Origin of the sequence: Pseudoxanthomonas sp. LjRoot127, assembly GCF_964253495.1 — a bacterium.
In the GTDB taxonomy this organism is placed as follows: Bacteria; Pseudomonadota; Gammaproteobacteria; order Xanthomonadales; family Xanthomonadaceae; genus Pseudoxanthomonas_A.
Genome location: NZ_CAXUQR020000001.1, coordinates 621,936 through 678,144 on the forward strand (window position 1 = coordinate 621,936; position 56,209 = coordinate 678,144).

A 56,209-nucleotide genomic window follows, 5' to 3' on the forward strand; every position below is an offset into this window, starting at 1 on the left:
GATGCTGATCGACGCACCCGCATACATCACCAGCAACTTCGGCCCCAGTTTCAGCACGCCCTTCAGGTCGATGGTCAGCGTCAGCAACACCAATGCCGCAGGCAGCAGTACGCGGCTCGCGACCGGGTTGTAGAGCTTGCTGGCGGCGCCGTCGATCAGGCCGACGCTGTTGAAAATGCCGGGAATGAAGTAGCACAGCAGGAGCGCGGGCACGTACGTGTAGAACTTCTTGAAGAAGCCCGTCTCGCGCGAGGACGTCCAGAACACCACGCCCAGCGTGGCGGCGATCAGGCCGAACAGGACGATATCGTTCTGGATGAGCGCAGTGGAAGTCTCGGTGGCTTCGATCGCCATCGGCGGGTTCTCCTTGAGTCAAAGAAAAAGGGCCGGCATGACCGGCCCTTTCGAGAAAGCGTCAGCGGCCGATGTGCTGCTTCAGCCACGCATTGACGGTGTCGTGCCACAGGATGCTGTTCTGCGGCTTGAGCACCCAGTGGTTCTCGTCGGGGAAGTACAGCAGCTTGGATTCGATGCCCTTGCGCTGCAGCGCGGTGAACGTGGACAGGCCCTGGTCCACCGGTACGCGGTAGTCCTTCTCACCCTGCACCACCAGCATCGGCACGCGCCACTTGGCGATGTGGTTGACCGGATTGAACTTCTCGATGTTCTTCGGCACGTCGTACGGGGTGCCGCCGTTCTCCCATTCGGTGAACCACAGCTCCTCGGTGACGTATGCCATCGAGCGGATGTCGAACACGCCGTCGTGGTTGACCAGGCACTTCCACGGCTCGTTCCAGTTGCCGGCGATCCAGTTGATCATGTAACCGCCGTAGCTGGCGCCCAGCGCGCAGGCGTTCTTGCCGTCGAGGAAGGCGTACTGCTTCTGCGCCGCCGCCCACCCCTTCTGCAGGTCTTCCAGCGGGCGGTCGCCCCAGTGCTGGCTGATCGCATCGGTGAAGGCCTGGCCGTAACCGGTCGAGCCGTGGAAATCGATCATCACCACCGCGTAGCCCTGGCCTGCGTAGGTCTGCGGGTTCCAGCGATAGCTCCAACCATTGCCGAAGCTGCCCTGCGGGCCACCGTGGATCAGGAACGCCACCGGGTACTTCTTCCCTTCCACGTAGTCGTGCGGCTTGACGACGTAGCCGTGCACGGTCTCGTTGTTCCAACCCTTGAAGTTGAACTGTTCGAAGTCGCCGAACGAGACATCCTTCAGGACCTCATCGGCGCTGGGCGTGATGGCGCGAAGGGTGGCGCCGACATCATCGCTGGTGGCGTAGATCACGTCGCCGGACTTCAAGGTGTTGCGCGACAACACCAGCGTCTTGCCGACCATGTCGAACGCCGAAACGCTGCCGTCGCCGACGATCTTGCGGGCCTGGCCGCTCTGGATCTCCACCGAGAAGAGCGGATGCTCGCCCATATCCTGCGCGGTGGTGTAGATCCTTTCACCGTCATCCGACAGAACGATGCTGTCGGCGCTGCGATCCCAGTTCGGTGCGATTTCGTGGACTTTTCCATTGTCCAGGTCCATCGCCATCAAGCCGAAGCGGTCGGCTTCGAAACCCGGGCGCTTCATCGCGCGGTAGAAGAGCGTCTTGCCGTCCGCACTGAACACCGGACCGGTATCCCACGCGGGATTGGCGGCGGTCAGGTTGACCGGCGCGCTGCTGCCATCCGTCGCGATCTTGTAGAGGTCGAAGTTGGTGGACCATGCTTCCGACTTGCCTGCGACACGGATGGCGGCCACGACCGAGCCGCCATTCGGCGACCAGGTGTATTCATCCGCGCCCCCGAAAGGCTTGGAAGGCGCGTCACCGTCCAGACCGTCGGTCAGCGAGGTGGCACTGGCGACCGGCTTGGCCTTGCCTGCAGGAAGCGCGGCCACGAACAAGCGGCTGCGGCGGCCGTCGGCCCAGGTATCCCAATGGCGTACGAACAGGCCGTCGTAGACCACGCCAGAGGTCTTGCGTGCGGCGGTGTCGTCGAGCTTCTTCTGCGTGCAGGCGAAGTCCGCCTTGCAGTCGGCGAAGGTGTCGGCGCTGAACAGCAGGCGCGTGCCATCCGGCGACAGCTTGTAGCTGGCGACGTCCAGCGCGAACGCCGTCAGCTGGCGCGGCGTGCCGCCGGCGACCGGAATCGAATACAGCTGCTGCACACCGGACTTGCCGCTGAGGAAGTAGATCGTCTTGCCATCTGGCGAGAACGACGGCGAGTTGACGCTCCAGCCCTCCGGCGTCAACCGCTTGGGCGGTGCCATATCGCGGGTCAGCAGGTTGCGGATCCACAGACTGCTGCTGGCCTTGACCACCTCGGCATCGACGATGCGCTTGGCGAACACGACAGTACCACCGTCCGGCGAAAGGACCGGCGACGAGACGCGGTCCAGCTTCTGCAGGTCGCGCACGTCCAGGCCGCGGGCGGCGGCGAGCGACGGCAGCGCTGCCAGCAGGCAAAGGGGCAACAGGGCGGATTTCAGCTTCATCCGGGGCTCCGGCAACAGGGAAACCCCGATGGTAGGCGCTAAGCGCGCCGGGGCGCAAAGGCGTGAGGTCACGCCCTTGCGCCGTGTGTTGGCTTAACGGGGGCCGGGTTCGGCGTCGCCCAGTGCCTTCGACTTGGCGCCAGTACGGTAGATCAACCAGCCCACTGCCAGCAGGACCGCCAGACCCACGATCTGTCCGAAATGGAATTGCTCCGGCAGCGCAAGCACATCCGCTCGGCCGCTGACCACGATGGGGATCGCGATGAAGATGCCCATCAGGGCCTCGCCGGTAATAAGGCCGGCCGAGAACAGGACACCGGGACGATGGACGCGATCGCGGACTTCCTCCTCCGCCCCAACCACGCCATGGCGGCGCTCGACCAGCCAGGCCAGCAGACCGCCCAGGAAGATCGGCACCATCAATTCCAACGGCAGGTAGATACCGATCGCGGCGGCCAGAACGGGGACGCGGAAGCTGGAGTTTCGAGCTTTCAGCCAGCCGTCGAACGCAATGATGAGGGCACCGATCACCGCGCCCGCCCCTATCATTTCCCACGGCAGATGCCCACCGAACATCCCTTTCGCGACCGAAGCCATCAGTGTGGCCTGCGGCGCCTGCAGCGAGCCCGGGCGTGTCGGATCGCCGATACCGTACGCCTGGTCCAGCAGGTTGAGCACCGGTGCCATGATGAGCGCGCAGGAGAATGCGCCGATGCCCAGCATCAACTGCTGCTTCCAAGGAGTCGCTCCGACCAGATAGCCGGCCTTCAGATCCTGCAAGTTGTCGCCGCCTACCGCCGCTGCACAACAGACAACGGCGCCGATCATGATGGCCGCCACGGCACCGATCTTGGAGTCGCTGCCAAGAAGGAACATCAGCACGACGGATGCGAACAGGATCGTCGCGATGGTGATGCCAGATACCGGGTTGTTCGAAGACCCGACCAGACCCGCCAGATATGCTGACACGGAGACGAACAGGAAGCCTGCGACGATCATGATCACCGTCATCGGCACGCTGACCAAGAAGTTGCCGACGATCGCCTGGTAGAGCGCCAGCAGCGGCAGTACGAATAGCACCAGTGCGATCAGCATCCACTTCATTGGCAGGTCGCGCTCCGTCTCGGCCACGTCGGCGCCGCCGGAGCCCGCGCGGGCGGCCGCGATGCCGCTCTTGACGCCGGAAAGAAGCGACTTGCGCAGCGAGAACAGCGTCCAGATACCGCCGATCAGCATGGCGCCGACACCAAGGTAACGAATCTTCTCGGCACGGATTATCGCAGCGGCTTCTGCGGCCGTCTTGCCAGCGACCTGCATCGCCAGAGCAGGATCCGAATTCAGCAGAAACGCATGGTAGAACGGGATGGCCACGTTGTAGGCCAGGATGCTGCCCGACAGCACGACAATGCCGATGTTCAAGCCGACGATGTAACCGACGCCCAGAAGTGCAGGAGACAAGCCGGTGCCCATGTAGCCAAGGTACTTGCCGAAAAAGCCTGCACCCGCCGCATTGTCGGGAATCATCCGGAAGCCACTTTCGGCGGCCAGCTTGACCAATCCGCCGATGCCTGCCGACAGGCCGAGGATTTTCAGACCGGGGCCAGGGTTCTCACCGGCCTTCAACACTTCGGCCGCGGCCTTGCCTTCGGGGAACGGTAGCGGCTCCTCGACAATCATCGAGCGGCGCAGCGGTACCGAGAACAGCACGCCCAGCAGGCCGCCCAGGCCGGCGATCGCCAGCACCCAGGAATACTGGAAGTCCTGCCAGTAGCCGAGGATGATCAGCGCGGGAATCGTGAAGATCACACCGGCCGCGATCGACGAACCGGCGGAGGCGCCGGTCTGCACGATGTTGTTCTCAAGGATCGTGCCGCCGCCCAGCAGGCGCAGCACGCCCATCGACACGACCGCCGCCGGGATGGCCGTGGCAATAGTCAGGCCTGCGAACAGGCCCAGGTAGGCGTTGGCGGCCGACAGCACGACGGCCAGCACGATGGCCAGCACGACGGCGCGGAAGGTAAGTTGCGGGGTCCCCGAGCTCATTGCATGTTCCCGAATTGCGGAAAGCCGACACGCTAGCGTCCGCTGCCCGGCAAGTCCAGCCGGAACGCTCGCCGTCGCTATACTCGCCGCGGAATCCACGCCGGAGCGGCCCTTGACCCCCCTCGCCCCCGCGGCCACTGGCCGCGACGACTTCCTGGGCCACCCCAAGGGGGTCTACGTCTGCTTCTTCACCGAGATGTGGGAGCGCTTCTCCTTCTACGGGATGAAGGCGCTGCTGCTGCTGTACCTGACCAAGTACCACCTGTTCGCCGACGGCGCGGGCTACGACCTGATCGGCGCCTACGGCGGACTGGTCTACTGCGTGCCGGTGATCGGCGGCGTGCTGGCCGACCGCTGGCTGGGCATGCGCAAGGCGGTGGTCTTCGGTGGGTTGCTGCTGGTGGCCGGCCATGCCGGCATGGCGCTCGAAGGCGCGGCGGCGACCATGGACGCTGGCGTGGTCACGCGCGATGAAGGCGCGTTGCGCACGATGTACCTGTCGCTCGCGTTGATCGTCATGGGCGTGGGCTTCCTGAAACCCAACATCACCGGCATCGTCGGCCGGTTGTATCCGGTGGGCGACCCGCGCCGTGATGGCGGCTTCAGCCTGTTCTATGCGGGTATCAACCTCGGCGCGCTGCTCGCTTCGCTGGTGTGCGGCTATCTTGGCGAGACACTGGGCTGGAAGTACGGTTTCGGCGCCGCTGGCATCGGCATGCTGCTGGGCCTGGCGATGTTCCTCTGGGGCCAGCGCTACCTGCAGGGCCACGCCGAACCACCCTCGCGCGCGGCACTGCGCGTAGCGGTATTGGGAGTTCCACGGGAATGGCTGATCTACGCGGGCGCAGCACTGGGCGTGCTGCCCGTGGCGTGGCTGATGTGGGCGGCGGCCAACGGCGCGTTCGCGCTGGGCGGCGAATTCTCGCTAGCGCTAGCGCTGATGCTGCTGGTGCTGGCCACGGTGCTGGCGTGGTTCCTCTGGTTCATCACCACGCAATGCACGCCGGTGCAGCGTCGCCAGATGCTGGCGCTGATGGCGCTGATCTTCATGTGCCTGGTGTTCTTCACCCTGTACGAGCAGACGTATGGCTCGTGGGTGATGTTCACCGACCGGATGCTGACGAAAGACCTGTTCCCGTCATTGGTACAGCCGGCATCGGTGGTGGTCTGGTCGGATAGCTTTACCGCGAACATCGCGCTCTTCCTCGGCAGCGCGCCGTGGTCCACCTGGGCGCTGGTGGCGATGCCGCTGTCGTTCGTGATCGCGTCGCGCTGGTCGGAGCGGAGCACGCGCACGGGGCCGCCGCGCGCCTTGTTCCTCGGCACGGCCGCGCTGATGGTGGTGCTGGTGCTGCGCGACTCGTTGGTGCTGCCGCAGACGGCCGGCTCACTGACCTACCTGGGTGCGATGTTCCTGGTGGTGCTGGCGCCCGTATTCGCGTGGCTGTGGGCCACGCTGGGGCGACGCGGCCTCGATCCGTCCAAACCGGTGAAAGGCGCGCTGGGCCTGTTGTTCGGCGGCCTGTCCTTCATCCCGCTGGCACTCGCGGCGCAACAGGTGGGTGACACTGGCGTAGTCGCGAGCGTGTGGTGGCTGGTGCTGGCCTACCTGTTGCTCGAGATCGGCGAGATGTGCCTCGCCCCGGTGAGCCTGGCCGCCGTCACCGAACTGTCGGTGCCGCGCGTGGTGAGCTCGATGATGGGTATGTGGCTGCTCGCCACTGCATTCTCGGAAACGCTTGCCGCACAGTTCGGCAAACTTGCCGCGATGGATATTCCGGACGATGGCGCACTCGATATCGCGCACGCGGCCACGGGCTTCGCCGACCTGTTCTGGCTGATGATGTGGATCGGCCTGGGATGCGCCGTCATCGCGCTGCTGGCCTCGCCGTGGTTGCGGCGGGCGATGCGCACGACGGACTGACCGGCCTTGCGATGGTAGGGCGACGGGTGGCTGCGCTTACATGACGTCTTACCTTGCCGTTGCGCCACCAAGTGGCAACTGATAAACGTCGCCACTTCAATGGATCACCTTCACGCTAGTAGAGCCTATTGAAATTACTGCGAGTTCCTCCATAAGCGAATCGCACGATGTCTACCACCAGCCAGATGGTCGCGCTTCTGCACCGGCGCCCACGCTAGCCGCGCGCGAGCCCCATCATAGACGCCCATCTTTTCTGAACTTGTACAGGACATCATCACCGAGAGGCCGGATCGTCACACTGATATCGCGATCAGTGTCGGGAAGCGTATTCCCCAGAAAGCCGCCGCAGCCTCCGACCTATTCGACTGGAGATGGTGCGGGGCGCCTCGTTTTACGCCCGATTGCCCAGCAGGCTACCCTTATTCGAACCAACAGCATTCATCCAGGACAGCCGCGCTAGGGATTAACCAAACAGGAAATACCGCGCGACTCTTTCAGCCAAGATCACACTGGTCGCACCTGTTTTCCTCCAATACAGCCCGGCACGGCCCTCCCGCTGTACCGTGCGGCGAGGAACTCGCCCTCAGATGACAGCTTTATGTCTGTGAAAGTTAACTCAGCGGCGGCCCCCCAAGTACCATGCAGCTCACGATCGCTGCGTCGCACGATCGCATATACCCATTTCACCCTAGGCGTTCCAGTGGCGTTATCGTTCCGTGGAAGCCACGTGCCTTCAAAGTCACACGACTATGTTGCAGGCAATAGCATCGCTTTCATCGCCCATCTAACACCTGCCGCAACCCAGTACGCCAATCAGGCAGTCGATGTCCGAGCATCCGCTCGAGCTTGCCGACATCCAGATGGGAGTAGGCCGGACGACGCGCGCGAGTCGGATATTCGGAAGTGGTAACGGGGAGCAGGCGGGGCGCGCGGGAAATTAGTCCGCGCGCCATAGCTTCCTCAAAAATCGCTTCGGCAAAGCCATGCCAACTCGTTTCTCCACGTGCCGTGAGGTGGAATGTGCCCGTTCCCGCAGCAGGGTTGTCGAGCACCTCGACCGTAACGCCAGCAATGAGGTACGCCGGGGTGGGCGTCCCGATTTGGTCGGCGACAACCTTCACTTCGTCACGCTCACTACCTAAGCGCAACATGGTTTGCATGAAGTTGCGACTATGTCGCGCATATGCCCAGGCGGTGCGGAAAATCAGATGTCGGCCTCCTACAGCCTTGATGGCCTCCTCGCCAGCCAGTTTGCTGGCGCCGTAGACGCCCAACGGAGCCGTGGGATCCTCTTCTCTGTAAGGACGCCGCCCACGACCATCGAACACATAGTCGGTGGAATAATGGACAAGTAGGATGTCGCGTTCAGCACATGCGCGCGCCAAAACATTCGGCGAGTGAGTGTTGGCTCGAACAACGGCGGCGCGGTCGTCCTCCGCACGATCAACAGCGGTATAGGCTGCCGCGTTGACCACGACGTCCGGCGCGACTCTGCGCACCAACTCTGGCAAATCCTCTGGCCTATCCAAGTCTGCAACTTCGCACGACTCGCCTCCCGGCAACACTCCCGTCCGTGTCGCTGAAATCACATCACCACTTGCCGTCAGACTCTTGCTCAACTCCAGTCCAAGCTGGCCATTGGCCCCTAGCAGAAGTAGCCTCATGACTCGATAACGGGCAGCCGATCCCGCGCAATATCAGCCAAAAATGGAGCAGCCGCATCCTTCTCGGAGAGTTGGGGTTCGCTGATTGGCCAGTCGATGCCAATGGCGGGATCATCCCAGCGCACGCCGGCATCAGCCGCTTTATCGTACATGGCAGTGCACAAGTAGCTGAAGACTGCGCGCTCAGAGACAACTGCGAAACCGTGCGCGAAACCTTCCGGGATCCAGAACTGCCGCTTGTTCTCAGCGCTCAGCATTACGGCTGCCCATTGCCCGAAGGTGGGCGAGCCACGGCGGATATCGACCGCCACGTCGTAGACCTCGCCTTCGACGACGCTGACAAGCTTGCCCTGCGGATTGGGCCACTGGTAATGAAGGCCACGCAGCACGCCACGCGCCGAGGAGGACACGTTGCTCTGAACGAATGCTGTGGGGAGCCCATGCTGGCCATAGCGATCGGCATTCCATGTCTCAAAGAAGAAACCGCGCTCATCTCCGAAGACCGCCGGCTCAACCACCACACAACCTGGCAGAGACGTTTCGACAATTTTCATCGCACGATTCCACGGGCGACCAGCGACAGCAGATACTGCCCGTACCCGTTTTTGGCCAGCGGCGCGGCGAGCTTCTCGACCTGCGCAGCATCGATCCAACCGTTACCAAAGGCGATCTCTTCCGGGCAGCACACGCGCAAGCCTTGACGCGCCTCGATGGTCTCGATGAAGGTGGATGCCTCGAGCAACGACTGGTGCGTACCCGTGTCCAGCCATGCATGCCCGCGCCCGAGCGGCTCAAGGTGCAACGCGCCGGCTTCCAGGTATCGCCGATTGAGATCGGTGATCTCAAGCTCGCCACGCGGTGATGGTTTCAGCTCCGCCGCGTAGTCGCTAGCATTCCCATCGTAAAAATAGAGTCCGGTTACGGCGTAATTCGATCGCGGATTCGCTGGCTTCTCTTCGATGTCGACGACGCGCCCCTCCGTATCGAACTCAGCGACGCCATAGCGCTCGGGATCGTTGACCCAGTAGCCAAATACCGTGGCACCCTCCTCGCGCGCGTCTGCCCGCCGCAGCTGCTCGGTGAAGCCATGCCCGTAGAAAATGTTGTCGCCTAGAACCAGACAGCTCGGCTTTCCACCGACGAACTCCTTGCCGATCAGGTAGGCCTGCGCCAACCCGTCCGGGCTCGGCTGAACGGCATACTGGATATCCATGCCCCACTGGGATCCATCGCCCAGCAACGCCTTGAACAGCGCCTGTTCGTGCGGGGTGTTGATCACCAACACTTCGCGGATGCCCGCCAGCATCAGCACGCTGAGCGGGTAATAGATCATCGGCTTGTCGTAGACCGGCAGCAGTTGCTTGCTGATGGCCTGCGTCAGCGGATACAGGCGGGTGCCGGAGCCGCCCGCCAGGATAATGCCCTTGCGCTTTGTCATCGTCGTCTTCCCTTACGCGGCCGTGCCGATGCGTTCCAGGCGGTAGCTGCCGTCCAGCACGCGCTTCACCCAATCCTGGTTGGACAGGTACCAGTCGACGGTCTCGGCGATGCCCTGTTCGAAGGTGTACTCGGGCTCCCAGCCCAGCTCGTCGCGCAACTTCGATGCATCGATCGCGTAGCGCCGGTCATGGCCAGGCCGGTCTGCGACGAAGGTGATCTGGGAGCTGCGGGATTGCCCATCAGCGCGCGGCACGCGCTCATCCAGCAACGCGCAGATCGTGTGCACGACCTCGAGGTTCTGTTTTTCGGCATTGCCGCCGACATTATAAGTTTCGCCGACGCGGCCCTTCTCCAGCACCCGGCGGATCGCGCTGCAATGGTCGCCGACGAACAGCCAGTCGCGCACGTTCCTGCCATCGCCATACACTGGTAGCGGTTCACCCGCCAGTGCCCGCGCGATGATCAGCGGAATCAGTTTCTCGGGGAAATGATACGGGCCGTAGTTGTTCGAGCAATTGGTCGTCAGGACCGGCAAACCATACGTGTGGTGGAAGGCGCGGACCAGATGGTCGGACGCGGCCTTGGACGCCGAGTACGGGGAGTTGGGCGCGTAAGGCGTGGTTTCCGTGAACTTTCCGGTCTCCCCCAGCGATCCGTAGACCTCGTCGGTGGAGACGTGCAGGAAACGGAAATTTCCGCGCCGCTCGCCCTCCAATGCCTTCCAGTAGTCGCGCGTCGCCTCCAGCAGGCCCAGCGTGCCCACCACGTTGGTCTGGATGAAGGCGCCGGGCCCGTCGATGGAACGGTCGACGTGGCTTTCTGCCGCGAAGTTGACGACCGCATCGGGGCGGTGCTCGCGGAGCAGTCGCGACACCAGATCCCGGTCGCCGATATCGCCCTGCGCGAATACGTGCAGCGGATTGTGCTGGAGGGACGCCAGGGTATCCAGGTTGCCGGCGTAGGTCAGTGCGTCGAGGTTGATCACCTTGATGCCGCTGGCGACAGCGCGCAGCACGAAGTTCCCGCCAATGAAACCGGCGCCGCCGGTGACAAGCCATGTAGGCATGTGTTGCTCCTTTCTTCAATTAGTCCTGGTCACGCCAGATCCCGGTTAAACCCATACACGTTGGGAAGCTCAGAACGGAATGTCGTCATCCGCGAAATCGTCCATCGGCGCCGGTTGCGAAGTCGGTGCAGGCGCGGAACGGCGCTGACCGCCGCCACCCCCCTGGCTGCCATAGTCCTGGCGCGGCGCGCGGGCCGGGCGGTCGCCGCCCATGCCACCGCCACCACCACCCTCACGGCCGCCCAGCATCTGCATCTCGTCGGCGATGATGTCGGTGGAGTACTTCTCCTGCCCGTCCTGGCCGGTGTACTTGTCGTAGCGGATCGAGCCTTCCACGTACACCGAGCTGCCCTTGCGCAAGTATTCGCCGGCGATCTCGCCGAGCTTGCCGAAGAACACCACGCGGTGCCATTCGGTGCGCTCCTGCTGGTTGCCGTCCTTGTCCTTGCGCACGCTGGTGGTCGCCAGGCTGATGCGGGTGATCGCCATGCCACCCTGGGTGTAGCGGGTTTCTGGGTCGTTGCCGAGGTTGCCGACCAGGATGACTTTATTGATGCCGCGGGCCATATCGATATCCGTTCAGGGATGCCCGCCGAGCGCGGGCAAAGACCAGTGAAGTATACCCGTCGGGGTCCCGCCATCGGCCGCCGACCGGCTCACATGTAGGGCATTGCCGCACGCCAGACCTTATAATTACGTGACTTTCCGGCACCTCGCCCCATGTCCGTCGTCGATTCCCCCCGTTCCGCCTTGACCCTCCCCGCCATCCAGTCGCTCGCGCAAGCGGACATGGCGGCTGTCGACGCATTGATCCGGGCGCGGCTGGCCTCGGACGTGGTCCTGATCAACCAGATCGCCGACCACATCATTTCGGCAGGCGGCAAGCGCCTGCGGCCGATGCTGGTGGTCCTGGCCGGGCTGGCCTGCGGACCGACCGCGCCGGACCATCACCAACTGGCGGCCATCGTCGAGTTCATCCACACCTCCACCCTGCTGCACGACGACGTGGTGGACGAATCTGACCTCCGCCGTGGCCGCAGCACGGCGAACGCCCTGTGGGGCAACGCGCCGAGCGTGCTGGTCGGCGATTTCCTGTATTCGCGCAGCTTCCAGCTGATGGTGGAACTGGACCGCATGGACGTGATGCGCCTGCTGGCCGACACGACCAACCGGATCGCCGAAGGCGAAGTGCTGCAGCTGCTGCACGTCCACAACCCCGACACCGACGAGGCCGCCTACCTGCGCGTGATCGAGCGCAAGACGGCCGTCCTGTTTGCGGCGGGCACGCAACTGGGTGCACTGGCGTCCGGCGCCGATACCGCCACCCAACGTCGCCTCTACGACTACGGCATGGCGCTGGGCTATGCCTTCCAGATCGCCGACGACGTGCTCGACTACACCGCCGATGCCGAGGCGCTGGGCAAGAACCTGGGCGATGACCTCGCCGAGGGCAAGGCGACCCTGCCGCTGATCCATGCCATCCGCCACTCGGATGCGGCCACCGCGGACCGCCTGCGCACCATCGTGCAGGCCGGCGAGGCGGACGGGATGCCCGAGGTGCTGGCGGCGATCCGTGCGACCGGGGGCCTGGACTACAGCCGCGCGCGTGCGCACCACTACGCGACGCTGGCTGAGCAGGCGCTCGACGGCCTGCCGGCATCCGAGGCGCTCGCCGCCCTGCGCGGCCTGGCGCGTTATGCGGTGGAGCGCGGGCACTGAGCGCGCCCGCGCCCGGTCAGCGGGCGAATACGTCGGCGAAGAAGTCCGCCATCATCCGGTAGGCGCGCTTTGCCGACGGCGCGTGATACACGCAGCCCGGCGGATTCTGCGCATCGGATTCGGCGAAGCAGTGCACCGCACCGCCGAAGCTGACGAACTGCCAGTCGGCGCCGGCCTTGCGCATCTCGTCCTGGAAGGCGGTGATCTCCGCCGCGGATACGTAGGTGTCATCGCCCCCGTTGAGCACCAGCACGGGTGACTTCACCGGACCGGCCGCCGGCAGATCGGTGGCGAGCCCGCCATGCAGGCTGACAATACCCGACAACGCGTCGCCGGCACGAACGAGCTCCAGCACCGTGCTGCCACCGAAGCAATAACCGAATGCGCCGATGCGGGTCGCGTCGACCAGCGTTCCGGGTTGCTGCTTCAGCACCTCGACCGCCTTCTGCACACGCGCGCGCAATGTCGGCCGGTCCGCGCGCATCGCGGTGGCCACCGGTCCGGCTTCGGCATCGGTCTTCGGGCGGATACCCTTGCCGTAGACATCTGCCACCAGCACCACGTAGTCGTCGCCGGCGACCAAGTGCGCTTTCTCGATCGCGGACGCGTTCACGCCTTTCCAGTTGGGCACCATCACCAGGCCGGGGCGCGGTTTCTTCACGGCATCGTCGTAGACGAGCACACCGGCGAACGTATCGCCGCCGATCTTCCATTCCACCGGCTTGGCGACGGGCGCCGCCAGCAATGCGGGCGACCACAGCAGGGACAGCAGGCAGGGCAAGAGCAACATGCGGCGCATCGCGCGATCTCCTTGGGGGATGGCCTGCGAGTGTACGCCCGCCGTGTTCACGCGATCTGACGAGGCGTGCGGCCTCAGCCGGCCCCCAGGCCTGGAATCGACGTGATCGCATCCGGGTCGAATCCGGCGAGTTCCGCGAAGTGCCTGCCGCGCGCCACGTAGTCGCGATACTGACCGAAGCTGGGCGCACCAGGCGACAACAACACCACGCCCTCATCGCCCAACGCCTCGCGTGCGGCGGCGATCGCCTGCGGCAACGTCTCCACGCCGATCAGCGTGAACCCCGCCTCGCTTGCCACGGGCGCCAGCAAGGCGTGGATGCGCGGGCCGTTGGCGCCCATCGTGATGATGGTGGCCGGCGCGTCGTGGCGCATGTGCGAAGCGAAATCGGACCAGTCCACCCCACGGTCGTGCCCGCCCACCAGCAGCGCGATGCGCCGTCCGGCGAAGCACTCCAGCGCGGCGAGCGTGGCATGCGGCGTGGTGCTGATCGAATCGTTGACCCAAGTGATGCCGTCGCGCGTGCCCATCGCCTGCAGGCGGCTGGGCAACGGACGGAACGACTGCGCATGCGCCGCCAGCGGCAGCGCATCGATGCCCCGCGCTTCCAGTGCGGTCAGCACGGCGCACAGGTTGCTGCGGTTGTGGCGTCCCGGCAGCGGCAGCGGGCGGGTGTCCATGACGAACACGTCGCCGCGATACAGGTCGTCCTCGCGCAGGTGCCAGCCCTCGGCATGATTGAACCAGCGCACGTCACTGCGCGGCAGCTCAAGCGCAGCCAGGCGAGGATCGGCGGCATTGAGCACGGCGATGCGCGGGTGCGCGCCGGTGACGAGCTTCAGCTTGTCTTCGATGTAGCGCGCTTCACTGCCGTGCCAGTCCAGGTGCTCGGGAAACAGGTTCAACACGATCGCCACGTCCGGGCGTGCGCCACTGTCGGCGACATCGCCGGTCTGGTAGCTGGACAGCTCGATGGCCCACTCGTCCGGTGCCGGCCGCGGATCCAGCACTTCGAGCATCGGCAGGCCGATATTCCCGGCCAGCACCGTGCGTCTGCCTGCCGCGCGCAGCAGGTGCGCCAGCAACGAGGTGGTGGTGCTCTTGCCCTTGGTGCCGGTGACGCAGAACGTGTGCGCGACCACGCCGTCGGCGCCCGCGTGTTCGCCGAACCACAGGCCGGTGCCGCCGATGAAACGCGTACCTGCGCCCGCCGCAGCCACCGCTGTGGGCGTGTTCGGGCTGATCCCGGGCGACTTGATGACGATCTCGAACGCCGACAAGCGTTCGGTGGTCACTTCGGTTTCCATCGAGAGCAGCGGATCGCCCAGCGCCGCGGCCTCTGCGGCTTCCTGCGCGTTGCAGAACAGCGTCAGCGGCAGCGTGGGAAGCCGCGCGCGCACCACGTGGTGGGCGGCGCGACCTTCGCGCCCCCACCCCCACAGTGCGACACGCCGTCCCTCAAGCTGCGAAATTTGCACGCAGGCGCTCCCACAGCGCAGCGGGGATGCGGTGCTCGCCGCCGATCTCGAGCAACGGCGCCACGGCCAGTTCCGATGCATCGAGTTGCGGGCGGATCTCGCGGTTGAAGCGCGCGACGATCACGTCCTCGCGCCATTCAGGCCGGTCACCCAGCGTCGCCATCGCCGCGCGCGATTCCTGGCCTTCGCCGACGCACTCGAACGGCTTGTGGTCCTGGTACTCCAGCAAGGCGTCGAAGCCGCCCGTCTGGTTGGCGTCATCCAGGAGGTTGCGTCCGAAGATGCCGACCAGGCGCGGCTTGGGCATGAACGGCGCCAGCGCGAGGAATACGAAGTGGCACTTCGGGCACACACCGCACCAGCGGTTGGTGGGGCGTTCGCCGAGCAGGTGGAAATTGCGGTTGCAGCTTGAGAAATGCGCGTCGTAATGATCGGTGCGGGCGAACTGCCGCGCCACCGCGAGCTCCGACAACGGACGCAGCAGCGAGTAGTACTGCAGGTCGGCGGCCACGTGCGACTGCACGTGCGCGCCGAACGCGCTCTCGAACGCCCAGCCCTTCGACCACTGGTGGTTCACCTCGCCGGTGCCCGGGATCATGCTGCCGTAGCTGGCCGAGCGCTCGTTCGAGAACACTACCTGGTCCACGCCGTGCAGCAACGCCGCCAGCACCATGATTGCCGAGTTGATCGCGGTGACCGGGATGTGCCCGTTCCACGCGCCCTGGCGGTTGTATTCGAACAGTTCCGGCGCCAGCGCGCGGCCGATGTTGAGCGTCGACAGGCCCGTGCGCGCCGCGCAGGCCGCGATCAGCTGCGAACCGCCGATCCAGGTGACGGTCTGCTCGATGCCGGCACCGCGGAGCGCCTCGATGCTGACCAGCGAGTCCTTGCCGCCGCCGATGGCGACCAGTGCGTGTTCCTGCAGACCCGCGGCGGGTGCCGCGGCCTGCGCCGGCGCACCCACCGGGAACCGCACGCGGCCATGCAGGCTCAGGCCGTTGCGATAGGCAAACTCGCCCAGCCCATGCACGTAGACCTGTTCCATCAGCACGGCCGTGGCCGCGTCGATCGCGTAGCCATCGATGCGGATCTCGTTCGGCACCGCCGCCTTGTAGTAGCTCACGCCGGTGACCAGGTGCAGCAGGCGCACGGCGTGCTCGACCGCCTGCGCACGCGTGGCGTCCAGCGCGAACGGCGCGCCCGGTACGGTCACCGTCTCGGTCAGCTCCGGACCGTCGTCGAAGGCGTACACCAACCGCGCGACGCCGGTCTCCGCATCGAAGGAACAACGGACGAAACGGAAAGTGCGGATGCTGGATTTGTCGAAAGTCGTCATGCGTGATCCGGGGAAAGTGCGGCCCGTCGGCGCAGGTAGCGGCGGCAGGCGAAATATTCGATAGCGAACAACGGCGCAGCGCCGAACACTGTCGCGAGCAGCGAGCCGTAGAAGACGAGGACCGGCAGCCAGGCCAGCGCCTCGTCCGATCCGCCTGGGTGGCTGGCGGTCAACGAGTCGATCGCGATCGCGGTGACCGCCCAGGCGGACAGCGACAGCGGAAACAGCAGCAGCACCACCAGCAGCAGGCGCAAGGTCATGCCGCCCGCCTTCCAGCGTTGGCCCGCGCGCTGCGCACGCGCCTGCCATCGCGTGACGAACCAGGCGCCCAGCCCGACCGCCAGGAGTGCAGCGGGCGCAAACCGCAACGCCGCCGTGAACTCGGCGACGCCAGGCATGCGGCGATCCACATCCATCAGCACCACCACCGCGATGCTCAGCAACGCGGCGGTCAGCAGGCTGGACAGGACGAACTCAGTGCGCGGCGACATCGCCAAACACCCCATCGATCACATCCTCCGCCGGCAAGCCGCGCAGGTTGTAATGGCTGGCCATCACGAACCCATACGCGCCGGCGTCGGAGAACAGCAGCACGTCGCCCTCGGCCGTCGCGGACGCGAGCTTGCGGCGCTTGCCGAAGATGTCGCTAGATTCGCAGATCGGGCCGACCACGTCGAACGGTTCCTGTTCGGTGTCTTCCAGACGCGACAGGTTGGTCACGTCGTGCCACGCGTCGTACAGCGCCGGGCGGATCAGCGTATGCATGCCCGCGTCGCTGCCCACGCGGCGGATGCCGAGCTTCTCCACGACCTGCGTGACGTGGGCCAGCAGGACGCCCGACTCGGCGACCAGGTAGCGGCCCGGCTCGATGACGAGCTGGTACGCCGGGTACGCAGCCTTGATCGCGGCCAGGCCCTCGCCCCACGCCGCCAGGTCGAACGGCTCGTCGCCTTCGGCGTAGGGAATCGGCAGGCCACCGCCGATGTCGATCGTCTCGATGGTGCCGATCTGGTCGGCCAGTCCGCCGAGCTCATCGGCGATCTGGTTCCAGTGCTGTGCGCTTTCCACGCCGCTGCCCAGGTGCGCATGCAGGCCGACGACGCGCACGTCGATCGCGCGGGCCGCTGCGAGGAAGGCCTCCAGCTTGGCCAGCGGCAAGCCGAACTTGGACGTCTTGCCGCCAGTCTTCACCTTGTCGTGATGGCCGTCGCCGCGCCCCAGGTCGACGCGCAGCCACAGGCGGCGACCACGGAAGATCTCGGGCCATTGCTGCAGCGCCTCGACATTGTCGAGGGTGACGTTGATGCCCCGCTCCAGCGCGAATGCGTACTCCTCGCGCGGCGCGAAGCTCGGCGTGAACAGCACTCGCTCCATCGGCAGCGCAGGCGCGATCTCGAACACGCGCTCCAGTTCGCCGCGCGACACGCACTCCAGGCCGAATCCTTCTTCCACCAGCGCCCGCAGGATGGCGGGATGCGAATTGGCCTTGATCGCGAAGAAACGATGATCGACGGCCGTGATCGCGGCCAGCGCGCGGGCACGGGCGCGGACGATGTCCAGGTTGTAGGCGTAGCGCGGCGTGCCGGCCCGCGCCAGCGACAGCAGCCGTTCGCGGGCGGCAGGCGCACTCCACCAGCGCACGCCGCGATGGCGGACCGCGCCGTTGATCTCCCGCCAGCTGGGACCGAACACGCTGGCCTCCTCGACGGGCATGGCGCCGCTGTCGATCAACGCCTCGTGCAGCAGCGGCAGCATGCCGTCGGCATCAGCCTCGTCGATCACGAAGGTCAGATTGAGGTCGTTCGAAGACTGCGAGATCAGGTGCACGCGCTCGCGGCCGAACATCGCCCACACATCGGACAGCTTGTGCAGCAGCGACCGCATGCCGCGCCCGACCAGGGTGATGGCCGTGCACGGCGCGATCACCTTCACCCGGCAGATCTCCGCCAGGTCGGCCGACAGCGCGGCCAGCACGTCGGTGTTCACCAGGTTTTCGCTGGGGTCCAGCGACACGGTGACGTTGGTCTCCGACGAACCGATCAGGTCCACCGAAAGACCATGCTTCTTGAAGCGCGCGAACACGTCGGCCAGAAAGCCGACCTGCTGCCACATGCCGATGCCTTCCATCGAGACCAGCACGATGCCGTTGCGGCGGCTGATCGCCTTCACGCCCGGCACGGTCAGGGCGTTGCCGTCGATGGTGGTGCCCGGCAACTCCGGCCGCTCGGTATCGAGGATGGCCATTGCCACACCGGCATCGCGGCATGGCTTGATCGAACGCGGATGCAGCACCTTCGCGCCGGTGGTCGCGATTTCCTGCGCTTCGTAATAATCCAGTCGCGTCAGCAGGCGCGCATCGGGCACTTCGCGCGGATTCGCGCTGAACATGCCGGGTACGTCGGTCCAGATTTCCACGCGCTGCGCACCGAGCAGCGCACCGAAATACGCGGCGGACGTATCCGAGCCGCCGCGGCCGAGGATGGCTGTGCCGCCATCGGCGTGCCGCGAGATGAAGCCTTGCGTCAGCAGCATCGTCGTCGGTTGGCCCGCGAACGCGCGGCGCCAGTCCTGGTCCGGCGCGGTGTTGCACGACACCGACAGCCGCTGCGCCCACGGGCTCTGGTTCGGCAGGAAGTTCGCCTGCAGCCAGTGCCGCGCGTCGACCCAGCCGAAATCCAGTCCCTGCGCGCGCAGGTAGGCCACGCCAAGCGTGGACGAGAGCAGTTCGCCCTGCCCCAGCACCTCGGCCTGCCAGTCGAGCGCGCGGCTCGCGGCGCGCGGATCGGTCAGCAGGTTGCGCAGTGCCGCCAGGCGGTCGCCGAGCACGGCATCGGCGTCCAGCTCGAGCTCCGAGAGGAATTCCCGATGGCGCTGTTCCAGTTTCGCCACGCGTTCCGCGCTATCGGCCGCGCCGTCGGCGATGGCGGTCAGCTCGTTGGTGACGCCGGACAACGCCGACACCACGACCAGCACGCGCGCGCCCTGTTCGTCCGCCCGCTGTTTTGCCAGTTTGCCGATCGTGTCCCAGCGATGGCGACGCGACACCGAGGTGCCGCCGAACTTGAGGACGATCCAACGATCAGACGCAGGCGTGGCAGAAGGCATGGATAGAATGACGGGGAATGCCCGAACCCTTCGGGCGTGAACCGTCGATTCTAGCCCAAGCTCCCGCGCGCGACCGGACCGTACCGCATGCAACGAACCTCACACCGCTATCTGCAGGTCGACGTCTTCGCCGACCGCCCCGGCGCGGGCAATCCGCTGGGCGTCGTACTGGACGCCGGTGGATGGGACACGGCGCGCATGCAGGCGTTCGCCGCCTGGACCAATCTGTCGGAGACGATCTTCTTCCTGTCCCCGACCACCCCAGACTCCAGCTACCGCATCCGCATCTTCACCCCGCGCCAGGAGCTGCCGTTCGCCGGCCATCCCAGCGTGGGCGCGGCATGGGTCGCGCTGCACGCCGGCCTGGTGCCCGCCTCCGCGACGCTGGTGCAGGAATGCGCGGCGGGCCTGCTTCCCGTGCGGGTGGAGGGCGACGGCCCGCAACGCGCGATCCGCCTGCGTGCGCCGCGGGCGCACCCGATGGAGGTCGCTGCCGCCCTGCCCGAACGCGATGCCATGCTCGCTCGCTTGCCTGCGGCAGGCCTGCCCGCCGCGCTCTGGAACAACGGCCCCGCCTGGTGGCTGGTGGAACTGCGCGACGCGGCCGCCGTGCGCGCCCTGCAGCCAGACCTGCCGGCGATCGCCGCGCTGACCCAGGCCACGGGTGCGGTCGGGCTGGCCGTCTTCGGCCGCGCCGGCGTGCACGACGACCACGACCTGGCGGTACGCGCGTTCTGCCCCGCCGACAACATCCCGGAAGACCCGGTCACCGGCAGCGTCAATGCCTGCATCGCGGCCGCGCTGAATGCCGCGGGCGCGTTGCCCGGCACTGCGGGCCGCTATCTGGCCAGCCAGGGCCGCGAGCTCGGTCGCGATGGCCGTGTTCACCTGACGGTGGACGACGAAGGCGAAGTCTGGATCGGCGGTCAGGTGCAGCCGGTCATCGACGGCCAGGTGAATTGGTAAGCTGCGCGGCCCCCACGCGACAACGCCCCCATGACCCTCCGCCGCTACGTCCAGCTGGACGTGTTCGCCGACCGCCCCGGCGCGGGCAATCCGCTGGCCGTCGTCCTCGACGCCGCCGGCCTCGATGATGCCGCCATGCAGGCGATCGCCCGCTGGACGCGCCTGCCGGAAACCACCTTCGTGTTCGCGCCCACCCGACCGGGCGCGAGTTACGCTGTGCGCATGTTCAGTCCACGCCGCGAAGTGCCGTTCGCCGGCCATCCCAGCGTCGGCACCGCGCACGTGGTGCTGGAGGCGGGCCTGGCCGCGCCGGTCGACGGCGTGCTGATGCAGGAAGGCGTCGTGGGCGTGTTGCCGCTGCGTGTCGATGGCGACGGTGCGGACCGCACCATCGCCGTGCGCACGCCGCGCGCGACGGTGCTGAAGGAAGGCGATCCCTCGGGCGATGGCCTGCTGGGCGCCGCCCTCGAAGGCCTGTCGCCAGGTGTGCTGCCCGCCGCTCTCGTCGACGGTGGCCGCCGTTGGTGGCTCGCCGAGGTGCGCGACGAAGCCACGCTCCGCAGCGCCTCGCCGGACTGGGACGCGATCAGTGCGTTGGCGCGCGCTACCGAGAGCATGGGTGTCTGCGCCTATGCACGAACGCCGGGCCGCGACTACGACCTGGCCGTGCGCGCTTTCGTCGGCGCGCCCGCCGCCTTCGAGGACGCGGCTTCAGGTGCGGCCAACGCGACGCTGGCCGCCTGGCTGGCGTCGCGCAACGCGTTGCCCGGCCGCGACGGACGCTACGTCGTCAGCCAGGGCCGCGAAGTCGGTTACGACGCCCGTTTGCAGTTGCGCGTGGACCCTGCCGGCGATGTCTGGTCCGGCGGCCATGTGCGCACCATCGTGACCGGCCAGATCGACTGGTAACGATGGCGGCTTCTTGTGGGAGCGACGTCAGTCGCGAAAGCGCAGTCCTTGAATGCGCGAGGCGACCGGGCGCGGTGAGCCGTCGCGACTGACGTCGCTCCCACAGAGGCAAGAACTTACTTCGCCTCGTACACCGGCCTGCCATCCACCCAGGTAGAGCGGACGTGCAGCGCATCGAGCTGTTCGCCCGGCACGGCCAGGGGATCCTCGTCGAGGATGACGAAGTCCGCACGCAGGCCGGGAGCTAGCTTGCCCACCTCCGCCTCGTCGTGCGCCGCCCATGCCGCATCGGCGGTGAAGCCGCGCAGCGCTTCGCCCGCACTCAGGCGCTGATCGGGCATCCAGCCACCCGCGGGCGCATCGTGCCCGTCCTGGCGCGTCACCGCGGCGTGCAGTCCGCGCCGCGGATCGACCGATTCCACTGGAAAATCCGATCCCAGCGCCAGCTTCGCGCCGCTCGCCTGCAGGCGCTGCCACGCATAGGCGCCCTTGATGCGCGTCGGGCCCAGGCGATCCTGCGCCCAGGGCATGTCCGAGGTCGCATGCGTGGGCTGCATCGACGCGATCACGCCCAGTGCGGCGAACCGCGGGAATTCCTCCGGCGCCACCACCTGCGCGTGCTCGATCCGCCAGCGATGGTCGGTCTTCGCAGCATCGCCGAGCACGCGGGTGTACGTGTCCAGCACCAGCCGGTTGCCACGGTCGCCGATCGCATGCGTGGCCACCTGGACGTGGCAGCCGCGCGCCCTGCGCATCGCCGCTTCCAGCGCCGCCGGCTCGGTCACCAGCAGGCCACGGTTGCCGGGATCGTCGCTGTAGTCCTCCAGCAGGGCAGCGCCTCGGCTGCCGAGGGCACCGTCGGCGTACAGCTTCACGCCCCGCATCTGCAGGCGGCCGCCCGCGTGGCGATACGGGCCGTGCGCACACAGATCCGCCAGTGCGTCCCCATTGCCGTCGGCGTAGGTATCGATGCGCAGCGGCAGGCGGCCTTCATCGGCGAACTGCTTCATCAGCGCCAGGTCCTCGCGCGACACACCCATGTCGTGCACGCCCGTCAGGCCATGGCGCACGGCGGCCTGCGTGGCCTTCTCCAGCGCCTGTCGGCGATAGGCCGCATCCGGTGCCGGGACGACGTCATTGACGAGCGACATGGCGGCATCGATGAACACCCCGGTAGGCTTGCCTGCGACGCGCTCGATGCGCCCGCCCTCGGGCTGCCAGTCGCCGTCCAACGGACGCGATGCCTTCGCAGCGACGGCACGCAGCGCCGCGCTGTTGCCCCAGCCCGCATGGCCATCCACGCGCTCGAGCCAGACGGGACGGTCGGGAAACGCCTCATCGAGATCTTCGGCCGTCGGAAAGGCCTTGCCCGGCCAGTCGTTCTGGTCCCAGCCACCGCCCAGTAGCCACGCCCCCGGTGGCAATGACATCTCGAAAGCGCGCAGGCGCGCGATGACCTCGGCCTTGTCCGCCGCATCCACCAGGTCCGCCCGCATCAGTGCGTAGCCCAATCCCATGACGTGGCCGTGCGCGTCGATCAGACCCGGAATCACCGTCTTGCCCGGCGCATCGATGCGTCTCGCGCCGGGATAACGTGCCAGCAGATCACGCGCATCACCGACCGCCAGAATGCGGCCCTGCTCGTCCCATGCCATCGCTTCGACGAGAGGGCGTGCAGGATCCAGGGTATGCACGCGCGCGCCGGTCACCAACTTCACCTGGGCCTGCACGACGCCCGTGCACGCAAGCAAGCCCGCCACCCCCCACGCCAAATGCCGCATATCCCACCCCCGCATTGATCCAGCGCGGGACTATGCGCGGAGTGGGCCGGCACGGCAACGCCCATGGAAAAGGGGCCTTGCGGCCCCTTCTCGCGACTCTCGCCCGCCTGCCACATCGGGCTCACCATGCCCGCTCCGTCATTCCGGACGCACGTCCACGCGTACGCGCATGCGATCGCCCGGGTGGTAGCCGGTGCGGGTACGGTAGGTACGGCCACCATATTCGTACGTCACGTCGTACCCTGAAACGCGCCCGTCGCGTTCGTAGCGTTCATCGTATCGACCGTCGTTCGCGGGCACCGGATCGCAGACGCGCACCTGCCCGCGCTGCACCTGGCGGTTGCGCTGGCTGTTGTCGTAGATGGAGCGGCCCGCCATGCCGCCGACCATGGAGCCCACCGCCGTGCCGACATAGCGTCCGCTGCCGTCGCCCACCTTGCTGCCCAGTACCGCACCGGCGATACCGCCGATCACGGTGGCCACGGTACGGCCAGCTTCGTTGCCTCCGCTGGATACGCGGCGTTCGCCATAACCGTCCTGCCCGTAAACGTCGCGATAGTCGCCGCTGTCGTAGACATCGCCGTAGTCGCGAGTCCCGTAGACATCGCCACGATAGTCGTCCCGCGCATAGACGTCGTCGGCATCCCGGTAGTAACACTGCTGGGCCGCGCCGCGCGTCTCACGGTAGCCGTTGTCGATGACCGGGTCTACGCGGACCACGCGCGCGTAGTCGTAATAGGGTTCGTCGCCGTAGCGGTCCGTCGTGCCGTAATAGCGCGTGGACTGCGCGGATGCCACGCCGGAAGCGAGCAGGCCGATGGCCAGCACGGTGGCGGATAGACGCTTCATGTCGGGTACTCCCCCACGCCGGATTGGCGTGCTGGCATGCTCGGCCGATGCGGGTGAAACATGGCTGAACTCAGCCGGTTTTCGCGGCCCGGTTTAGCCATTCGACAGCTTGCGCGGCAATGCCGGCCGCTTCGCGCCCGAGCAACGGCCCGACATGCGAACCTGAGACCGTTTGCAGCACCTCCGCGCCCCACGCCTCGGCCATCGCCCGCGTGATCGCAGGCGGCACGTCGTCGTCTTGCGCGGACGCCACGCACAGCATCGGGCATGCGGGACGTTCCGCCGCGACACCACCATGGGCTTCGCGCAGCACGGCACCGGACTCGTCGCGCCAACGGCGGAACGCGTACAACGTCGTCGCGTCGTCCGCCTCGGGCAGTGCCCTGAGTGTGCCGGACAATCGCGCGTCGCGCCGCCACGGCACCACATCGGGCCAGTCGCGTGCCGGCATGTCCACGTGCCACGGCGCCGGCGGCAACGGATTCACCAGCACCACCGCATCCGCACCCTCGGCGGCATCCAGTACGAGCAATCCGCCCAGGCTCGCACCGACCAGCACGCGCGGCCGCGGCAATGCCGCCAACGCCGCGCGCACCTGCGCCTGGTAGTCCTCGATATGCGTGGCCGCCACGTCGCCGCGCACGGGCACGAGGTCGGGGGCCGCCACCTGGAAGCCCGCCGCCTCGAACACGCCACGCCACACATTCCACTCCCAACCGCCACCGCCCGCGCCATGCACGAACAAGGCGGCCCGCGTGTCCGTCAAAGCAGGGTCGCCTCCAGCGATACCGGCACAGACAGCGCGCGCGAGATCACGCAACCCGCCTTGGCCTGCTGGGCGATCTCCTCGAACTGCGCCGCGCTGATCCCCGGCACGCTCGCCGAGACGGTCAGCTTGATCGCGGTGATCGTCGGGCCCGGATCCATGCCCGGTTCCATCGTCGCCTCGGCGCGCGTCTGCAGCTTGTCGGGCGTGAAGCCCGCCTTGCCGAGCACCGCCGACAACGCCATGGTGAAGCAGCCGGCATGGGCGACCGCCAGCAGTTCTTCCGGATTTGTGCCCTTCTCGTCGCCGAAGCGGGTCTTGAACGAATAGTTCTGGCCTTCGAACAGGCCGCTCTGCGGCGTGCTCAGGCTGCCCTTGCCGGACTGCAGATCGCCAGCCCACACCGCATCCGCGTAACGCTTCAAAGCCATGGTCGTGCTCCTCGGGTCAGGGGAAGCGAAGGGTACACCGACGGATGTTCACGCCATGTACCGCAGTGCGACTTGACCCCTCCCCCGCACGCGCAGATGCTGGCCGCCCGCCATGACCGCCCGCCGAGCGCACGCTCACGGGACGCGCTCAGCCCGGACAGCCATGACGGCCCTTCGACCCAACCCACGGGAGGAACGGCCTCATGTCGTACAGCACACAACAGATCCGCAACGTGGCCCTGGCAGGCCACCCCGGCGCCGGCAAAACAACGCTCTTCGAAGCCCTGCTGCATGCCGGCGGCGCCCTCCAGGTGGCAGGCACCATCGAGCGCGGCACGACCGTCTCGGATCACGATCCGATCGAGAAGACGCGTGGCCATTCCATCGACACCGCCATCGCCAGCACCGACCACGGCGGCATGCACGTCAACCTGATCGATACACCGGGCTATCCCGAGTTCCGGGGCCCGACGCTGTCGGCCCTGTCGGCCGTGGAAACCGCATTGATCGTCGTCGATGCCGACAGCGGCGTCGCCCACGGCACCCGACGGCTGATGGATCGCGCCTCCCAGCGCAACCTCTGCCGCGCCATCGTCATCAACAAGATCGACCACGAGGGTGCGGACTGCGCCGGTGTGCTCGCCGCGCTGCGCGAGGAGTTCGGCGCCGAAGTGCTGCCGCTCAACCTGCCTGCCGACGGCGGCAAGGCGGTCATCGATTGTTTCTGGCAATCGACCGGCACGTCCGACCTGGGCGATGTCGCCGACTGGCACCAGAAGATCATCGACCAGGTGGTGGAGATCAACGAAACGGTGATGGAGCACTATCTGGACCTGGGCGAAGGCGGCCTGTCGGGCGAAGAGCTGCACGATGCCTTTGAACAGTGCCTGCGCGAAGGCCACCTGGTGCCGGTGTGCTTCGCCTCCGCGCGCACGGGCGTGGGCGTGAAGGAACTGCTGGACGTGGCCGAACGCCTGTTCCCGAATCCGGCCGAGGCCAATCCGCCGCCGTTCGTGAAGCTCAACGGCGCCGGCCCGCAGTCGATCGAGGCCGTGCCCGACCCGCGCGCGCACGTCATCGCCGATGTCTTCAAGATCGTCAACGATCCGTTCGTCGGCAAGCTGGGCATCTTCCGTGTGTACCAGGGGACGCTGAAGAAGGACACGCAGTTGTTCGTCGACGACGGCAAGAAGCCGTTCAAGGTCGGCCATCTGTTCAAGCTCAAGGGCAAGGACCACGTGGAAGTCGACCAGGCCATCCCCGGCGACATCGCCGCCGTGGCCAAGGTCGAGGACCTGCATTTCGACGCCGTGCTCCACGACAGCCACGACGAGGACCACATCCACCTGGCGCCGATCGATTTCCCCAGGCCGATGTTCGGCCTGGCGATCGAAGCCGCCAGCAAGGGCCAGGAACAGAAGCTCTCTCTCGCGCTGCAGAAGCTGGCCGAAGAGGATCCGGCGTTCATCGTCGAACACCAGCCGGAATTGAACGAAACCGTCATCCGAGGCCTCTCCGACCTGCACCTGAGGGTGATGCTGGAGCGGCTGAAGGACCGTCACGGTGTCGCGGTGACGACGCGACCGCCACGCATCGCGTATCGCGAAACCATCGGCGCGAAAGCGGAAGGCCACCATCGCCACAAGAAACAGACCGGCGGCGCGGGGCAGTTCGGGGAAGTCTCGCTGCGCGTCGAGCCCCTGCCCCGGGGCAGCGGATTCGAATTCGTCGACGAAGTGAAAGGCGGCGTCATTCCCGGCCAGTTCCTGCCGGCCGTCGAGAAAGGCGTGCGGCAGGTGCTGGGCAGCGGCGCGCTGGCGGGCTATCCGCTGCAGGACATTCGGGTCGTCGTCCATGACGGCAAGCACCACGCGGTCGACAGCAAGGAAGTCGCCTTCGTCGCGGCCGGAAAGAAGGCCTTCCTCGACGCCATCGCCAAGGCGCGGCCGCAGGTGCTGGAACCGGTGGTCGATCTGGAAGTCGTCGTGCCGGAGGCACAGGTGGGCGACATCACCGGCAGCCTCGCGGGCAAGCGCGCCCGCATCAACGGTACCGACGCGGTGCGCGACGGGATTGTGGTGAAGGCACAGGTGCCGCTGGCGGAACTGGACGGCTATGCGGCCGAGTTGAAGTCCATGACCGCCGGCCAGGGACGCTACAGCCTGGACTTCAGCCACTACGAAGCGGTACCACCGAACGTGCAGCAGAAGCTGGTCGACGCGTACAAGCCGCGCCACGACGACGAGTGAGCCGGGGTGCGTCATGCGGTCGCGGTGGTGGCGACCGTCCTTGCGCATCGACGCATGCGAAAGGTGATTTGGTCATGCCGACAGGCGATTTCCGACACGCGGCGACAGAAAAACACGAAAAAAGCGAAAAAAAAGCGGTTTCGGGGCCTTCCTGCCCTTGGCGGCGCCATTCCTTTGCCCTACATTTCGCTTGCCGATGCGATCGGCCCGATTACCCAACCACTCGACAGTAGAGACAGGACACATGGCAAAGAGCACCAAGAAGGCCGCGCCGAAAAAGGCCGCCAAGAAAGCTGCACCGAAGGCCGCCGCCAAGCCGGCCGCCCCGAAGCCGATCAAGGAAGCGCTGAGCAAGTCGGGCCTCGTCGCCCACATCGCCGAAGCGACCTCCGTGGCCGCCAAGGACGTCCGCGCCGTGCTGGCCTCGCTGGAAAGCGCCGTGCACGCCTCGGTGAACAAGAAGGGCGCGGGCGCCTTCACGTTGCCCGGCCTGCTGAAGATCACGGCCGTCAACGTGCCGGCCAAGCCGAAGCGCAAGGGCATCAACCCGTTCACCAAGGAAGAGCAGTGGTTCGCCGCCAAGCCCGCCACGGTGAAGGTCAAGGTCCGTCCGCTGAAGAAGCTGAAGGACGCCGCCGCCTGATCGCGGCGCACCTCGCGTGACACGAACGGGACGGCCATGCCGTCCCGTTTTTTTTTGATGCCGCTGGCCGCCCTTGCGAAGCCCCGGCATCGCCCGCACGTCATCCTTCATCTCCCCACGACAAGGTGCTCCGCGCATGAAGATCCAGGGCTTCCTCGACCATCTGCTGAAATCCTCCAGCGGCAGCGGCAGCGTACTCAACGCCGACTTCGGCAAGGGCGCGATCAGCGGCGGCGCGCTGGGCCTGCTGCTGGGCAAGAACAAGACCACCCGCAAGCTCGCCACGTATGGCGGCCTGGCCGCGATCGGCGTGATGGCCTATCGGGCCTATGGGGACTACAAGCGGCAGCAGGGCGGGTTCGCCGCCGGCGCCGGTCCGCAGACCGTGGATCGCCTTCCGCCGCCGCAGGTGGAGCTGCACAGCCAGGCCATCCTCACGGCGCTGGTCGCGGCAGCGAAGGCCGACGGCCACATCGATGCGCGCGAGCGCGAAGTGATCGAAGGCGAATTCGCCCGACTCGGCACCGACGGCGATGTACAGCAGTGGCTGCATGCCGAGCTGGAGAAGCCGCTGGATCCGGCGGACGTCGCGCGCGCCGGCAGTACGCCGGAGATCGCGTCGGAGATGTACCTGGCCAGCCTGATGGTCGCCGACGAACAGAGTTTCATGGAGCGCGCCTATCTGGATGAGCTGGCGAAGCAGCTGAAGCTGGATCCGTCGCTGAAGGCGCAGCTGGAACGCCAGCTGGCGCAGATGCAGTCCTCTCCGCAGGGCTGATCGAATGGTGCGGCCCGCCGCGCGGCGCCTGAGGCGCTTGGCCTGGACGCTGTTGTCGCTGGCCGTGCTGGCGATGCTGCTGGCGTGGGCATGGGGCCGGCCTTTCATGGCCCCTGCCCGCATGCTGTGGGATATCTCGCGGGCGCCCGCGCCGACCGCGTTGCCCGTTCCCGTCGAGGGAGTGCGGGCGCGACAGGTGGCCGACACGTTCGGCGCGCCGCGAGGCCGCGACCGTACCCATCAGGGCGTGGATATCTTCGCCAGGCGCGGCACGCCTGTCGTCAGCGCGACGCGCGGGATCGTGGTGTCGATCCGCGATGGCGGACTGGGGGGCAAGCAGGTGTGGGTGCTCGGCCCGGGACGCGAGCGCCACTACTACGCGCACCTGGACGACTGGGCGCCCGGCCTGGCCGACGGCCAAGTCGTGCACCCCGGTGACGTGCTGGGGTTCGTCGGCACGACCGGCAATGCGCGAGGCACGCCACCGCACCTCCATTACGGCATCTATGGCGCCGCTGGCGCTTACGATCCGCTCCCGCTGTTCACGGCAGGCGCGGCCACCGCGACCGTCGACTGAACCGCCGCGCCGCCGGGCGGAACAGTCCATCGCGGGGGCGACGCTCGTTACCCACGGCGTGTGGGCCTATCTTTGATTCGTCCCCGACGCGTGCCTGTACCGCTGCCATGCCCAACGACTCCCACCGCTATCGCATCACCGTCACGCCGATTGAGGGCGATGGCCAGCCCTCCCCCGGCCGCTGCACCATCGAATTCGAGCATGGCTGCCACGACGACTGGATGCGCATCCTCGAGAACGTCCAGCGCCAGCGCGGCCTCAGTGGCGACGAGCGCGCCGCACTGGTCGTCGGCACGAAGCTGCTCAGCGGACTGATGCTCGACCACCGCAGGGATGCCGACGACCTGTTCGCCCCCCTGCGTCCACACATCGGCACGTTCATCGCCGCGCTGAAGACGCGCAGCCGGGACGGCAGCTGACCTTCCCCTGCGGCAGTCCATAGCGATGAAAGCCCGCAGCGCCGACGACGCCCACCGGCTCGAGGACCTCCCGAACATCGGGCCGTCCATCGCGGGCGACCTGCGCGGCATCGGCATCCTCGGCCCCGGCGACCTGGTCGGCCAGGATCCGTACGCGCTCTACCAGCGGGTGAACGAGGCGACGGGCCAGCGCCATGATCCCTGCCTGTGCGACTGCTTCATCGCGGCGGTGCGCTTCATGGAAGGCAGTGGTCCTCTACCCTGGTGGCACTACACCGCGGAGCGCAAACAGCGATTCCGCAACGACCCTGCACTCGCCGGTTAGCCGTCGGACAGGCGGTTACGGCTAAGGTGCGGCGACCCGTCACGGAGCTTTCCATGCGCACCCGCCGCCGCTTCCTGGTCGCCGCCTTCGCCGCCACCGCCACGCTCGCCCTCTCGGGCTGCGAAACCCTGGATGCAGTCACTGGCCTGTTCGGCAACCAGATCAACTTCACCCAGCCGCAGCTGCAGCGCTACCTCAACCAGAGCTTCCCGCGCGAGTTCGACAAGCTGGGGGGACTGGTCTCGGCCACGCTGACCAATCCGCGCCTGAGCATTCCGTCGGGCGATGACCGCCTCCGGCTGGACTTCGACATCGGCGTCAGTGCGCTCGGCGCTCGCGATGTCAGCCGTGGCCACTTCGCGCTCGCCAGCCGACTGCGCTATGACCCAGCGACGCGCGGGCTGCACCTGGACAATCCCGAGATCCTGTCGGTCGACGTGCCGGGGTCGGGTTCGCTGATGTCCGGCGGTACGCGCCAACTGGTCAACACCGTGCTGGCCGAATACGCGCGCAGCGAGCCGGTCTACCGCATCGACAACGACATCCTGCAGCGCCTGCCCGCCAGCAAGCGCATCGGCAGCGCCCTGATCGAGGATGGCCGCGTGGTCATCCACCTGCAGTGAGGCAGCACGATGAAGACCCTGATCCCCCGTATCGCCCTGCTCTGCGCAGTCGCGCTGCCCTCTCTGGCCGGGGCGGACAACGCCGGCACGCTCCGCTTCGACGCCACCCAGCTGCAGGCGGCCGCCCGCGCCGGCTTTCCTGTGGAGCACGCACTGCTCGAAGGTTTCGCCTCCCTGACCCTGACCGATCCGCAAGTGCGCATTCCCGTCCCGGGTGAGCGCCTGCAGTTGCAGATGGACTATGACGTCGGCCTGGCCAATGGCGACCGGCTCGAGAACGGCAACGTGGTGGTCAGCAGCGGACTGCGGTACGACCCCGACACCCGGGGCCTGCACCTGGTCGATCCCCGCATCGAACACATCGGTACCGGTGCGGCAGGCCGCGGTCTGCCGGGCGGCTCGCGCGAGGCGTTGCAGGAGCTGGTCGGCGAGTACGCGCGCACGCGGCCGCTCTACACCCTCACCGCCGAGGATCTCGCCCAGGCACCCGGCCCGCTGGATGCGGACTCGCTGCGGATCCGAGACGGTCACGTGGAACTGAAACTGGCCCCGCCCGTCACTCGCTGAGCGCGACAGACGCTGCGTACCGCCGTCGGGCGGTGCGCGCTCAGATCTCGAAGCGGTAACTCAGCTTGACCACCAGTTGCTCGTCGTCGCGCAAGCGCAGGCTGTCCTGCAGCAGGCCGCCCACGTCGTCGGTTCCGGTACGCTGATCGTAGCCACCACGCGCGTAGACCACGTAGAGGTACGAAAGCGGCGCCAGCTCGTAGCGGTAGCGGATCTGGAACCCGAGGTTGCGCACGCTGAAGTCGTCCACCGTATCGGACGCGGCCAGCGCATGGCCCAGCGCATCGAAGCGCCACGCATCCCGTACGCGGGCATCCAGCGCGATCGCCTGCATCTTCACGCGCAGTTCGTGGCGGTCCGACATCACCCAGTCCAGCCCCGCGTCGAGGCTGACCTGGCGGCGCCGGAAACCGCCGACCAGGTCTTCGCGCTGCCAGACCAGCCAGTCGGGGGTGTACAGCGCATAGAAGCCGCCGTAGAGGCTGAAAGCGTCGTTGATGAAGTACGTACCGGTATAACCCACGCCGCCGCCCAGCTTGCGGTTGCCCGCCAGGCCACCGCTGACGATCTCCATCTCCGTCTCGTGCGCCCAGTCGCCCTTGCGCGGCCGCTCGTACTCGAAGTAGGTGTTGAAGTTCGCCGGCAGCCGGATCACGCCATTGCCGCGCAGCACGGTATCGGCCAGTCCCGCGCTGTTGACGTTGATCTGCGCATATTCGTAGCTGCCGTTGCGCAGCTGGCCCTCGCGGCTCATGCGGAACTGGTCATTGAGCTTGTCGCCATGGTTGTTGTGGCTGCTGCTGACGCGCCAGCGCCAATCCTTGGAGGCGTAACGCGAGTCCGCCGGCATGTCGGTGAAGCGTTTGCGCACTTCCCAATGCAGGTAATTGGTGCTGTTGCGCGACAGGTAGCCGAAGTCGTTGAGCTGCAGATCGTTGCCGAAGTGCATGGCGATCCATTGCTGGCGCCAGCCGTGGTCCATTTCGTAGTCGGCCCATACCGTCGCACCGACATCGCCGGTATCGCTGCCGGCCTGGTCGATGCGGCTGCCCAGCAGGCGCGTACGGATGTTCCAGCGCGCGCTTGGGCGCCAGTTGTGGTCCACGCCCAGCACGGTGGCCTCGCGATCGCGCGAAGGATCGTCGACGCGGCTCAGCATCGCGCCGAGGTTCTGGCTCTCGAAGTCGCGTACCAGCCGCACCGCGTGGTAGCTGCGTCCGGTTGCGCCGTCCTCGTCGGCGGAGAACAGCCCGTAGTTGGCCTGGCCCAGGCTGCCGTTCAATTTCACCGCCGCGACGATGTCGCCGGTGCTGCCCACGCGGCGCGTATAGAGCTGCTGGCTGTCGTCCGACGGCGTGGTCAGTTCGAAAATGCCCTGGTTCTCGGTGAAGAACGGGCGCTTGTCGCTGATGAAGGTTTCGGTGGCGCTGAAGTTGACCACCAGGTCGTCTGCTTCGACCTGGCCGAAATCCGGCTTCAGCGTCGCGGTGAGCTGGAAGCGGCCATTCGGTTTCCAGAACAGATCGGCACCGGCATTCAGGTCGCCCCGCCCGCCGACGTTGTCGTACAGGCCGGAGACATAGGGCGTGATCGCCAGCAGCGACTGGTCGTAGCGGGCAACCGTGACCGGTGCGAAATCGGACAGGAAGCGCGGCCGCTCGAAACTCGCCTGCGGCCAGGCCATGCGCTCGCCGGTCGCGCCGATCACGCGGGCAAGGAAGACTTTCAGCGTGCGCTGGCCGTCGGTGCCGTCGCGCATCGGCGCGGTATGCCAAGGGACCAGCAGTTCCACAGACCAGCCCTGCTCGTCTTCAGCCACCGCGTGGCGCCACTGACCGTCCCAGTCGTCGCTGAACTGGTTCTCGTTGGTGATGATCTCGTCGGCGATGCCGCCAGTCGAGCTGACGGTAAAGGCATATCCCGTCCGGCCATCGCCATCGAAATCGATGAAGGCGTTCACGCGGTCGACCTGTTCGTCGAAGTCGCGTTGCACCTTCTGCCGCGTGCGCGGAACACTGGAGGGATGCGTGGCCCGGAAGGCAATGGCGAGACCATCGGGCGTGGCCAGGATCCATGCCTCCGTCGCGAGCGAGCCCGGCTCGCCGGTCAGTGGCTGGGTCTTGCGGAAGTCGGTGACGTGGCGTGCTTCCTGCCATTCGGCAGGATCGATGCGGCCGTCGATCTCGACGGCATGGGCAAGGCTGCACGGCAGGGCCAGCGCGAGCAGGCCGGCGAATCGGGTCAGGGTCATGGCAGGCGGGTGGTGGTCCGGTGCGCGCACGTTAGCGGCGGGAAACACGGGCCACACCTGCCTTCGGTCATTTCAACCTTTCGGCTTCCCGCGGCATCCGTGCCAAGTGGAGATCAGCGCCCTTTCTTGGGCTGCAGCATCGTGCCCGTGCATTTCTTGCTGCCGCAGCGGCAGGCCCAGATCTTCTTCAGGCGCGCGGTGTGCGGCTCGGCAAGGGTGATGCCGTAGTTGTAGGTCAGCTCTTCGCCAGGCTTGATGGCGCGGATCGCTTCGATGAAGACCTTGTCCTTCTTGCGGTTCTTGCCGTCATGCTCTTCGATGACGGCCTCGCAGTTCGGGTCGCAGCTGTGGTTGATCCAGCGCGCCTTGTTGCCCTTGTGGTTGGCATCGATGACGTAGTCGTCGTTGAGCGTGAACAGGAAGGTGTGGCCGGAGTCGACGTCCCCGGTGTCGTCGGCGTCGACTTCTTCATGGGTCCGCCGCTTGCCCTTGTACTCCACCACGCGCTCGCCCTTCTCGATCGGCGCGATGGCGAACACGCCGTTACCGTGGATGTCGGATTGGCGGGCTTCGATCTTGCGGGGCATGCGGGGGTCCGGCGGGAGGAAGGAAGGGGGATTCTCGCCCATGCGCAGGGCGTTTCCCAACTTTCCCTCGCCTGAACGCTGCGGCTGCGGCGGGTGGCCGGTCTGCGCAGGGCCGCGCGTTCGATGCCCGTTCCCCTCATTGCGACCACCACCATGCGCGCCAGCCCGCTCCTGTTCACCACCGCCCTGTGCCTCACTCTGTCCGCCTGCCAGCCTGCGGAAACGCCGACGACGGCCCCACTGCCGTCGGCCGCGCCGAGCGCCGCCGACCTGCTCGCCCGCGGCGAATATCTCGTGCGAACCACCGGCTGCAACGACTGCCACACGCCGGGCTACGCCGAATCCGGCGGCACGACCGACAAGGCCGGCTGGCTGGTGGGTTCGCCGATGGGCTTCCACGGGCCGTGGGGCACTACCTACCCGAGCAACCTGCGGCTGCGCATGCAGCAGCTCACCGAAGCGCAGTGGCTCGAGTACAGCGCCAACCTGCGTACCCGCCCGATGATGCCGGACTTCGCCGTGCGCGCGATGACCGAGGAAGACCGCCGCGCGATCTACCGCTTCGTGCATTCGCTCGGTGCCGCCGGCCAGCCCGCGCCCGAGGCGTTGCCGCCGGGACAGACCCCGCCGGCACCCTACCTCGGCCTGGTGTTGCCGACCCCGCCAGCGGACGCGCCTGCGGCCCACTGAAGGCGTGCGGCCGCCTCACCAGGGGAAGAGGCGGCCGTTGAACATCCAGACCAGGCCCAGCGCCAGGCCGAACACCGTCCAGAACAGCTGGCCCAGCCCGCGGAACAGCTTCACCGCCAGATAGACGCCGCCGATGGCGAGCAGCACGCGCCAGAGGAAGCCTTGGTCCAGTCCGTGGGCGGACGGGGCGGAACCGGAAGAGGCGTGGGTGGTGGTCATCGAAGCGTTCCTGGAAGGGACTGTCCGGGAGTGGACGGGGCCCATGTTCCCGATATGCGGGTCGCCGCATCAGTCGCAGCCGTCAACCATCGCGGGTGACATTCGTCAGCCGGAGCGGCCTCGCCTGAACAGGCAGAACCCCGGAGTTTGAGCCGGCCGGCCTGAAAGCGTACAATTTCGGTACGTTTTCCGAGTTCCCTCCCCCATGCTCCGCGTCACCAAGCTGACCGACTACGCCACCGTGGTCCTGACCGTGCTCGCCGCCCGGCCGGGCCAGGTGCTCAGTGCCTCCGACCTGGCCGAACATTCCGGCCTGGAAACCCCGACCGTCAGCAAGGTGCTGAAGCCGCTTGCGCAGGCCGGCCTGGTGGAAGGTCTGCGGGGCGTGCACGGCGGCTACCGCCTGAGCCGCGACGCGGCCGAGATCACCCTGGTGGAAATTGTGGAAGCCATGGAAGGCCCGCTCGCGATGACCGAATGCAGCCAGAGCGAAAGCCAGTGCGGCATCGCACAGAAATGCGGTGCGCGCGCGAACTGGCGCCTGATCAACGACGTGGTGGCCGACGCCCTGCGCGGCTTCACCCTGGCGCAGATGGTCGCGCCTCCCCCCTCTTCTTCCGACGACGTGCGCAGGCGATCCATCGCCGTGCAGGTCGCGACCCGCTGAACCGTAGGCAGCCCGATGGCCACCGAGAACGCTGAAATCCTGGAACAGCTGGGACGTCGCTACGACGCCGGCTTCATCACCGACATCGAATCCGATTCGTTGCCGCCCGGCCTGGACGAGGACGTCGTCCGCGCCCTGTCGGCGAAGAAGAACGAGCCGGAATGGATGACCGAATGGCGCCTGGCCGCCTACCGCCACTGGCTGACCATGCAGGCCCCGCATTGGGCCAAGCTGAAGATCGGTCCGATCGATTTCCAGGCCATCAGTTACTACAGCGCACCGAAGGCGAAGTACGCCTCGCTGGACGAGGTGCCGCAGGAACTGCTGGACACCTACGACAAGCTGGGCGTGCCGCTGCACGAGCGCGCGAAGCTGGCGGGCGTGGCGGTGGACGCGGTGTTCGATTCGGTCTCCGTCGGCACCACCTTCCGCAAGGAACTGGCCGAGAAGGGTGTGATCTTCTGTTCGATGTCCGAGGCCATCCACGAACATCCCGAACTGGTGAAGCAGTACCTGGGCAGCGTGGTGCCGGTGGGCGACAACTACTTCGCCGCGCTCAATTCGGCGGTGTTCTCCGACGGCAGCTTCGTGTTCATCCCCAAGGGCGTGCGCTGCCCGATGGAACTGAGCACCTACTTCCGCATCAACGCGGGCCACACGGGCCAGTTCGAGCGCACGCTGATCATCTGCGAAGACAAGGCCTACGTCTCCTATCTGGAAGGCTGCACCGCGCCGATGCGCGATGAGAACCAGCTGCACGCCGCCGTGGTGGAACTGGTCGCGCTGGAAGACGCCGAGATCAAGTACTCGACGGTGCAGAACTGGTACCCGGGCGACGAGGAGGGCCGTGGCGGCATCTACAACTTCGTCACCAAGCGTGCCGAATGCCGGGGCGACCGCAGCAAGGTGACGTGGACGCAGGTGGAGACCGGTTCGGCGATCACCTGGAAATACCCGTCCTGCGTGCTGCTGGGCGACGACTCCGTGGGCGAGTTCCACTCGGTCGCGCTGACCCACCACCGCCAGCAGGCCGACACCGGCACCAAGATGATCCACGTGGGCAAGCGCACCAAGTCCAAGATCGTCAGCAAGGGCATCAGCGCCGGCCGCGGCCAGAACACCTACCGCGGCCTGGTGAAAGTGGACCGCAACGCCGACGGCGCGCGCAACTACACCCAGTGCGACAGCCTGCTGATCGGCAAGAAGTGCGGTGCGCACACCTTCCCCTACATCGAAGTGAAGAACCCCACCGCGACGCTGGAGCACGAGGCCACCACCTCCAAGATCAGCGACGACCAGATGTTCTACTGCCGTGCCCGTGGCATCAGTCAGGAAGACGCGGTATCGATGATCGTCGACGGCTTCTGCAAGCAGGTCTTCCGCGAGCTGCCGATGGAGTTCGCGGTGGAAGCCAAGAAGCTGCTGGAAGTATCGCTGGAAGGCAGCGTCGGGTAGCAGAGTCCCCTTCTCCCTCGGGGAGAAGGTGGCGCGAAGCGCCGGATGAGGGTGCGGCGGAGCCAATGACGTCCAGACCATCCGGACTTCGCCGAACCCTCACCCCAACCCCTCTCCCGGTGGGAGAGGGGCTCAAGCAATCAAACTGGAAACGCACCATGTTGAAGATCGATAACCTCCACGCCAGCGTCGCCGGCAAGGACATCCTCAAGGGCCTCTCGCTGGAGGTGAAGCCGGGCGAAGTGCACGCCATCATGGGCCCCAACGGCGCCGGCAAGTCCACGCTGGGCAACATCCTGGCCGGCCGCGAGGGCTATGAGGTCACCGCCGGCAGCGTCGAGTTCGACGGCAAGCCGCTGCTGGAACTGGAACCGGAAGAGCGCGCCGCCGCTGGCGTGTTCCTGGCGTTCCAGTATCCGGTCGAGATCCCGGGCGTGAACAACACCTACTTCCTGCGCGCGGCGCTCAATGCCCAGCGCAAGGCGCGCGGCGAGTCGGAACTGGATTCGATGCAGTTCCTCAAGCTGGTGCGCGAGAAGCTGGCCGTGCTGCACCTGAAGGACGAACTGCTGCACCGTGGCGTCAACGAAGGTTTCAGCGGCGGCGAGAAGAAGCGCAACGAGATCTTCCAGCTCGCCGTGCTGGAACCGAAGCTGGCGATCCTCGACGAGACCGACAGCGGCCTGGACATCGACGCGCTGAAGAACGTCGCCGATGGCGTCAATGCGCTGCGCTCCCCGGACCGCGCGTTCGTGGTCATCACCCACTACCAGCGCCTGCTCGACTACATCAAGCCGGACGTGGTGCACGTGCTGGCCGGCGGCCGCATCGTCGAGACCGGCGGCCCGGAGCTGGCGCTGGAACTCGAACAGCACGGCTACGCCTGGATCAAGGACCGGGTCGCCCCGGAGCAGGCCGCCTGATGAGCGCGCTGCTCGACTCCCTGTCCGCCGGCTTCAGCGGCGACGCCGCGCGCCGCGCGGTGCTCGACGAGGCGCTGCGCGACGGCCTGCCCGGCCCGCGCACCGAAGCGTGGAAGTACACCTCGCTGCGCCAGTTGGAACGCCGCAGCTTCGCGGCCGTCGATGCGCTGCCGTCGCTGGACCCGATGCTGCTAGCCGACATCCCGGCGCCGCGCGCGGTGTTCGTCAACGGCCGCTACTCGGTGGCGCTGTCGCTGACCACCGATTTGCCGGACGGCGTCAGCCTGCAGCTGCTGTCCGAGGCGCTCGCCGACGGCGGCGATGCGGCGCGCTTCCTGCAGCGTCGTTTCGAGCGCACCGACGAAGTCTTCGCCCGGCTCAACGCCGCATTGGCGACCGAAGGCCTGCTGCTGCGCGCCGAAGCCGATGTGCGCAGCGAAAAACCGCTCCACCTGGTCTTCATCGGCACCGACGACGGCGCCGATCGCGCCTGGCACCTGCGCAATCTGATCGAACTGCGCGCGGGCGCCTCGCTGACGGTGGTGGAGCACCACCTCGCCGCCACGCCACACGCGCACTTCATCAACACGCTCAGCCACGTGCATCTCGCTGCCGGCGCCACGCTGTCGCACGCCCGCGTGCAGACGGACAGCGACCGCGCCACCACGCTGCTCCGCACCGACGCGGTACTGGCACGCGATGCCGATTACCGGCGCGTGGACCTGGAACTGGGCGGCGCATTGTCCCGCCATGAACTCAACGTGCGCCTGGAAGGCGACAACGCGCGCCTTGCGGCGAACGGCGTACTGCTGGCCGGCGGACGACGCCACGTCGACACCCGCCTGGGCATCGACCACATCGGTCGGGACACAGCCTGCGAACTGACATGGCGCGGACTCGGCGCCGGGCGTGGCCGCGCGGTGTTCCATGGCGGCATCCTGATCCGCGAAGGGGCTGACGGCACCGATGCTGCGCTGTCGAACAAGAACCTGCTGCTGTCGGACAACGCCGAAATCGACACCCAGCCGGTGCTCGAAATCCACGCCGACGAAGTGAAGGCCGCCCACGGCGCCACCGTCGGCCAGCTCGATGCCAATGCCTTGTTCTACCTGCGCTCGCGCGGCCTGACCCAGCCGGAAGCGCGACAGCTGCTGACCACCGCGTTCTGCCGCGAACCGCTGGGCGTGATCGAAGACGCCAACGTGCGCGATGCATTGCTCGCCCGCGTGGATGCCGCGCTGGCGGCGCTGGAGGCGGGATGAACCGCGAAGTCGTGACAGATGCCGGCACCGCCATCGATTGGGCACGCGTCCGCGAGGACTTCCCCCTGCTCGCGCGGCAGGTCAACGGCAAGCCGCTCATCTACCTGGACAGCGCCAACACCGGCCAGAAGCCGGTGTCGGTGATCCGGACGACCGACGACTTCTATCGCCAACACAACGCCAACGTCAGCCGTGCGGTGCATACGCTGGGCACGGAGGCAACGGAAGCCTACGAAGGCGCCCGCAAGACGCTGGCGCGCTTCCTCAACGTGCGCGCGGACGAGCTGGTCTTGTGCAGCGGTACCACCTTCGCGATCAACCTGGTGGCCTACTCGTGGGCGCTGCCGCGCCTGAAGGCCGGCGACACGATCCTGGTGTCGCGCATGGAGCACCACGCCAACATCGTGCCCTGGCAACTGGTCGCCCAGCGCACCGGCGCGACCATCAAGGTTGCGGAAATCCACGCCGACGGCACGCTCGACCTCGATGCGCTGCACGCCGCGATGACCGGTGATGTGAAGCTGCTGGCGATCACCCACACTTCGAACGTGCTGGGCACAGTCAACCCGGTGCGCGATATCTGCCGCGAGGCACGCAAGCGCGGGATCACGACGGTCGTCGATGGTTCCCAGGCCGTGCCGCATCGCGCGGTCGACATCGCCGCCATCGGCTGCGACTTCTACGCGCTGACCGGCCACAAGATGTGCGGGCCCACCGGCACCGGCGCCCTGTGGGCGCGCAAGGAACACCTGCAGGCTATGCCGCCGTTCATCGGCGGCGGCGAGATGATCAAGGAAGTGAGCTTCGACGGCACGGTGTTCAACGACCCGCCGCACAAGTTCGAAGCCGGCACGCCCAACATCGCGGGTTTCATCGGGCTGGGCGCGGCCGTGGACTACCTGGATGCGCTGGGCATGGCCAACGTCGAAGCCCGCGAAGCCGAACTTCTGGCGCACGCCACCGAGGAACTGGACCGGATCGAGGGCCTGCGCATCTTCGGCCGCGCGCCCGACAAGGCGGCGGTGATTTCCTTCCTGATCAAAGGGGCGCATGCGCACGACCTGGCCACGTTGCTGGACCTGGAGGGCGTCGCCGTCCGCTCCGGCCAGCATTGCGCGCATCCCTTGCTGCAGTTCTTCGGCGTCGCCGCCACCCTGCGGGCCTCGTTCGCGTTCTACAACTCGCACGAGGATGTCGAGCGCTTCATCGCGGCCCTGAAGAAAGCGCGCAGCCTGCTGGCCTGACGCTGGGGTAGAAGGGGTTGCCGCCCTACAATGGGCGGCATGGATACCCTGACCTTCCGCTCCGCCGTCCCCGCCGACATTCCGGCCCTCGTCGCACTGGTGACCTCTGCCTACCGCGGTGATGTCAGCAAGCAGGGCTGGACCACCGAAGCCGACATGCTCGATGGCCAGCGCATCGATCCGGACGTGCTCGCCCGCGACATCGAACGCGATCGCAGCCGCATCCTGCTGGCCGAACGCGATGGCCTGCTGTTGGCCTGCGCGCACGTGGCGGAAGACGAGGGTGCGGGCTACTTTGGCATGTTCTCCGTGCGGCCCGACCTGCAGGGCGGTGGCGTCGGCAAGGCCATGCTGGCGGAAGCCGAACGCGTGGCGCGCGACGAATGGCGATTGCCCGCGATGCGGATGACGGTGATCGACATCCGTGACGAGTTGATCGCGTTCTACGAACGCCGCGGCTATGTGCGAACCGGCACCAAGAAGCCCTTCCCCTACGGCGACGAGCGCTTCGGCATACCGAAGCGCGACGATCTGCGCTTCGAAGTCCTCGAGAAGCCTCTGACGGAAGCCGCGGCATGAGCGAGACCTGGACCTTTGTCTGTGCCACGGGCGAGCTGTTGCCCGGCGAAATGAAAACCGTCTTCGACGAGGTCACGGGTACGCCGATCCTCGTCGTCAATCACGAGGGCACGCTGTACGCCCTCGAGGACAAGTGCAGCCACGAGGATTTCGAGCTGTCATCCGGCACCTTCGACCCGAAGGACGCCAGCATCGAGTGCGTGCTGCACGGCGCGCGGTTCGATGTCAGGGATGGGCGTGCCCTGTGTGCGCCGGCGTATTCGCCCGTTCCCAAGTTCCCGACTCGCATCGAACACGGCGGCGTCTGGACGCGTGACGATCGCGACTGACCCAAGCCGCTGGCGCGCCTGTTGTAATCGCAAATCATTCTCATTATCCTGTCGCACCGCTGCGACAGGCTGTCGCAGCCGACCCATCGAGACCCCGTGCTGCGCGAAGTCCGCCCTCTTTCGATCCTGTCAGGCTGCCTGCTGTGGGCGAGCCTGTTCGTGCTCGCAGGCCTGTTCGTCGCGTCCACTGGCGCGGATCTCCGGGGCGCGTCGCCATGGTCTTCGGCTGCCCAGTACGAACCCGACATGGACGGCCCGCACCGTAGCGGGTACACGTCCGCGTCTCCCGCCGGATACATGGTCGAAAGCCTGCCGATGCCGGCAGAGTCCGAAGCCGACGGCGACTGCATCGTTCGACGCTGTGTCGCGACCGCACCGCAGCTCGCGCGTGCCGATAACCGGCATGCGGACGCCCCGGCTTCGCGTCGCGTCCGTTCGCCCGGACGCGGGCCGCCGCCCTTCACCTGATCCGCTTCTCGCGGGCCGCTCGGCAAGTGGCCGCGACGATGCTCGAACGATCACGGCGCCGCCGAGGCGCGCATTCCCCCTCGCCACCGATCTCTCCCGCCAGCCTTCGCCACCGGGTGTTCCCTTCCTGCACCTGAGGATGCTCATGAATCTGCGCCACTCTCCCCTCGCCGCTGCCCTGCTGCTGGCCCTCAGCACCCCTGCCCTTGCCGCTCCGGGCGGCGAGATTCCTGCCGACGCCGCCATGCAGGCCAAGGAACTGGACACCGTCGAGGTGCACGGTGAGCGCGTCCAGAAGGCCAGCTCGCCGAAGTACACCGAACCCCTGCTCGACACGCCGCAGACGATCACCGTGGTGACCAGCGACGTCATGGCGCAACAGAACCTGCTGGGCCTGAAGGACGTGCTGAGCACGCTGCCCGGCATCACCTTCGGTGCCGGCGAAGGCGGCGGCGGCTATGGCGACAGCATCAACCTGCGCGGCTTCACTGCCAGCAGCGACATCACCACCGATGGCGTGCGCGACAGTGCGCAGTACACGCGCAGCGACACGTTCAATCTCGAGTCGATCGAACTGATCAATGGCGCCAACTCCGCCATGTCCGGTGCCGGCTCCGTCGGCGGCACCATCAACCTGGTCAGCAAGACCGCACGCGAGGGCGATTTCAACACGTTCACCGTGGGCGCTGGCTCGGACAAGTACAGCCGCGTGACCGCCGATAGCAACGTCGACTTCGAGAACGGCATCGCCGTCCGCTTGAACGCGATGGGGCATACCCAGGACGTACCCGGGCGCGACGAAGAATTCAAGCACCGCTGGGGTTTTGCGCCGTCGATCGCGTTCGGCCTGGATTCCGACACCCGTTTCACGCTGAGCTACCTGCACCAGCACGACAACAACATGCCGCAGTACGGCGTCCCGTTCGCATTGAGTCCGTTCAACGACGGCCCCCTGCCGGGCGTGGATCGCGAAACGTATTTCGGTTATCGGAACACGTCGCGTCAGGAAAGCGACGTCGACATGCTGACCGGTGTGTTCGAAATGGACTTCGGCGACCACGTGACCCTGCGCAGCCTGGGTCGCCTGCAGCGGGTCGAGCAGTACACCAATGCCACTGCACTGCAGGGTTCGTGGTGCCTGTCGAACAACACCAACCCCTATACCGGCCAGGCCTGCGTGGGTCAGCCGGCGGGCACATGGAATCCGAATGGTGGCCCGCGTGGACTGGTACGCGACACCGAGAATTTCATCGCCCACAGCCAGACGGACCTGACGGCCAGCTTCAGCACGGGCGCCGTGCGCCATGACGTCGTCGTGGGCATGTCCTTCAGCAAGGAGGACTTCGAACTGGACACCGGCACGACCTTCCGCAATCCCGACGGATCCACGACGGGCATCACCTACCCGATCCAGAACTTCGACAATCCGTACAACATCTGGGCCGGTCCGCAGAACTATTTCCGTACCGGCCGCACCGAGGGCAGCCTGAACAACCAGACGGTGTACGTGTTCGATACGTTGAAGTTTGGCGACCAATGGCTGCTGAACCTGGGCGCGCGCTACGAGCACAACGAAGGCGACACGGTGAACTACGCCGTCTCCACCACGGGCCAGATCACTGGCGTGAGCGGCGTCTTCGAGAACGAGGACGATCTGTTCTCGTATCGCGCGGGCCTGGTGTACAAGCCAGTCGACAACGCCAGCGTCTATCTGTCGTACGCCAACAGCAAGACGCCGTCGAAGGCGTCGGTCAATGGCGCTTGCAGCGCGGTGACGTGCAATGTGGATCCCGAAACCGCGGTCAACATCGAGCTCGGCACCAAGTGGGACGTATTGGAGAACCGCCTTGCGGTAACCGCCGCACTGTTCCGCAACGAGCGCCAGAACTACAAGGTGGCGAGCGTCGACCCGCTGCAGCCGGAGCAGGTGCTAGACGGCAAGGTGCGCGTGGACGGTATCGCTTTGGGCGTGGCCGGCAACATCACGCGCGAGTGGGCGGTGTTCGCCAACTACACGTTCCTGGACAGCGAGGTCCTGCAGAACGCAGCGGACGGTGCCGCCACGGATCCGGTCAAGGGCCACGAACTGACCCAGACACCGCGCCACTCGGCGAGCCTCTGGAGCACGTACGAACTGGGCGACTGGACCTTCGGCTACGGTGCGACCTACCAGGGCAGTTTCTATCCGAACAACTCCTCTGCAACGGCCTACCTGAAGACGGAAGCCTACTGGGTCCACCGTGCGATGGTCGGTTACCAGATCAATGAACGTATCGGCCTGCAGCTCAACGTCAGCAATTTGTTCGACGAGGAGTACTACACCGGTATCCGCAACAACCTGACCGTCAACGGTGCTGGCGTGGTGACCGCCGGCAACGGCTGGGCCAATCCGGGCGAAGGCCGCTCGGCGGTGCTGACGGCCACGTTCCGGTTCTGAGTCACCCACGCGATACCACCCCGCCCATGCACAATGGGCGGGGTTTCTTTTCGAGGCGAACCGCATGTTGCTGGCGATCCCGGATGTCCTGACTCCCGCGCAGGTCGCGCAAGCACGGGCGCGGCTGGATACCGCCGATTGGGCGGACGGCCGCATCACCGCGGGCTACCAGTCGGCCAAGGCCAAGGACAACGCGCAGCTGCCGGAGGATTCGGCGGCCGCGCGGGACGTCGGCGCACTGATCCTCGACGCGCTCTCGCGCAACAGCACCTTCTTCTCGGCGGCGCTGCCCAGGCGCATCTATCCGCCGCTGTTCAATCGCTACGCCGGTGGCCAGTCCTTCGGGTACCACGTCGACAACGCGATCCGCTACGACCGCAGCCGCGGCGGCGTGGACCCGGTGCGCACGGATCTCTCCGCCACGCTCTTCCTGAGTGCACCGGAAGACTACGACGGCGGCGAACTGATCATCGAGGACACCTTCGGCACCCAGAGCGTGAAGCTTCCGGCCGGCCACATGGTGCTCTACCCCGGCACCAGCCTGCACCGGGTGACGCCGGTGACGCGCGGCGCGCGCGTGGCTTCGTTCTTCTGGCTGCAGAGCATGGTGCGCGACGATGGCCATCGCCGGCTGATGTTCGAGCTGGATGTCTCCATCCGTCGCCTGACTGCCGACGTGCCCGAGCACCCTGCGCTGGTGCAGCTGACCGGCGTGTACCACAACCTGCTGCGGCAATGGGCGGAGGTCTGACCCATCTAAACAAGATCCATCCTTGTTTGCATTTGATAAGTATTCTCATTTAAGATTCGCCGTGTCCGGTGGGCCGCCATGGCTCGCCGCCGGGGAAGTCAGGTGTTCCAAGCATTCGCCTCCATCGTCGGACAGAGCCGCGCGCCACAGGCCCGCGCGGGACTGTACTGCCGTCTGCTGGGCCTGCTGGCGATCGTGGTCTTCCATGCCGCGATCAGCCTTTCGCTGGGAAGTGGCCATGTCAAAGCCTTGGACGCCGCCGGGTCCGGCACGCCGACAACCCTCGCAAGCGCTGCCGAGGACGGCGATCCGCCACCGGTGATGCCGTATCGCGGACCGCACCTGAAGAAGCCTCGTGTCAGCGCGCTGAAGGTCTGGACTGGGTCCGCCTCCCGCGCTGCCGCGCCGGCGCCGGCATTCCTGGCCGGCCACGCTCTCACCGTTTCGTCCGAAGGAACGCGAGCGTCGCGCGCGCCTCTGTCGAACACCACGCCGATGCTTCGCCCCGACGCCACACGGCGCTTGCATCCCGGCCAGGCGCCACCGCGCGTCGCCTGATCCTCGCCGGCCGTGCGAGGCACGGCGTGCGGTCCGCGTCGCGCCATTGTCCGCGTGATGCGCCTCCTTCTTCATCCCTGCGAAGCCCTTCATGAACCTCTCTTGCAGCTCCCTGCAGGCGCCGCCGCGCCACACCCGCCTTGCGCTCGCCCTTGTCGTCCTGGTGTGCGCGCCCGCGCTGGCCCAGCCCGTGCCTGAAGGTGCGGCGGAGGCCACCGAACTCGACGCCGTGGTCGTCACCGCGTCCGGTTTCGAGCAGAAGATCACCGATGCGCCCGCGAGCATCAGCGTGATCACCGCCGAAGAACTGCGCAAGCGCCCCTACATCACGCTGATCGACGCCGTGCGCGACCTGGAAGGCGTGGACGTCGGCGAAACCTCGGACAAGACCGGGCAGAAGACGATCAGCATCCGCGGCATGGGGCCGGACTACACCCTGATCCTCATCGACGGCAAGCGCCAGAACAATCATGGCGACATCTACCCGAACTCGTTCGGCGGCAACCAGTTCAACCACATTCCGCCGCTGGACATGATCCAGCGCATCGAAGTCATCCGCGGTCCCGCCTCGACGCTGTACGGCGCCGATGCGCTGGGCGGCGTGATCAACATCATCACTCGCAAGGTCTCGGATCGCTGGCGCGGGTCGGCCACGCTCGGCCACGGCATCCAGGAGAACAGCGATTTCGGCAGCGACACCACGCTCGACTTCGCGCTGATGGGACCCCTGCTGCAGGATCGCCTGGGCGTTGGCGTACGCGGCTCCTGGTATGAGCGCAATGCGTCGACGCCGGAGTACGAAACGATCACCGCGCCGGATGGCACGGTGTTCGAACGCGCGTTGGGCTTCGGAGGTGGCGGCAAGACCGTGGACAACACCAACAAGAGCGCGGGGATCACGCTGAGCTGGACGCCGACGGATCTCCAAAGCGTCACCTTCGACTACGACACCTCCGAACAGGTCTACGACAACACGCCCTACATCAACAACCTGGGCACGGAAACATATCCGCTGGGTACCGTGGATGGCCTGGCAGGCATCTGGCGTGCGGCGCCGCAGGTAGGCTACGCGGCCGACCAGGAGTTCACCCGCGACCAGTGGTCGGTCACGCACAACGGCCAGTGGGCCTTCGGCACCAGCTTCGTGTCGCTGGCGCACATCGACACCGGCAATCATGGACGCACCCTCCCCTTCACGGTGGCCGAGCGCCTGCTGCACCGTGACATCTACTGCAACAACGCGGCCACCTGCGCCACCGGCCCTTACGCCGGGCAGACGCGCGCGCAACGCCAGCAGTTGGCCCTCGCGACGTTCCTGCCTCGTCCGAAACGCACCATGGAGAGCAGCCAGTACACGCTGGACGCAAAGCTGGATTTCGCTGTCGGTGACGCACATCGATTCATCGTCGGAAGCCAGGTCATCGACGGTGAACTGCAGGACGGCGTCTTCGGCATGGAAGGGGGCGGCGATGGCGCCGGTACCGTACAGGAACACAAGATGTGGTCGCTGTTTGCGGAGGACAACTGGACGCCGATAGAGAGGCTCACCATCACACTGGGTCTGCGCCATGACGACCACAACGTGTTCGGCGGCCAGTTGAGTCCCCGTGCCTATGCCGTATGGGATGTCAGCAGCGCATGGACCCTGAAGGGCGGCGTCAGCACGGGCTTCAAGACCCCCAAGACGACCGACCTTTACGACGGCGTCACCGGATTCGGGGGCCAGGGCACCACGCCCTTCGTCGGCAACCCGGACCTGCAGCCCGAAACCAGCGTCAACAGCGAAATCGCGTTGTACTGGACCTCGCCGGACGACGCGCACAACTTCAACATCACCATGTTCCGCAACGACTTCGACGACAAGATCGCGCGCGGCGAGACCAGCCTGAGCTGCGAGCAGACGGGGGGCGTCCGCCCCTGCGCCAACCTGGGGGACTACGCGCTGCTGGGTTACACCACGTATGCGCAGAACATCAATATCGACGAAGTGCGCATCCAGGGCGTCGAGATCGCAGGCCGATGGGGCATCAGTGGCAGCCTCTCACTGCGCGCCAACTACACGTTTACCGACAGCGAGCAGCTGAGTGGAGCGCAGAAGGGCCTGCCCCTCACCAACACCGCGCGCCACATGGCCAATGCCAGCCTGAACTGGCAGGCGACCGACGCGTTCAGCATGCAGTTGCTGGCGGAGGCCCGCTCGAGGCGCTACCGCGACACCCTCAACGGCGTGCGCCGCGACTACCAGGACTACACCGTGCTGCACCTGGGGGCGCAGTACCGCTTCAACGAACACGTGTCGCTGTCCGGCCGCATCAACAATCTGCTCGACGAGGACTTCACCACGTTCCAGACCGTCTTCACCGACCTCGATAACGACGGCATCTACACCTCCAACGAAGTGTCCTACCTCGACGATTACAACAACAAGGACAAGTCACGGAACCTGTGGCTGAGCCTCAACGTCAGCTTCTGACGTGCGAGCGCGTGCGCGGTCGTGTCCGCCGCGAACGCCAGTCAATTGAGAGCGATTCTCATCTGTGATGTAATGGTCGCCCGCTTCATCTGCGCCGAGAAAGCCGTTGTCCCCTTCCGCCTCCCCTGCCCTCCCGCAACAGCGCCGCGGCTTCTGGCTGCGCACGTTGCACCAATGGCACTGGATCAGCTCGGCCGTCTGCCTGATCGGCATGCTGCTGTTCGCGATCACCGGGATCACGCTGAACCACGCATCGAAGATCGAAGCCACACCCGACGTCGAGAACATCACGACGACCGTGCCCGCCCCGATCCTTGCGGCACTTGGCGACCGTCAGGACGGGAATGCGCCCCTGCCAGCCACCGTCGCGAGGTGGCTGGAAAAGGAGCTGTCGGTCGCCATCGGCACGCGACCGGCTGAATGGTCGGACGTGGAGCTCTACCTCTCCATGCCCGGCCCCGGCAGCGATGCCTGGTTGAGCATCGACCGCGAGACCGGCGCCGTGGAATACGAGCGGACCGACCGCGGCTGGATTTCCTATTTCAACGATCTCCACAAGGGCCGCAACGCCGGGCCGGCATGGGGATGGTTCCTGGACATCTTCGCCGTGGCCTGCCTGGTGTTCTGCATCACCGGGCTGTTCCTGCTGTACCTCCATGGCAGGCAGCGCAGCATGACCTGGCCGATGGTAGGGCTCGGCCTGCTGGTGCCCCTGCTCATTGCGCTGCTCTTCATCCACTGACCCTCTTCTTCCGGAAACCCGCATGTCGAAGATCGCCGTCCACACCACCCTGACCATCGCGCTCAGCGGCCTGCTGGCCACGCCGGCCTACGCCGCCGCGCTTGACGTCACTGTCGAGATCCCCAAGCTCAATGTGGCCGAATACCACCGGCCTTATGTCGCCGTGTGGATCGAAGGCGCGGACCAGAAGGTCGCCGCCAACCTGTCGGTCTGGTACCAGCAGACGAGCAATTCGGAAGGCCATGGCACCAAATGGCTGCCCGACATGCGCCAGTGGTGGCGCAAGTCCGGGCGCTCTTTGCAGGTGCCGGTGGATGGCGTGACCGGGCCCACCAGGCCGGTCGGCAAGCACGCATTGAGCTTCAGCGACAAACAGCACCTGGCCAAGCTGGCGCCCGGCCAGTACACCCTGGTCGTCGAGGCCGCGCGCGAAGTCGGTGGCCGTGAACTGCTGAAGATTCCCTTCACCTGGCCCGCCAAGGGCGCAGCGCAGTCGGGCAAGGCGCAGGGCGCCACCGAACTGGGCGCCGTCACGCTGACGGTCAAGCCCTGATCCTTTCCCTCTATCCGCTGGAGATTCCGATGAAGCGTTCCCTCGCCGTAGCCATCGTCCTGGCCTCCGCCATTCCCGCCAGTGCGCTGGCGCACAAGGCGTGGCTGCAACCCTCGCAGACTGTCATCGCCGGTACCAACCCATGGATCACGGTCGATGCCGCGGTGTCCAATGACCTCTTCTACTTCAACCACGTACCGCTGCGCACCGAAGGCTTGGTCATCACCGCGCCGGATGGGTCTACTGTCGAGGCGCAGAACCTGGCGACGGGCAAGTACCGCACCGTGTTCGACGTCGAGCTGAAACAGCAAGGCACTTATCGCATCGCGACCGTCAACAGGAACCTGATGGTTCGCTGGGAAGGCGCCGACGGCAAGCCGGGCGGCCTACGCGGCGCGAAGCCGGAAGACCTGGCCACCAAGGTGCCGAAGGATGCGAAGAACCTGCAGGTGTCGGAATCGATCGGCCGCATCGAGACGTTCGTGACAAACGGTTCGCCGAACGACACCGCGCTGAAGGCCACGGGCACGGGCATCGAACTGGTGCCGGTCACGCATCCCAACGACCTGTTCGCCGGTGAGGCCGCCACGTTCAGGATGCTGGTGGACGGCAAGCCCGCCGCGGGGCTGGAGTTCGAGATCACCCGCGGCGGAACGCGCTACCGGAACGCGCAGGATGAGATCAAGGTCACCACCAACGCCGACGGCGAGTTCAGCGTGACCTGGCCGGAAGCCGGCATGTACTGGCTGGAAACCGGCACCCAGGACGACAAGACCACGGTGCCGCAGGCCAAGCAGCGCCGCCTGAGCTATGTCGCCACGCTGGAAGTGCTGCCGCAATAAGCCGACCCCACGTTGCCGGACGCTCGTCCGGCGTCGTGCATCGACATGAACACCCCCCTCTCTTCGCCCCCCGTTTCCCCCACGCCCGTGCACGCATTGCGCGGGCATACCATGGGCACGACGTGGTCGGTCCAGTACGGCAGCGCGGTGCGCACCGATCCGCATGCGCTGCATGATGCGGTACAGGCGGAACTCGACCGCGTCGTGGCCCAGATGAGCACGTGGGAGGAAGACGCGGACATCATGCGTTTCAACCGCTGTGCGCCCGGCCAATGGTTTGACCTGCAGGACGACCTGCTACGCGTGCTCGCTGCGGCATTCGATGTCGCAGCACGCAGTGGAGGGGCATTCGATCCGACCGTATCGCCGCTCGTGGCGGTATGGGGCTTCGGCGCGCACGCCGGCCACCGCCGTCGTCCGGCGGACGTGGACCTGGTCGAGGCGCGCGCGAGGGTCGGCTGGCAACATCTGCGGCTCGACGCCGAGCAGCGCCGACTTCGCCAACCCGGTGGCGTGATGCTGGATCTGTCGGCCATCGCCAAGGGGTATGGCGTGGACCTGGTCGCCGGCCTGCTGCAGCGCTGCGGCATCGACGCCGCACTCGTCGAGGTCGGCGGCGAGCTGTACGGCTACGGCCGGAAGCCGGATGGGCAGTCGTGGCGGGTACTGGTGGAATCGTCGCCCGACGAAGAAGCCGACAGCGAAGGCATGGCGCCGCGCGTGCTGAGGCTGGAGAGCGTTGCGGTCGCCACGTCCGGGGACTGCTGGCACGCCTATGCACAGGATGGTCGTCGTTACTCCCACACGATCGATCCGCGCAGTGGCGAACCGGTGACGGATGCCGCCGCTGCGGTGACCGTGGTCGCTGCCGATGCCATGCATGCCGACGCCTGGGCGACCGCGCTGACGGTGATGGGTCCCCATGAAGGCCACGCGTTCGCGCTTCGGCATGGCCTGGCCGCGCGGTTCCTGCATCGCACTGCCGACGGTCTGCGGGAATCGTTGACGCCCGCCTTCGAACAGCATCTCGCCGCATGAGTGCGACATCCGCCAGCGCGCGACGGAGCATTGCCCCGCTGATCGGGAATGCATGTGCGATGGCGCTGCTGGTCGCATGCGCCTGGTGGCTCGGGGGCCTGCACGACGCCGAAGGGTGGCAGGCCATGCCGTCGACGATCCGGCGCCAAGCCGCGGTCGCGGCGGTGCTGGCGTATGTCGGCCTTGTCGCCGCGTGCCTGTACCGGGCGCGCGCCCGCGACCGCTCGGCGCGCCCGGCCCCGCGCGTTCCGCAGGATGCCATCTGGGTGGTGCATGCCAGCCAGACCGGCTTTGCGATGGAGCTGGCGGACCTGACGGGAGCGGCGCTTCGCAAGGGCGGCGTGAGCGTGCAGCGCGCCGCACTGGAACGCCTGGATGAAACGCGACTGGCCGGCATCACGCGGGCCCTCTTCGTGGTCAGCACCACCGGGGAGGGGGATCCGCCCGACCCTGCACTCGGTTTCGTGCGACGGGTGATGCCACTGTCGCTGTCGCTGGACAACCTGCAGTACGCGGTGCTGGCGCTGGGCGACCGCGAGTACGACCACTTCTGTGCCTTCGGCCATCAGCTGGATGACTGGTTGCGGAAGCACCATGCAAAACCCTTGTTCGATCTTGTCGAGGTGGACAACGCCGACGACAGCGCATTGCGCCATTGGCAGCACCACATCGGCCAGCTCGGCAACGGGAACGAAGCGCCGGACTGGGCGCCGCCCCGCTACGGCTCGTGGCAGCTGCGGAACCGCGTCCACCTGAATCCGGGCAGCGTGGGCAGGCCTGCTTTTCACCTCGTGCTGGAGCCCGCGGAGGGCACCTTGCCGTCCTGGACGGCGGGAGACATCGCCGAGATCGGGCCGCGCCGCGCCACGGGGGATGTCGAAGAGGTACTGCGCCGCATCGACAAGCCGGGCAATGCGAAGGTGCGCTGGCAGGACGAAGTGCAGCCGCTGGCATCCGTTCTGGCGCGCACCCGCTGGCCCGATCTTGCGACGATGTCCACCGCAACGGACGCACAGGCGCTGGCGGATGCCTGCACGCCGCTTCCGCACCGCGAGTACTCCATCGCCTCCCTTCCAGCAGATGGCGGCGTGCACCTGCTGGTACGCATGATGCAGCGCGCCGATGGCTTGCCTGGCCTGGGCAGCGGCTGGCTGTGCAGGTACGCACAGCCAGGGGATGCGATCGCCCTTCGCATCCGGCGCAATCCGAACTTCCACCCACCCTCGCCTGACGTGCCGATGATCCTGATCGGCAACGGCACCGGCCTCGCCGGCCTGCGCGCCCACCTGCGGGCACGCGTGCAAGCGGGTGCTGCGCGCAACTGGCTGCTGTTCGGTGAGCGCCAGCGCGCGCACGACTTCTTCCACGGAGATGAATTGCTGGCCTGGCATGCGAACGGAATGCTCGAGCATCTCGACCTGGCGTTTTCGCGCGATGGCAGCGAGCATCGCCATGTCCAGCATGCGTTGCTGGCACGCGCTGACCGGTTGCGCCAGTGGATTGCGGAAGGTGCCGTGGTTTACGTCTGCGGCAGCCTGGCCGGCATGGCCCCCGAGGTGGAGGCCGCGCTGTGCAGCCTTCTGGGCGAGGATCATGTCGACATACTGCGCGCCGAGGGACGCTATCGCCGCGACGTGTACTGACCCGTGGCCTCAGCCGGCGCCATCCTCGATGCGGATAGCCAGCAACTCCCCTCCCCCCTGGAGCGCGTAGCGCTCGCGGCCTTCGCCAGGCACCAGGATGGCCGTATCGCCGCTCCACAGCGGGCCAAGGCCACTGGCGTCATCGAAGGTCGCCTGGCCGGCGATCAGGTGGATGACCCAGTGCACGCCCGGCCGTGTGAAGAACAACATCGTCCCCACCAGCGGACGATGCAGCAGTTCGGCCCGCACGCGACCGCGTCGCCACATCAGGTTGAAATCGTGCGTCACGCCATCGATCAGTTCGCCGGTGACGCTGTCTTCGCCGGCGAACCGCACGCGATCGTGCGGCGGCATCACGTCGACCACCCGTCCATCGCCGAACCGCAGGCGCAGTCCGTTCCCGCGGAGCAGCACCAGTTCGCGTTCGATGCCGGGAAATGAAGAGAACGCCGCGTCATGCTCGATCTCGGCGATCGACAATCGCCAGTCCCACGCATCGCTGTCGGGAACCCGCAGGATCTCGCGCGTCCATCCGAGACCGTTCTTCCAGCGATCACGACGGTACTCGTTCGCAGGAATGAGGCATGACGATGCCGGCATGGTGTTTCCGTGTGAGGGCGCGGCGCGATTCTAGCCGGTCCCTCTGCCGGCTACGCGAAGCGCGACCCGGAAACGACATCGCCCGGGCGCGCATCCTGCGCTCCCGGGCGATGTCCACGTCCGTGTCGGCATCCTGCCGGTATCAGGCTCCTGCCCGCTCCTGACCCTTGCGCATCCTGCGCGGTGTAGGTACGTCCTTGTCGGCTTCCTGCCTGTTTCCCTTGGCCTCCTGCCCCTGCGCCTGGCGCCGCACGTCCTGTGAGGACGCCAGGCGCGGGATTCGATCAGCGTCGCGCCACCGGTTTGGCGGGCTTCGCAGCGGCGGCCGCCGGCTTGCTTGCCGGGGTCGCGCCTGTCCGCAGTTCGATCCGTTCGCGGTTCTGCTCGATCGTGCTCAAGCCGATCCCTTTCACCATCGCCAGCTCCTCGGCGCTCTTGAACGGGCCATTCGTCTTGCGGTATTCGACGATCGCAGCCGCCTTGGCAGGCCCCACGCCGACCAGCACGCGATCGAGCGCGGCCGCGTCGGCCGTATTGATGTTGACCCTCTCCGTCGCCATCGCCTGCATGGCGAACAGCAGCGACAGCGCGGTGGCGAACACGATCTGGATGAACGACTTCATGACGACTCTCCTTGTGGCATTGGACTCTCCATGCATGCGGGATGCGTCACGGCATCCGGCATGTTTCCGCCGGCAGCGCATGGCCTGCGGCGGTAGGGAAAGTGTCCAATCCCGACAGCTGCCACGGTATCGCCCATGCACGGGCGAATCTGCCCGTAAACGCCGCAGCCGGCTGTAGGAAAAGTCCTACACCGGGCCAGGCGTAGAATGGCGACCTGCCTTTCAGTGCCCGGAGTTGCCATGGATACCGCCAAAGTCGACCGTTACGTTGCCGAGAAATGGGATGACGACATCGTCCCGCAGCTGGTCGAGTACATCCGCATCCCGAACAAGTCGCCGATGTTCGACAAGGACTGGGTGGCCAACGGCTACATGGAGCAGGCCGTCCAACTGATGGAGCGCTGGGCCAAGGCGCAGCCGGTGCCGGGCATGCAGGTGGAGGTGATCCGCCTGGAGGGCCGCACGCCGCTGATCTTCATCGAGGTTCCCGCCAGCGGGCCGGAGACGGGGGCCGACACCGTGCTCCTGTACGGACACCTGGACAAACAGCCGGAAATGACCGGCTGGGACGACGACCTTGGCCCGTGGGTGCCGGTCATCAAGGGCGACAAGCTCTACGGCCGAGGTGGTGCGGATGACGGCTACGCGATCTTCGGGTCGCTGGCGGCGCTCCAGGCGTTGCAGCAGCAGGGCGTGCCGCATGCGCGCTGCGTGGTGTTGATCGAAGCCTGCGAAGAGTCGGGCAGCTACGACCTGCCCGCTTACGTGGATCATCTGGCCGACCGCATCGGCAAGCCCTCGCTCGTCGTCTGCCTGGATTCGGGGTGCGGCAACTATGAGCAGCTCTGGTGCACCACGTCGCTGCGCGGCCTGGCCGGCGGCAACTTCACCGTGAAGGTGCTGGAGGAAGGCGTGCATTCCGGGGACGCGTCGGGTGTGGTGCCGTCGAGCTTCCGCCTGCTGCGCCAGCTGCTGTCGCGCCTGGAGGACGAGCAGACCGGTCGCATCCTGCCGGACGGCCTGCAGGCGGAGATTCCCGCCGCCCGCGTCGCACAGGCGCAGGAAGCCGCGCGTGTGCTGGACACGGCGGTATTCGACAAGTTCCCGTTCCTGCCCGGCATGACGCCGATGGCCGAAGACCTGGCCGAACTGGTACTCAACCGCACGTGGCGCCCCGCATTGTCGGTCACCGGCGTGGACGGCATGCCGCCACTGTCATCGGCGGGCAACGTCCTGCGCCCCTACACATCGGTGAAACTGTCGCTGCGCCTGCCGCCCACGCTGGAGGGCAAGCAGGCAGGCCAGTTGCTGAAGGACCTGCTGGAAAAGGATCCGCCGAACGGCGCGCAGGTCAGCCTCGACCTGGAGAAGGCCAGCACCGGCTGGAACGCGCCGGCGATGTCGCCGTGGCTGGAGAACGCCATCGATGCGTCCAGCCGGGAGTTCTTCGGCAAACCGGCGATGTACATGGGCGAAGGCGGCACCATTCCCTTCATGGGCATGCTGGGCGAGAAGTTTCCCGGCGCGCAGTTCATGATCACCGGCGTGCTGGGCCCGCATTCCAATGCGCACGGCCCGAACGAGTTCCTGCACATCCCCATGGGCAAGAAAGTCACCGCCTGCGTCGCACGCGTGATCGCCGAACACCACGCTGCGAGCGTGCGTGGCGAGACCACGGGCGTGGCTGCGGTGGCGGGTGGCGAACAGCACGGTGATCACGGCTGCTGCTGATTCGCACGGGCGTCGTCATGCGCAAAAGGCCGGGGCAACCCGGCCTTCGTCGTTCCGGCACGACATCGAAGACGACGTGCGCATCGCGGCGTGGAGAGTGCGGCGCGACTCACGTCGCCTCTACATGACGCTGCGGATACTTCACATCGACCGCCTGAGGCTCCACTTCGCCTCCTCTGCCAGCAACCGCTTGGGCGATGGCTGGGTTACGCTGCGCAGGCCCCCATTTCCCAACCGGAGTTTTTCGATGGAACAGATCTTTGGCGGTGGCATCCTCTGGACCTTGCTGATCGGCTTCCTCGCCGGCCTGCTCGCACGGGCGCTCAAGCCGGGCAACGACAAGCTCGGCTTCTTCATGACCATCGTGCTGGGCATCCTGGGTGCTTTGCTGGCGCGCTTCGTCGGCATGCAACTGGGCTGGTACGGTCCCGGTGAACCGGCGGGCTTCATCGCCGCCGTCGTCGGCGCCATCGTGCTGCTGGTGATATATGCGATGATGAAGAAGAAGCGCTGACGCTTCATCCCGGCGCAATCGAATGCCCCTCACGGGGCATTCTTTTTTTCAACCTTACGAAACGCCAGGCGCGAGACCAAGCCGTCCT

Annotated in this window: 54 protein-coding genes (1 of these 54 running past the window's edge); 32 read left to right on the forward strand and 22 right to left on the reverse strand. The window is 66.6% G+C overall.

The window, feature by feature from the left end; all coding sequences use genetic code 11:
- The 3 genes from ACSQ19_RS02960 to ACSQ19_RS02970 form a co-directional block, all read right to left on the reverse strand.
- Positions 1-354 carry the 5' end (the start) of a DUF819 family protein gene (locus tag ACSQ19_RS02960; protein WP_435999884.1) on the reverse strand. Its footprint begins 909 nt before the window's first position, so 354 of the gene's 1,263 nt are visible here — the first part of the coding sequence; the start codon lies at positions 352-354; the stop codon falls past the left edge of the window.
- A 61-nt stretch (positions 355-415) separates the two neighbouring features.
- Complete coding sequence (locus ACSQ19_RS02965; protein WP_435999886.1) at positions 416-2,485, reverse strand: prolyl oligopeptidase family serine peptidase; 2,070 nt, start codon at positions 2,483-2,485, stop codon at positions 416-418.
- Between the two features lie 93 nt (positions 2,486-2,578).
- On the reverse strand, positions 2,579-4,528 hold the full coding sequence (locus ACSQ19_RS02970) for an OPT family oligopeptide transporter (RefSeq protein ID WP_435999888.1): 1,950 nt from the start codon (positions 4,526-4,528) through the stop codon (positions 2,579-2,581).
- Between the two features lie 112 nt (positions 4,529-4,640).
- Between ACSQ19_RS02970 and ACSQ19_RS02975 the strand changes: the two genes are divergently transcribed.
- Positions 4,641-6,452 (forward strand): peptide MFS transporter, encoded by a 1,812-nt coding sequence (locus ACSQ19_RS02975; protein WP_435999890.1) that lies wholly within the window; start codon positions 4,641-4,643, stop codon positions 6,450-6,452.
- A gap of 773 nt (positions 6,453-7,225) precedes the next feature.
- Here ACSQ19_RS02975 and rfbD read toward each other — a convergent pair.
- The 5 genes from rfbD to ACSQ19_RS03000 all read right to left on the reverse strand — a co-directional run bounded on the left by rfbD (position 7,226) and on the right by ACSQ19_RS03000 (position 11,189).
- Positions 7,226-8,116: a dTDP-4-dehydrorhamnose reductase gene (gene rfbD / locus ACSQ19_RS02980; RefSeq protein WP_435999892.1), complete on the reverse strand. Its 891-nt coding sequence runs from the start codon at positions 8,114-8,116 to the stop codon at positions 7,226-7,228.
- On the reverse strand, positions 8,113-8,670 hold the full coding sequence (rfbC, locus tag ACSQ19_RS02985) for a dTDP-4-dehydrorhamnose 3,5-epimerase (protein ID WP_435999894.1): 558 nt from the start codon (positions 8,668-8,670) through the stop codon (positions 8,113-8,115). The genes rfbD and rfbC overlap by 4 nt, the downstream gene beginning before the upstream one ends.
- Positions 8,667-9,554 (reverse strand): glucose-1-phosphate thymidylyltransferase RfbA, encoded by an 888-nt coding sequence (gene rfbA, locus ACSQ19_RS02990; RefSeq protein ID WP_435999896.1) that lies wholly within the window; start codon positions 9,552-9,554, stop codon positions 8,667-8,669. Before rfbA ends, rfbC begins: the two co-directional genes overlap by 4 nt.
- Positions 9,555-9,566: 12 nt before the next feature.
- Positions 9,567-10,622, reverse strand: a complete 1,056-nt coding sequence (gene rfbB / locus ACSQ19_RS02995) for a dTDP-glucose 4,6-dehydratase (RefSeq protein WP_435999898.1) — start codon at positions 10,620-10,622, stop codon at positions 9,567-9,569.
- A gap of 69 nt (positions 10,623-10,691) precedes the next feature.
- Positions 10,692-11,189, reverse strand: coding sequence for a single-stranded DNA-binding protein (locus tag ACSQ19_RS03000; protein WP_296278818.1), 498 nt, complete (start codon positions 11,187-11,189; stop codon positions 10,692-10,694).
- A gap of 153 nt (positions 11,190-11,342) precedes the next feature.
- Here ACSQ19_RS03000 and ACSQ19_RS03005 point away from each other — a divergent pair, with 153 nt between their 5' ends.
- Positions 11,343-12,341 (forward strand): polyprenyl synthetase family protein, encoded by a 999-nt coding sequence (locus ACSQ19_RS03005; protein WP_435999901.1) that lies wholly within the window; start codon positions 11,343-11,345, stop codon positions 12,339-12,341.
- 16 nt (positions 12,342-12,357) lie between these two features.
- Here the strand turns inward: ACSQ19_RS03005 and ACSQ19_RS03010 are convergent, their stop codons facing one another.
- The 5 genes from ACSQ19_RS03010 to ACSQ19_RS03030 form a co-directional block, all read right to left on the reverse strand.
- Complete coding sequence (locus tag ACSQ19_RS03010) at positions 12,358-13,140, reverse strand: dienelactone hydrolase family protein (protein ID WP_435999903.1); 783 nt, start codon at positions 13,138-13,140, stop codon at positions 12,358-12,360.
- 74 nt (positions 13,141-13,214) lie between these two features.
- Positions 13,215-14,618, reverse strand: a complete 1,404-nt coding sequence (gene murD / locus ACSQ19_RS03015; RefSeq protein WP_435999905.1) for a UDP-N-acetylmuramoyl-L-alanine--D-glutamate ligase — start codon at positions 14,616-14,618, stop codon at positions 13,215-13,217.
- The gene (gene murL / locus ACSQ19_RS03020) at positions 14,599-15,954 is read right to left on the reverse strand and encodes a UDP-N-acetyl-alpha-D-muramoyl-L-alanyl-L-glutamate epimerase (RefSeq protein WP_435999907.1); all 1,356 of its coding nucleotides are present in this window, start codon (positions 15,952-15,954) and stop codon (positions 14,599-14,601) included. The genes murD and murL overlap by 20 nt, the downstream gene beginning before the upstream one ends.
- Entirely contained in the window at positions 15,951-16,445 is a 495-nt protein-coding gene (locus ACSQ19_RS03025; RefSeq protein WP_435999909.1) for a hypothetical protein, read from the reverse strand. Before ACSQ19_RS03025 ends, murL begins: the two co-directional genes overlap by 4 nt.
- Entirely contained in the window at positions 16,429-19,059 is a 2,631-nt protein-coding gene (locus ACSQ19_RS03030; RefSeq protein ID WP_435999911.1) for a bifunctional aspartate kinase/diaminopimelate decarboxylase, read from the reverse strand. Before ACSQ19_RS03030 ends, ACSQ19_RS03025 begins: the two co-directional genes overlap by 17 nt.
- 87 nt (positions 19,060-19,146) lie before the next feature.
- Between ACSQ19_RS03030 and ACSQ19_RS03035 the strand changes: the two genes are divergently transcribed.
- Entirely contained in the window at positions 19,147-20,025 is an 879-nt protein-coding gene (locus ACSQ19_RS03035; RefSeq protein WP_435999913.1) for a PhzF family phenazine biosynthesis protein, read from the forward strand.
- Between the two features lie 30 nt (positions 20,026-20,055).
- Positions 20,056-20,934, forward strand: coding sequence for a PhzF family phenazine biosynthesis protein (locus ACSQ19_RS03040; protein ID WP_435999915.1), 879 nt, complete (start codon positions 20,056-20,058; stop codon positions 20,932-20,934).
- Between the two features lie 116 nt (positions 20,935-21,050).
- Here the strand turns inward: ACSQ19_RS03040 and ACSQ19_RS03045 are convergent, their stop codons facing one another.
- From ACSQ19_RS03045 to ACSQ19_RS03060, 4 genes are all read right to left on the reverse strand, one after another.
- Complete coding sequence (locus ACSQ19_RS03045; protein ID WP_299346215.1) at positions 21,051-22,685, reverse strand: amidohydrolase; 1,635 nt, start codon at positions 22,683-22,685, stop codon at positions 21,051-21,053.
- 168 nt (positions 22,686-22,853) lie between these two features.
- On the reverse strand, positions 22,854-23,564 hold the full coding sequence (locus tag ACSQ19_RS03050; protein ID WP_299346213.1) for a glycine zipper 2TM domain-containing protein: 711 nt from the start codon (positions 23,562-23,564) through the stop codon (positions 22,854-22,856).
- Positions 23,565-23,634: 70 nt separating this feature from the next.
- On the reverse strand, positions 23,635-24,330 hold the full coding sequence (locus ACSQ19_RS03055) for an alpha/beta hydrolase (protein ID WP_435999918.1): 696 nt from the start codon (positions 24,328-24,330) through the stop codon (positions 23,635-23,637).
- Positions 24,327-24,761: an OsmC family protein gene (locus ACSQ19_RS03060; protein ID WP_056878156.1), complete on the reverse strand. Its 435-nt coding sequence runs from the start codon at positions 24,759-24,761 to the stop codon at positions 24,327-24,329. Before ACSQ19_RS03060 ends, ACSQ19_RS03055 begins: the two co-directional genes overlap by 4 nt.
- A 203-nt stretch (positions 24,762-24,964) precedes the next feature.
- On the opposite strand from ACSQ19_RS03060, the gene fusA reads away from it, so the two are divergent.
- From fusA to ACSQ19_RS03100, 8 genes are all read left to right on the forward strand, one after another.
- Positions 24,965-27,010 carry an elongation factor G gene (gene fusA / locus ACSQ19_RS03065; protein WP_435999921.1) on the forward strand — a complete coding sequence of 682 codons (2,046 nt, stop codon included), beginning with the start codon at positions 24,965-24,967 and terminating at the stop codon, positions 27,008-27,010.
- Between the two features lie 244 nt (positions 27,011-27,254).
- A complete protein-coding gene (locus tag ACSQ19_RS03070; RefSeq protein WP_296278832.1) occupies positions 27,255-27,653 on the forward strand; it encodes an HU family DNA-binding protein in 399 nt (132 codons plus the stop codon).
- A gap of 136 nt (positions 27,654-27,789) precedes the next feature.
- Positions 27,790-28,431: a tellurite resistance TerB family protein gene (locus ACSQ19_RS03075; RefSeq protein WP_435999923.1), complete on the forward strand. Its 642-nt coding sequence runs from the start codon at positions 27,790-27,792 to the stop codon at positions 28,429-28,431.
- Between the two features lie 4 nt (positions 28,432-28,435).
- Complete coding sequence (locus ACSQ19_RS03080) at positions 28,436-29,008, forward strand: M23 family metallopeptidase (protein WP_435999925.1); 573 nt, start codon at positions 28,436-28,438, stop codon at positions 29,006-29,008.
- A gap of 107 nt (positions 29,009-29,115) precedes the next feature.
- Positions 29,116-29,427: a DUF3861 domain-containing protein gene (locus tag ACSQ19_RS03085; RefSeq protein WP_435999927.1), complete on the forward strand. Its 312-nt coding sequence runs from the start codon at positions 29,116-29,118 to the stop codon at positions 29,425-29,427.
- Positions 29,428-29,452: 25 nt separating this feature from the next.
- Positions 29,453-29,752, forward strand: a complete 300-nt coding sequence (locus ACSQ19_RS03090) for a helix-hairpin-helix domain-containing protein (RefSeq protein ID WP_435999929.1) — start codon at positions 29,453-29,455, stop codon at positions 29,750-29,752.
- A gap of 53 nt (positions 29,753-29,805) precedes the next feature.
- Positions 29,806-30,375: a DUF1439 domain-containing protein gene (locus tag ACSQ19_RS03095; RefSeq protein WP_435999931.1), complete on the forward strand. Its 570-nt coding sequence runs from the start codon at positions 29,806-29,808 to the stop codon at positions 30,373-30,375.
- A gap of 9 nt (positions 30,376-30,384) precedes the next feature.
- Complete coding sequence (locus tag ACSQ19_RS03100) at positions 30,385-30,942, forward strand: hypothetical protein (protein ID WP_435999933.1); 558 nt, start codon at positions 30,385-30,387, stop codon at positions 30,940-30,942.
- 40 nt (positions 30,943-30,982) lie between these two features.
- Here ACSQ19_RS03100 and ACSQ19_RS03105 read toward each other — a convergent pair whose 3' ends face one another.
- Entirely contained in the window at positions 30,983-33,193 is a 2,211-nt protein-coding gene (locus ACSQ19_RS03105) for a DUF5916 domain-containing protein (protein ID WP_435999935.1), read from the reverse strand.
- Between the two features lie 113 nt (positions 33,194-33,306).
- On the reverse strand, positions 33,307-33,780 hold the full coding sequence (locus ACSQ19_RS03110) for an SET domain-containing protein (protein ID WP_296278840.1): 474 nt from the start codon (positions 33,778-33,780) through the stop codon (positions 33,307-33,309).
- Between the two features lie 123 nt (positions 33,781-33,903).
- Here ACSQ19_RS03110 and ACSQ19_RS03115 point away from each other — a divergent pair, with 123 nt between their 5' ends.
- Positions 33,904-34,470 carry a c-type cytochrome gene (locus tag ACSQ19_RS03115; protein ID WP_299346187.1) on the forward strand — a complete coding sequence of 189 codons (567 nt, stop codon included), beginning with the start codon at positions 33,904-33,906 and terminating at the stop codon, positions 34,468-34,470.
- A gap of 15 nt (positions 34,471-34,485) precedes the next feature.
- Here ACSQ19_RS03115 and ACSQ19_RS03120 read toward each other — a convergent pair whose 3' ends face one another.
- Positions 34,486-34,689, reverse strand: coding sequence for a hypothetical protein (locus tag ACSQ19_RS03120; protein WP_435999938.1), 204 nt, complete (start codon positions 34,687-34,689; stop codon positions 34,486-34,488).
- Positions 34,690-34,894: 205 nt separating this feature from the next.
- On the opposite strand from ACSQ19_RS03120, the gene ACSQ19_RS03125 reads away from it, so the two are divergent.
- From ACSQ19_RS03125 to ACSQ19_RS03205, 17 genes are all read left to right on the forward strand, one after another.
- A complete protein-coding gene (locus ACSQ19_RS03125; protein ID WP_299346181.1) occupies positions 34,895-35,356 on the forward strand; it encodes an SUF system Fe-S cluster assembly regulator in 462 nt (153 codons plus the stop codon).
- A gap of 15 nt (positions 35,357-35,371) precedes the next feature.
- The gene (gene sufB, locus ACSQ19_RS03130; RefSeq protein ID WP_299346178.1) at positions 35,372-36,811 is read left to right on the forward strand and encodes a Fe-S cluster assembly protein SufB; all 1,440 of its coding nucleotides are present in this window, start codon (positions 35,372-35,374) and stop codon (positions 36,809-36,811) included.
- A gap of 158 nt (positions 36,812-36,969) precedes the next feature.
- Positions 36,970-37,734: a Fe-S cluster assembly ATPase SufC gene (gene sufC, locus ACSQ19_RS03135; RefSeq protein ID WP_299346176.1), complete on the forward strand. Its 765-nt coding sequence runs from the start codon at positions 36,970-36,972 to the stop codon at positions 37,732-37,734.
- Positions 37,734-38,996: a Fe-S cluster assembly protein SufD gene (sufD, locus tag ACSQ19_RS03140; protein ID WP_435999940.1), complete on the forward strand. Its 1,263-nt coding sequence runs from the start codon at positions 37,734-37,736 to the stop codon at positions 38,994-38,996. The genes sufC and sufD overlap by 1 nt, the downstream gene beginning before the upstream one ends.
- Entirely contained in the window at positions 38,993-40,240 is a 1,248-nt protein-coding gene (locus ACSQ19_RS03145; RefSeq protein ID WP_435999942.1) for a cysteine desulfurase, read from the forward strand. Before sufD ends, ACSQ19_RS03145 begins: the two co-directional genes overlap by 4 nt.
- Positions 40,241-40,279: 39 nt before the next feature.
- Positions 40,280-40,819 carry a GNAT family N-acetyltransferase gene (locus ACSQ19_RS03150; RefSeq protein WP_435999944.1) on the forward strand — a complete coding sequence of 180 codons (540 nt, stop codon included), beginning with the start codon at positions 40,280-40,282 and terminating at the stop codon, positions 40,817-40,819.
- Entirely contained in the window at positions 40,816-41,148 is a 333-nt protein-coding gene (locus tag ACSQ19_RS03155; protein ID WP_296278848.1) for a non-heme iron oxygenase ferredoxin subunit, read from the forward strand. The genes ACSQ19_RS03150 and ACSQ19_RS03155 overlap by 4 nt, the downstream gene beginning before the upstream one ends.
- A 96-nt stretch (positions 41,149-41,244) precedes the next feature.
- Complete coding sequence (locus ACSQ19_RS03160; RefSeq protein WP_435999946.1) at positions 41,245-41,616, forward strand: hypothetical protein; 372 nt, start codon at positions 41,245-41,247, stop codon at positions 41,614-41,616.
- A gap of 145 nt (positions 41,617-41,761) precedes the next feature.
- Positions 41,762-44,053, forward strand: coding sequence for a TonB-dependent receptor (locus ACSQ19_RS03165; RefSeq protein ID WP_435999948.1), 2,292 nt, complete (start codon positions 41,762-41,764; stop codon positions 44,051-44,053).
- A gap of 64 nt (positions 44,054-44,117) precedes the next feature.
- Entirely contained in the window at positions 44,118-44,804 is a 687-nt protein-coding gene (locus ACSQ19_RS03170) for a Fe2+-dependent dioxygenase (protein ID WP_435999950.1), read from the forward strand.
- 102 nt (positions 44,805-44,906) lie between these two features.
- Positions 44,907-45,362 carry a hypothetical protein gene (locus ACSQ19_RS03175; RefSeq protein ID WP_435999952.1) on the forward strand — a complete coding sequence of 152 codons (456 nt, stop codon included), beginning with the start codon at positions 44,907-44,909 and terminating at the stop codon, positions 45,360-45,362.
- Positions 45,363-45,453: 91 nt separating this feature from the next.
- Entirely contained in the window at positions 45,454-47,835 is a 2,382-nt protein-coding gene (locus ACSQ19_RS03180; RefSeq protein WP_435999954.1) for a TonB-dependent receptor domain-containing protein, read from the forward strand.
- 106 nt (positions 47,836-47,941) lie between these two features.
- Positions 47,942-48,577: a PepSY-associated TM helix domain-containing protein gene (locus ACSQ19_RS03185; protein ID WP_435999956.1), complete on the forward strand. Its 636-nt coding sequence runs from the start codon at positions 47,942-47,944 to the stop codon at positions 48,575-48,577.
- Positions 48,578-48,599: 22 nt separating this feature from the next.
- Positions 48,600-49,130, forward strand: coding sequence for a DUF2271 domain-containing protein (locus ACSQ19_RS03190; protein WP_435999958.1), 531 nt, complete (start codon positions 48,600-48,602; stop codon positions 49,128-49,130).
- 29 nt (positions 49,131-49,159) lie between these two features.
- A complete protein-coding gene (locus ACSQ19_RS03195; RefSeq protein ID WP_435999960.1) occupies positions 49,160-49,972 on the forward strand; it encodes a DUF4198 domain-containing protein in 813 nt (270 codons plus the stop codon).
- Positions 49,973-50,017: 45 nt separating this feature from the next.
- Positions 50,018-51,010: an FAD:protein FMN transferase gene (locus ACSQ19_RS03200; RefSeq protein ID WP_435999962.1), complete on the forward strand. Its 993-nt coding sequence runs from the start codon at positions 50,018-50,020 to the stop codon at positions 51,008-51,010.
- A complete protein-coding gene (locus ACSQ19_RS03205; RefSeq protein ID WP_435999964.1) occupies positions 51,007-52,653 on the forward strand; it encodes a sulfite reductase subunit alpha in 1,647 nt (548 codons plus the stop codon). The genes ACSQ19_RS03200 and ACSQ19_RS03205 overlap by 4 nt, the downstream gene beginning before the upstream one ends.
- 9 nt (positions 52,654-52,662) lie before the next feature.
- On the opposite strand, the gene ACSQ19_RS03210 is transcribed toward ACSQ19_RS03205, so the two are convergent.
- On the reverse strand, positions 52,663-53,253 hold the full coding sequence (locus ACSQ19_RS03210) for a HutD/Ves family protein (protein ID WP_435999966.1): 591 nt from the start codon (positions 53,251-53,253) through the stop codon (positions 52,663-52,665).
- A gap of 284 nt (positions 53,254-53,537) precedes the next feature.
- Positions 53,538-53,876 (reverse strand): ComEA family DNA-binding protein, encoded by a 339-nt coding sequence (locus ACSQ19_RS03215; RefSeq protein ID WP_296278382.1) that lies wholly within the window; start codon positions 53,874-53,876, stop codon positions 53,538-53,540.
- A 240-nt stretch (positions 53,877-54,116) separates the two neighbouring features.
- On the opposite strand from ACSQ19_RS03215, the gene ACSQ19_RS03220 reads away from it, so the two are divergent.
- Together ACSQ19_RS03220 and ACSQ19_RS03225 are read left to right on the forward strand one after the other, a co-directional pair.
- Entirely contained in the window at positions 54,117-55,607 is a 1,491-nt protein-coding gene (locus ACSQ19_RS03220) for a M20 family metallopeptidase (protein ID WP_435999969.1), read from the forward strand.
- 247 nt (positions 55,608-55,854) lie between these two features.
- Entirely contained in the window at positions 55,855-56,121 is a 267-nt protein-coding gene (locus tag ACSQ19_RS03225; RefSeq protein WP_435999971.1) for a GlsB/YeaQ/YmgE family stress response membrane protein, read from the forward strand.
- Positions 56,122-56,209 lie beyond the last annotated feature (88 nt).

Excerpts from the sequence above, each read along its gene's own strand:
- ACSQ19_RS02965 (WP_435999886.1), bottom strand. The coding sequence starts at position 2,485 with ATGAAGCTGAAATCCGCCCTGTTGCCCCTTTGCCTGCTGGCAGCGCTG.
- ACSQ19_RS02970 (WP_435999888.1), bottom strand. The coding sequence starts at position 4,528 with ATGAGCTCGGGGACCCCGCAACTTACCTTCCGCGCCGTCGTGCTGGCC.
- rfbD (WP_435999892.1), bottom strand. The coding sequence starts at position 8,116 with ATGAGGCTACTTCTGCTAGGGGCCAATGGCCAGCTTGGACTGGAGTTG.
- rfbC (WP_435999894.1), bottom strand. The coding sequence starts at position 8,670 with ATGAAAATTGTCGAAACGTCTCTGCCAGGTTGTGTGGTGGTTGAGCCG.
- rfbA (WP_435999896.1), bottom strand. The coding sequence starts at position 9,554 with ATGACAAAGCGCAAGGGCATTATCCTGGCGGGCGGCTCCGGCACCCGC.
- rfbB (WP_435999898.1), bottom strand. The coding sequence starts at position 10,622 with ATGCCTACATGGCTTGTCACCGGCGGCGCCGGTTTCATTGGCGGGAAC.
- ACSQ19_RS03000 (WP_296278818.1), bottom strand. The coding sequence starts at position 11,189 with ATGGCCCGCGGCATCAATAAAGTCATCCTGGTCGGCAACCTCGGCAAC.
- ACSQ19_RS03005 (WP_435999901.1), top strand. The coding sequence starts at position 11,343 with ATGTCCGTCGTCGATTCCCCCCGTTCCGCCTTGACCCTCCCCGCCATC.
- ACSQ19_RS03010 (WP_435999903.1), bottom strand. The coding sequence starts at position 13,140 with ATGCGCCGCATGTTGCTCTTGCCCTGCCTGCTGTCCCTGCTGTGGTCG.
- murL (WP_435999907.1), bottom strand. The coding sequence starts at position 15,954 with ATGACGACTTTCGACAAATCCAGCATCCGCACTTTCCGTTTCGTCCGT.
- ACSQ19_RS03025 (WP_435999909.1), bottom strand. The coding sequence starts at position 16,445 with ATGTCGCCGCGCACTGAGTTCGTCCTGTCCAGCCTGCTGACCGCCGCG.
- ACSQ19_RS03030 (WP_435999911.1), bottom strand. The coding sequence starts at position 19,059 with ATGCCTTCTGCCACGCCTGCGTCTGATCGTTGGATCGTCCTCAAGTTC.
- ACSQ19_RS03035 (WP_435999913.1), top strand. The coding sequence starts at position 19,147 with ATGCAACGAACCTCACACCGCTATCTGCAGGTCGACGTCTTCGCCGAC.
- ACSQ19_RS03040 (WP_435999915.1), top strand. The coding sequence starts at position 20,056 with ATGACCCTCCGCCGCTACGTCCAGCTGGACGTGTTCGCCGACCGCCCC.
- ACSQ19_RS03050 (WP_299346213.1), bottom strand. The coding sequence starts at position 23,564 with ATGAAGCGTCTATCCGCCACCGTGCTGGCCATCGGCCTGCTCGCTTCC.
- ACSQ19_RS03060 (WP_056878156.1), bottom strand. The coding sequence starts at position 24,761 with ATGGCTTTGAAGCGTTACGCGGATGCGGTGTGGGCTGGCGATCTGCAG.
- fusA (WP_435999921.1), top strand. The coding sequence starts at position 24,965 with ATGTCGTACAGCACACAACAGATCCGCAACGTGGCCCTGGCAGGCCAC.
- ACSQ19_RS03070 (WP_296278832.1), top strand. The coding sequence starts at position 27,255 with ATGGCAAAGAGCACCAAGAAGGCCGCGCCGAAAAAGGCCGCCAAGAAA.
- ACSQ19_RS03075 (WP_435999923.1), top strand. The coding sequence starts at position 27,790 with ATGAAGATCCAGGGCTTCCTCGACCATCTGCTGAAATCCTCCAGCGGC.
- ACSQ19_RS03080 (WP_435999925.1), top strand. The coding sequence starts at position 28,436 with ATGGTGCGGCCCGCCGCGCGGCGCCTGAGGCGCTTGGCCTGGACGCTG.
- ACSQ19_RS03085 (WP_435999927.1), top strand. The coding sequence starts at position 29,116 with ATGCCCAACGACTCCCACCGCTATCGCATCACCGTCACGCCGATTGAG.
- ACSQ19_RS03090 (WP_435999929.1), top strand. The coding sequence starts at position 29,453 with ATGAAAGCCCGCAGCGCCGACGACGCCCACCGGCTCGAGGACCTCCCG.
- ACSQ19_RS03095 (WP_435999931.1), top strand. The coding sequence starts at position 29,806 with ATGCGCACCCGCCGCCGCTTCCTGGTCGCCGCCTTCGCCGCCACCGCC.
- ACSQ19_RS03100 (WP_435999933.1), top strand. The coding sequence starts at position 30,385 with ATGAAGACCCTGATCCCCCGTATCGCCCTGCTCTGCGCAGTCGCGCTG.
- ACSQ19_RS03105 (WP_435999935.1), bottom strand. The coding sequence starts at position 33,193 with ATGACCCTGACCCGATTCGCCGGCCTGCTCGCGCTGGCCCTGCCGTGC.
- ACSQ19_RS03110 (WP_296278840.1), bottom strand. The coding sequence starts at position 33,780 with ATGCCCCGCAAGATCGAAGCCCGCCAATCCGACATCCACGGTAACGGC.
- ACSQ19_RS03115 (WP_299346187.1), top strand. The coding sequence starts at position 33,904 with ATGCCCGTTCCCCTCATTGCGACCACCACCATGCGCGCCAGCCCGCTC.
- ACSQ19_RS03120 (WP_435999938.1), bottom strand. The coding sequence starts at position 34,689 with ATGACCACCACCCACGCCTCTTCCGGTTCCGCCCCGTCCGCCCACGGA.
- ACSQ19_RS03125 (WP_299346181.1), top strand. The coding sequence starts at position 34,895 with ATGCTCCGCGTCACCAAGCTGACCGACTACGCCACCGTGGTCCTGACC.
- sufB (WP_299346178.1), top strand. The coding sequence starts at position 35,372 with ATGGCCACCGAGAACGCTGAAATCCTGGAACAGCTGGGACGTCGCTAC.
- sufC (WP_299346176.1), top strand. The coding sequence starts at position 36,970 with ATGTTGAAGATCGATAACCTCCACGCCAGCGTCGCCGGCAAGGACATC.
- sufD (WP_435999940.1), top strand. The coding sequence starts at position 37,734 with ATGAGCGCGCTGCTCGACTCCCTGTCCGCCGGCTTCAGCGGCGACGCC.
- ACSQ19_RS03145 (WP_435999942.1), top strand. The coding sequence starts at position 38,993 with ATGAACCGCGAAGTCGTGACAGATGCCGGCACCGCCATCGATTGGGCA.
- ACSQ19_RS03150 (WP_435999944.1), top strand. The coding sequence starts at position 40,280 with ATGGATACCCTGACCTTCCGCTCCGCCGTCCCCGCCGACATTCCGGCC.
- ACSQ19_RS03155 (WP_296278848.1), top strand. The coding sequence starts at position 40,816 with ATGAGCGAGACCTGGACCTTTGTCTGTGCCACGGGCGAGCTGTTGCCC.
- ACSQ19_RS03165 (WP_435999948.1), top strand. The coding sequence starts at position 41,762 with ATGAATCTGCGCCACTCTCCCCTCGCCGCTGCCCTGCTGCTGGCCCTC.
- ACSQ19_RS03170 (WP_435999950.1), top strand. The coding sequence starts at position 44,118 with ATGTTGCTGGCGATCCCGGATGTCCTGACTCCCGCGCAGGTCGCGCAA.
- ACSQ19_RS03180 (WP_435999954.1), top strand. The coding sequence starts at position 45,454 with ATGAACCTCTCTTGCAGCTCCCTGCAGGCGCCGCCGCGCCACACCCGC.
- ACSQ19_RS03190 (WP_435999958.1), top strand. The coding sequence starts at position 48,600 with ATGTCGAAGATCGCCGTCCACACCACCCTGACCATCGCGCTCAGCGGC.
- ACSQ19_RS03195 (WP_435999960.1), top strand. The coding sequence starts at position 49,160 with ATGAAGCGTTCCCTCGCCGTAGCCATCGTCCTGGCCTCCGCCATTCCC.
- ACSQ19_RS03200 (WP_435999962.1), top strand. The coding sequence starts at position 50,018 with ATGAACACCCCCCTCTCTTCGCCCCCCGTTTCCCCCACGCCCGTGCAC.
- ACSQ19_RS03205 (WP_435999964.1), top strand. The coding sequence starts at position 51,007 with ATGAGTGCGACATCCGCCAGCGCGCGACGGAGCATTGCCCCGCTGATC.
- ACSQ19_RS03210 (WP_435999966.1), bottom strand. The coding sequence starts at position 53,253 with ATGCCGGCATCGTCATGCCTCATTCCTGCGAACGAGTACCGTCGTGAT.
- ACSQ19_RS03215 (WP_296278382.1), bottom strand. The coding sequence starts at position 53,876 with ATGAAGTCGTTCATCCAGATCGTGTTCGCCACCGCGCTGTCGCTGCTG.
- ACSQ19_RS03220 (WP_435999969.1), top strand. The coding sequence starts at position 54,117 with ATGGATACCGCCAAAGTCGACCGTTACGTTGCCGAGAAATGGGATGAC.
- ACSQ19_RS03225 (WP_435999971.1), top strand. The coding sequence starts at position 55,855 with ATGGAACAGATCTTTGGCGGTGGCATCCTCTGGACCTTGCTGATCGGC.